At 61.3% G+C, this 56,199-nt stretch carries 56 protein-coding genes (1 of these 56 only partly in view); 29 read left to right on the top strand and 27 right to left on the bottom strand.

Going from position 1 to position 56,199, the window contains the following annotated elements; genetic code table 11:
- Together purF and PH551_RS09155 are read left to right on the top strand one after the other, a co-directional pair.
- A protein-coding gene (gene purF / locus PH551_RS09160; RefSeq protein ID WP_064801591.1) for an amidophosphoribosyltransferase crosses the window boundary here: on the top strand, positions 1 to 202 show its final stretch. Its footprint begins 1,289 nt before the window's first position; 202 of the gene's 1,491 nt are visible here — the last part of the coding sequence; its start codon lies beyond the left edge, outside the window; it ends in the stop codon at positions 200 to 202.
- 76 nt (positions 203 to 278) lie between these two features.
- Complete coding sequence (locus PH551_RS09155) at positions 279 to 1,019, top strand: SDR family NAD(P)-dependent oxidoreductase (protein WP_285192748.1); 741 nt, start codon at positions 279 to 281, stop codon at positions 1,017 to 1,019.
- A gap of 9 nt (positions 1,020 to 1,028) precedes the next feature.
- Here PH551_RS09155 and PH551_RS09150 read toward each other — a convergent pair whose 3' ends face one another.
- Positions 1,029 to 1,778, bottom strand: a complete 750-nt coding sequence (locus PH551_RS09150; RefSeq protein ID WP_285192747.1) for a glycoside hydrolase family 25 protein — start codon at positions 1,776 to 1,778, stop codon at positions 1,029 to 1,031.
- A 319-nt stretch (positions 1,779 to 2,097) separates the two neighbouring features.
- On the opposite strand from PH551_RS09150, the gene cysS reads away from it, so the two are divergent.
- The 8 genes from cysS (at position 2,098) to rarD (ending at position 9,110) form a co-directional block, all read left to right on the top strand.
- Positions 2,098 to 3,474 (top strand): cysteine--tRNA ligase, encoded by a 1,377-nt coding sequence (gene cysS / locus PH551_RS09145; RefSeq protein ID WP_285192746.1) that lies wholly within the window; start codon positions 2,098 to 2,100, stop codon positions 3,472 to 3,474.
- Positions 3,475 to 3,523: 49 nt separating this feature from the next.
- Entirely contained in the window at positions 3,524 to 3,892 is a 369-nt protein-coding gene (locus tag PH551_RS09140; protein ID WP_285192912.1) for an endonuclease domain-containing protein, read from the top strand.
- Entirely contained in the window at positions 3,889 to 4,365 is a 477-nt protein-coding gene (locus PH551_RS09135; protein ID WP_285192745.1) for a GFA family protein, read from the top strand. Before PH551_RS09140 ends, PH551_RS09135 begins: the two co-directional genes overlap by 4 nt.
- A complete protein-coding gene (locus PH551_RS09130; protein ID WP_285192744.1) occupies positions 4,365 to 4,856 on the top strand; it encodes a GFA family protein in 492 nt (163 codons plus the stop codon). Before PH551_RS09135 ends, PH551_RS09130 begins: the two co-directional genes overlap by 1 nt.
- Entirely contained in the window at positions 4,846 to 5,322 is a 477-nt protein-coding gene (locus tag PH551_RS09125) for a GFA family protein (RefSeq protein WP_285192743.1), read from the top strand. Before PH551_RS09130 ends, PH551_RS09125 begins: the two co-directional genes overlap by 11 nt.
- A complete protein-coding gene (gene pip / locus PH551_RS09120) occupies positions 5,319 to 6,278 on the top strand; it encodes a prolyl aminopeptidase (RefSeq protein WP_285192742.1) in 960 nt (319 codons plus the stop codon). The genes PH551_RS09125 and pip overlap by 4 nt, the downstream gene beginning before the upstream one ends.
- 165 nt (positions 6,279 to 6,443) lie before the next feature.
- Entirely contained in the window at positions 6,444 to 8,057 is a 1,614-nt protein-coding gene (cimA, locus tag PH551_RS09115) for a citramalate synthase (protein WP_285192741.1), read from the top strand.
- 138 nt (positions 8,058 to 8,195) lie between these two features.
- Complete coding sequence (gene rarD, locus PH551_RS09110) at positions 8,196 to 9,110, top strand: EamA family transporter RarD (protein ID WP_285192740.1); 915 nt, start codon at positions 8,196 to 8,198, stop codon at positions 9,108 to 9,110.
- A gap of 13 nt (positions 9,111 to 9,123) precedes the next feature.
- On the opposite strand, the gene PH551_RS09105 is transcribed toward rarD, so the two are convergent.
- Positions 9,124 to 9,747, bottom strand: a complete 624-nt coding sequence (locus tag PH551_RS09105; protein WP_285192739.1) for an LOG family protein — start codon at positions 9,745 to 9,747, stop codon at positions 9,124 to 9,126.
- 154 nt (positions 9,748 to 9,901) lie between these two features.
- On the opposite strand from PH551_RS09105, the gene PH551_RS09100 reads away from it, so the two are divergent.
- The 5 genes from PH551_RS09100 to PH551_RS09080 all read left to right on the top strand — a co-directional run bounded on the left by PH551_RS09100 (position 9,902) and on the right by PH551_RS09080 (position 16,199).
- A complete protein-coding gene (locus PH551_RS09100; protein WP_285192738.1) occupies positions 9,902 to 11,956 on the top strand; it encodes a LysM peptidoglycan-binding domain-containing protein in 2,055 nt (684 codons plus the stop codon).
- A 209-nt stretch (positions 11,957 to 12,165) separates the two neighbouring features.
- Positions 12,166 to 14,043, top strand: coding sequence for an ABCB family ABC transporter ATP-binding protein/permease (locus tag PH551_RS09095; RefSeq protein ID WP_285192737.1), 1,878 nt, complete (start codon positions 12,166 to 12,168; stop codon positions 14,041 to 14,043).
- 136 nt (positions 14,044 to 14,179) lie between these two features.
- Positions 14,180 to 14,878 (top strand): phosphatidylserine decarboxylase, encoded by a 699-nt coding sequence (locus tag PH551_RS09090; RefSeq protein WP_285192736.1) that lies wholly within the window; start codon positions 14,180 to 14,182, stop codon positions 14,876 to 14,878.
- Between the two features lie 51 nt (positions 14,879 to 14,929).
- Positions 14,930 to 15,775 carry a CDP-diacylglycerol--serine O-phosphatidyltransferase gene (gene pssA, locus PH551_RS09085; protein ID WP_085777610.1) on the top strand — a complete coding sequence of 282 codons (846 nt, stop codon included), beginning with the start codon at positions 14,930 to 14,932 and terminating at the stop codon, positions 15,773 to 15,775.
- A 277-nt stretch (positions 15,776 to 16,052) separates the two neighbouring features.
- Positions 16,053 to 16,199 carry a hypothetical protein gene (locus tag PH551_RS09080; protein ID WP_176536258.1) on the top strand — a complete coding sequence of 49 codons (147 nt, stop codon included), beginning with the start codon at positions 16,053 to 16,055 and terminating at the stop codon, positions 16,197 to 16,199.
- A 140-nt stretch (positions 16,200 to 16,339) separates the two neighbouring features.
- Here PH551_RS09080 and PH551_RS09075 read toward each other — a convergent pair whose 3' ends face one another.
- Complete coding sequence (locus tag PH551_RS09075) at positions 16,340 to 17,104, bottom strand: SOS response-associated peptidase (protein ID WP_285192735.1); 765 nt, start codon at positions 17,102 to 17,104, stop codon at positions 16,340 to 16,342.
- Between the two features lie 64 nt (positions 17,105 to 17,168).
- On the bottom strand, positions 17,169 to 17,489 hold the full coding sequence (locus tag PH551_RS09070; RefSeq protein WP_285192734.1) for a YnfA family protein: 321 nt from the start codon (positions 17,487 to 17,489) through the stop codon (positions 17,169 to 17,171).
- Positions 17,490 to 17,671: 182 nt separating this feature from the next.
- On the opposite strand from PH551_RS09070, the gene PH551_RS09065 reads away from it, so the two are divergent.
- From PH551_RS09065 to PH551_RS09030, 8 genes are all read left to right on the top strand, one after another.
- Positions 17,672 to 18,088: an NUDIX hydrolase gene (locus tag PH551_RS09065; protein ID WP_085859061.1), complete on the top strand. Its 417-nt coding sequence runs from the start codon at positions 17,672 to 17,674 to the stop codon at positions 18,086 to 18,088.
- Between the two features lie 58 nt (positions 18,089 to 18,146).
- Positions 18,147 to 18,569 carry a TIGR02301 family protein gene (locus PH551_RS09060; protein ID WP_085777606.1) on the top strand — a complete coding sequence of 141 codons (423 nt, stop codon included), beginning with the start codon at positions 18,147 to 18,149 and terminating at the stop codon, positions 18,567 to 18,569.
- Between the two features lie 103 nt (positions 18,570 to 18,672).
- The gene (locus PH551_RS09055; RefSeq protein WP_020920882.1) at positions 18,673 to 18,930 is read left to right on the top strand and encodes a hypothetical protein; all 258 of its coding nucleotides are present in this window, start codon (positions 18,673 to 18,675) and stop codon (positions 18,928 to 18,930) included.
- A gap of 16 nt (positions 18,931 to 18,946) precedes the next feature.
- A complete protein-coding gene (locus PH551_RS09050; RefSeq protein ID WP_285192733.1) occupies positions 18,947 to 19,702 on the top strand; it encodes a hypothetical protein in 756 nt (251 codons plus the stop codon).
- Between the two features lie 96 nt (positions 19,703 to 19,798).
- On the top strand, positions 19,799 to 20,644 hold the full coding sequence (ygfZ, locus tag PH551_RS09045) for a CAF17-like 4Fe-4S cluster assembly/insertion protein YgfZ (RefSeq protein WP_285192732.1): 846 nt from the start codon (positions 19,799 to 19,801) through the stop codon (positions 20,642 to 20,644).
- 29 nt (positions 20,645 to 20,673) lie between these two features.
- The gene (locus tag PH551_RS09040; RefSeq protein WP_285192911.1) at positions 20,674 to 21,246 is read left to right on the top strand and encodes an HD domain-containing protein; all 573 of its coding nucleotides are present in this window, start codon (positions 20,674 to 20,676) and stop codon (positions 21,244 to 21,246) included.
- Positions 21,243 to 21,773: a tyrosine phosphatase family protein gene (locus tag PH551_RS09035; RefSeq protein WP_285192731.1), complete on the top strand. Its 531-nt coding sequence runs from the start codon at positions 21,243 to 21,245 to the stop codon at positions 21,771 to 21,773. Before PH551_RS09040 ends, PH551_RS09035 begins: the two co-directional genes overlap by 4 nt.
- A 58-nt stretch (positions 21,774 to 21,831) precedes the next feature.
- The gene (locus tag PH551_RS09030; protein ID WP_285192730.1) at positions 21,832 to 22,713 is read left to right on the top strand and encodes a mechanosensitive ion channel family protein; all 882 of its coding nucleotides are present in this window, start codon (positions 21,832 to 21,834) and stop codon (positions 22,711 to 22,713) included.
- A gap of 28 nt (positions 22,714 to 22,741) precedes the next feature.
- Here the strand turns inward: PH551_RS09030 and PH551_RS09025 are convergent, their stop codons facing one another.
- Positions 22,742 to 23,257: a superoxide dismutase family protein gene (locus PH551_RS09025; protein ID WP_285192729.1), complete on the bottom strand. Its 516-nt coding sequence runs from the start codon at positions 23,255 to 23,257 to the stop codon at positions 22,742 to 22,744.
- A 124-nt stretch (positions 23,258 to 23,381) separates the two neighbouring features.
- Entirely contained in the window at positions 23,382 to 23,723 is a 342-nt protein-coding gene (locus PH551_RS09020; protein ID WP_085777601.1) for a hypothetical protein, read from the bottom strand.
- Between the two features lie 422 nt (positions 23,724 to 24,145).
- Here PH551_RS09020 and PH551_RS09015 point away from each other — a divergent pair, with 422 nt between their 5' ends.
- The 3 genes from PH551_RS09015 to PH551_RS09005 all read left to right on the top strand — a co-directional run bounded on the left by PH551_RS09015 (position 24,146) and on the right by PH551_RS09005 (position 27,720).
- The gene (locus PH551_RS09015; protein WP_285192728.1) at positions 24,146 to 26,050 is read left to right on the top strand and encodes a putative bifunctional diguanylate cyclase/phosphodiesterase; all 1,905 of its coding nucleotides are present in this window, start codon (positions 24,146 to 24,148) and stop codon (positions 26,048 to 26,050) included.
- Positions 26,051 to 26,193: 143 nt separating this feature from the next.
- On the top strand, positions 26,194 to 26,838 hold the full coding sequence (locus PH551_RS09010; protein ID WP_285192727.1) for an HD domain-containing protein: 645 nt from the start codon (positions 26,194 to 26,196) through the stop codon (positions 26,836 to 26,838).
- A gap of 24 nt (positions 26,839 to 26,862) precedes the next feature.
- Entirely contained in the window at positions 26,863 to 27,720 is an 858-nt protein-coding gene (locus PH551_RS09005; protein ID WP_285192726.1) for an MOSC domain-containing protein, read from the top strand.
- Between the two features lie 97 nt (positions 27,721 to 27,817).
- On the opposite strand, the gene PH551_RS09000 is transcribed toward PH551_RS09005, so the two are convergent.
- The 12 genes from PH551_RS09000 to rpoZ form a co-directional block, all read right to left on the bottom strand.
- Positions 27,818 to 28,822 carry an aldo/keto reductase gene (locus PH551_RS09000; RefSeq protein WP_285192725.1) on the bottom strand — a complete coding sequence of 335 codons (1,005 nt, stop codon included), beginning with the start codon at positions 28,820 to 28,822 and terminating at the stop codon, positions 27,818 to 27,820.
- Positions 28,823 to 28,918: 96 nt separating this feature from the next.
- The gene (gene recO / locus PH551_RS08995) at positions 28,919 to 29,689 is read right to left on the bottom strand and encodes a DNA repair protein RecO (RefSeq protein WP_285192724.1); all 771 of its coding nucleotides are present in this window, start codon (positions 29,687 to 29,689) and stop codon (positions 28,919 to 28,921) included.
- Between the two features lie 139 nt (positions 29,690 to 29,828).
- Positions 29,829 to 30,314 (bottom strand): response regulator, encoded by a 486-nt coding sequence (locus tag PH551_RS08990; protein ID WP_085777595.1) that lies wholly within the window; start codon positions 30,312 to 30,314, stop codon positions 29,829 to 29,831.
- 102 nt (positions 30,315 to 30,416) lie between these two features.
- The gene (locus PH551_RS08985) at positions 30,417 to 31,169 is read right to left on the bottom strand and encodes a Crp/Fnr family transcriptional regulator (protein ID WP_085777594.1); all 753 of its coding nucleotides are present in this window, start codon (positions 31,167 to 31,169) and stop codon (positions 30,417 to 30,419) included.
- Positions 31,170 to 31,314: 145 nt separating this feature from the next.
- Positions 31,315 to 32,256, bottom strand: coding sequence for a GTPase Era (era, locus tag PH551_RS08980; RefSeq protein ID WP_085777593.1), 942 nt, complete (start codon positions 32,254 to 32,256; stop codon positions 31,315 to 31,317).
- 7 nt (positions 32,257 to 32,263) lie between these two features.
- Positions 32,264 to 32,983, bottom strand: a complete 720-nt coding sequence (gene rnc / locus PH551_RS08975; RefSeq protein ID WP_085777592.1) for a ribonuclease III — start codon at positions 32,981 to 32,983, stop codon at positions 32,264 to 32,266.
- On the bottom strand, positions 32,980 to 33,723 hold the full coding sequence (gene lepB, locus PH551_RS08970) for a signal peptidase I (RefSeq protein WP_285192723.1): 744 nt from the start codon (positions 33,721 to 33,723) through the stop codon (positions 32,980 to 32,982). Before lepB ends, rnc begins: the two co-directional genes overlap by 4 nt.
- A 225-nt stretch (positions 33,724 to 33,948) precedes the next feature.
- Positions 33,949 to 34,353, bottom strand: coding sequence for a holo-ACP synthase (gene acpS, locus PH551_RS08965; RefSeq protein WP_285192722.1), 405 nt, complete (start codon positions 34,351 to 34,353; stop codon positions 33,949 to 33,951).
- 37 nt (positions 34,354 to 34,390) lie between these two features.
- Positions 34,391 to 34,981 (bottom strand): DUF2062 domain-containing protein, encoded by a 591-nt coding sequence (locus PH551_RS08960; protein ID WP_285192721.1) that lies wholly within the window; start codon positions 34,979 to 34,981, stop codon positions 34,391 to 34,393.
- A gap of 154 nt (positions 34,982 to 35,135) precedes the next feature.
- Entirely contained in the window at positions 35,136 to 35,285 is a 150-nt protein-coding gene (locus PH551_RS08955) for a DUF3563 family protein (RefSeq protein WP_064706756.1), read from the bottom strand.
- Positions 35,286 to 35,481: 196 nt separating this feature from the next.
- The gene (locus PH551_RS08950; RefSeq protein ID WP_085777589.1) at positions 35,482 to 37,716 is read right to left on the bottom strand and encodes a RelA/SpoT family protein; all 2,235 of its coding nucleotides are present in this window, start codon (positions 37,714 to 37,716) and stop codon (positions 35,482 to 35,484) included.
- Positions 37,717 to 37,858: 142 nt separating this feature from the next.
- Positions 37,859 to 38,263, bottom strand: a complete 405-nt coding sequence (gene rpoZ / locus PH551_RS08945; RefSeq protein ID WP_011424719.1) for a DNA-directed RNA polymerase subunit omega — start codon at positions 38,261 to 38,263, stop codon at positions 37,859 to 37,861.
- 297 nt (positions 38,264 to 38,560) lie between these two features.
- On the opposite strand from rpoZ, the gene PH551_RS08940 reads away from it, so the two are divergent.
- Complete coding sequence (locus tag PH551_RS08940; RefSeq protein ID WP_085777588.1) at positions 38,561 to 39,142, top strand: LabA-like NYN domain-containing protein; 582 nt, start codon at positions 38,561 to 38,563, stop codon at positions 39,140 to 39,142.
- A 38-nt stretch (positions 39,143 to 39,180) separates the two neighbouring features.
- On the opposite strand, the gene smpB is transcribed toward PH551_RS08940, so the two are convergent.
- Together smpB and dapA are read right to left on the bottom strand one after the other, a co-directional pair.
- On the bottom strand, positions 39,181 to 39,660 hold the full coding sequence (smpB, locus tag PH551_RS08935; protein ID WP_004675044.1) for an SsrA-binding protein SmpB: 480 nt from the start codon (positions 39,658 to 39,660) through the stop codon (positions 39,181 to 39,183).
- A 93-nt stretch (positions 39,661 to 39,753) separates the two neighbouring features.
- The gene (gene dapA, locus PH551_RS08930; RefSeq protein ID WP_085777587.1) at positions 39,754 to 40,638 is read right to left on the bottom strand and encodes a 4-hydroxy-tetrahydrodipicolinate synthase; all 885 of its coding nucleotides are present in this window, start codon (positions 40,636 to 40,638) and stop codon (positions 39,754 to 39,756) included.
- A 214-nt stretch (positions 40,639 to 40,852) separates the two neighbouring features.
- Between dapA and PH551_RS08925 the strand changes: the two genes are divergently transcribed.
- The gene (locus tag PH551_RS08925; RefSeq protein WP_285192718.1) at positions 40,853 to 42,928 is read left to right on the top strand and encodes a lytic transglycosylase domain-containing protein; all 2,076 of its coding nucleotides are present in this window, start codon (positions 40,853 to 40,855) and stop codon (positions 42,926 to 42,928) included.
- 128 nt (positions 42,929 to 43,056) lie between these two features.
- Entirely contained in the window at positions 43,057 to 43,953 is an 897-nt protein-coding gene (locus tag PH551_RS08920) for an alpha/beta fold hydrolase (protein WP_285192717.1), read from the top strand.
- A 135-nt stretch (positions 43,954 to 44,088) separates the two neighbouring features.
- Here the strand turns inward: PH551_RS08920 and PH551_RS08915 are convergent, their stop codons facing one another.
- The 7 genes from PH551_RS08915 to PH551_RS08885 all read right to left on the bottom strand — a co-directional run.
- Entirely contained in the window at positions 44,089 to 45,552 is a 1,464-nt protein-coding gene (locus tag PH551_RS08915; protein WP_285192716.1) for an HlyD family type I secretion periplasmic adaptor subunit, read from the bottom strand.
- A complete protein-coding gene (locus PH551_RS08910; RefSeq protein ID WP_285192715.1) occupies positions 45,549 to 47,693 on the bottom strand; it encodes a peptidase domain-containing ABC transporter in 2,145 nt (714 codons plus the stop codon). Before PH551_RS08910 ends, PH551_RS08915 begins: the two co-directional genes overlap by 4 nt.
- A 41-nt stretch (positions 47,694 to 47,734) precedes the next feature.
- Entirely contained in the window at positions 47,735 to 48,040 is a 306-nt protein-coding gene (locus PH551_RS08905) for a hypothetical protein (RefSeq protein WP_285192714.1), read from the bottom strand.
- Between the two features lie 73 nt (positions 48,041 to 48,113).
- On the bottom strand, positions 48,114 to 49,346 hold the full coding sequence (locus tag PH551_RS08900) for a GTP-binding protein (protein WP_285192713.1): 1,233 nt from the start codon (positions 49,344 to 49,346) through the stop codon (positions 48,114 to 48,116).
- 48 nt (positions 49,347 to 49,394) lie between these two features.
- Entirely contained in the window at positions 49,395 to 53,885 is a 4,491-nt protein-coding gene (locus PH551_RS08895) for a DUF4082 domain-containing protein (protein WP_285192712.1), read from the bottom strand.
- 228 nt (positions 53,886 to 54,113) lie between these two features.
- Positions 54,114 to 55,295, bottom strand: coding sequence for a GTP-binding protein (locus PH551_RS08890; RefSeq protein WP_285192711.1), 1,182 nt, complete (start codon positions 55,293 to 55,295; stop codon positions 54,114 to 54,116).
- 101 nt (positions 55,296 to 55,396) lie between these two features.
- Positions 55,397 to 56,199: DUF4082 domain-containing protein (locus tag PH551_RS08885; protein WP_285192710.1), on the bottom strand; the 803-nt coding region annotated here is incomplete at its 5' end.

Below are 56,199 nucleotides of genomic sequence, written 5' to 3'. Positions count from 1 at the left end.
CATGGCCAAATATATCGGAGCGGATTCGCTTGCCTTCCTGTCGATCAACGGACTTTACCGCGCCGTCGGCGGCGAGGACCGCAATCCGGCCCGCCCGCAGTTCACCGACCACTACTTCACCGGTGACTATCCGACCCGCCTGCTCGACAAGAACGGCGAGTCCATGGGCAACAAGCTTTCGATGCTTGCCAGCAACGGCTGAGCCGCTGCCGCTTTGACTTTCACTTCCGAGGGGCCTTGCGCTCCTCACCTTTGCAAGCAAATCCGGAACCGGACAGATGAACATCAATCTTGAGGGCAGGATCGCACTCGTCACCGGTGCGTCGCGCGGCATCGGCTACTTCACAGCCCTGGAACTTGCCAAGGCCGGCGCCCATGTGATCGCCTGCGCACGCACGGTCGGCGGACTCGAGGATCTCGACGATGCGATCAAAGCCGTCGGCGGCAGTGCGACGCTCGTGCCCTTCGACCTTGCCGATATGAATGCGATCGACGCACTCGGCGGCTCGATCTTCGAGCGCTGGGGCAAGCTCGATATCCTCGTTGCCAATGCCGGGGTGCTCGGCGTCATTTCGCCGATCGGCCATATCGAGGCGAAGGTGTTCGAGAAGGTGATGACGATCAACGTGACGGCGACATGGAGGCTGATCCGGTCGGTCGATCCGCTGCTCGCCCGCTCGGATGCCGGCCGCGCCGTAATCCTGTCTTCTGGCGCCGCCCACAAATGCCGTCCCTTCTGGGGCGCCTATTCCGCATCAAAAGCCGCTGTTGAGGCGCTGGCCCGAACCTGGGCCGGCGAGACGCAGTCGACGCCACTGCGTATCACCAGCGTCGATCCGGGCGCGACCCGCACGGCGATGCGGGCGCAGGCTGTGCCCGGCGAAGATCCGCAGACGCTCCCGCATCCCTCCGAGGTCGCCAAGGCGATCCTGCCGCTGCTGGGCCCCGGCGTGACAGAGACGGGCAAACTGTTCATCGTGCGCGAGAATAAGCTCGCCGATTATCGCCTGCCGGAATAAACAGACGCTTCAGTTCGCGGCAACAGCCGGGAACAGATGCGCGAAACCTGTTTCGGCTGGGCATAGGACATTGAGGTCCACTGGTCCTCGGATGCCGTTCACAGCGCCGTTGTCGGCAAATTGCCAGACCGACCAACGACTGCAGCCTACCTGCGTTGGCTCATTGAACACGCTTCGAAGCCAAAGGTAATGCTCGGGGAAGCGAGCCTCGTTGCCTTTCAGATACTGATCGAAAAATTCCTGCGTGACGTAGAAGATCGGCTTTTCCGGAAAGATCGCTTTCAGTTCGGTGACGAAGGCATTGACCTCCGTTGCCATTTCCTCGACCGTCGGGACCTTGCTGCAATTACCGACAAATTCCAGATCGATGGCGATCGGCAGGGTTCGCGGCGCCTTCGGCACCGTCGCCAGGACATTCTGCGCCTGGTCCTTGCCCGGGCGGCAAAAGGTGAAGAAATGGTAGGCGCCTCTCACCAGCCCTGCATCTCCGGCACGTTGCCAGTTCTCGGGGAACCTGGAATCCTTGTGATCGCCGCCTTCGGTCGCCTTCATGATTGCGAAACGCACGTTCGGCTGGGCGGCCACCGTCTTCCACTCGATGTCGCCCTGGTGATGGCTGACATCGATGCCTTGGATCGGATAACGCGACAAGGTCGGATTGTTGAAGCGAAGCATGCCGAAATCGTATGCGAAATATGCGCCCGATGCGACGACCAGAATTGCAGCCGTACCGATCGTCCATCGAACAAAGCTTCTCACTCATTCCTCCCGTATTTTCAGCAGCTTCCGAACCGGCTATACGCGATTTGCGCCACGAAAATGGCAGACGAGCCTCAGGGGATGCAGCGCACCGGATAGGTCGCTCGAGTTGCCACCGATCCTCCCCTCCCCCTCTTGACCAAACGTCATTCCCGCGCCATAAAACGCGGCATGAAAACGGTTATCTGCATTATCTGCGGAAAGATTATTCGCTAGCGCACGCGCTGGCCTGGCCGTTTTCGTCTCCCCAATTGTCAAGATGCGAAACGCCCCGGCCTGCCGGTCGCGATTTTTCTGATCGTGCATTTGGGAGAGTGAAATGGGCGGCACGCCGGAACTGAAGCTGTACAACACGCTGACGCGGGAGAAATCGGTCTTCAAGCCGATCGATGCCGAGAACGTCCGCATGTATGTGTGCGGCCCGACGGTCTATGATTTCGCCCATATCGGCAATGCCCGCCCGGTCATCGTCTTCGACGTGCTGTTCCGGCTGCTGCGCCATCTCTATGGCGAAGATCGAGTCACCTATGCCCGCAACATCACCGACGTCGACGACAAGATCAATGCGCGGGCGTTGAGAGATCATCCCGGCCTGCCGCTCAACGATGCGATCCGCGCGGTCACCGAAAAGACCGAGACGCAGTTTCACGCCGATGTCGCCGAACTCGGCTGCCTCGAGCCGAATGTCGAGCCGCGCGCCACCGATAATATCGCAGAGATGATCCAGATCATCGACAAGCTGATCGGCAATGGGCATGCCTATGTGGCGGCAGGCGAAGTTCTGTTCGACACCAAGTCCATGGCGGATTACGGCCAGCTTTCGAAGCGGCCGCTCGACGAGCAGCAGGCCGGCGCCCGCGTCGCCGTCGATGCGCACAAGAAGAATCCGGGCGATTTCGTGCTCTGGAAACTGTCGAGCCACAACGAGCCTGGTTGGGAGAGCCCCTGGGGCCGCGGCCGGCCCGGCTGGCATATCGAGTGCTCCGCGATGAGCAGGCGTTATCTCGGCGATGTCTTCGACATTCACGGTGGCGGACTGGATCTGATCTTCCCGCATCATGAAAACGAGATCGCCCAATCGCGTTGCGCCCACGGGACCGAGGTGATGGCGAATGTCTGGATGCACAACGGCTTCGTTCAGGTCGAAGGCCGCAAGATGTCGAAGTCGGAGGGCAATTTCGTCACCATCCACGATCTGCTCCACACGGAAACCTTCGGCGGCCGCAAATGGCCGGGCGAGGTGCTGCGCCTTGCCATGCTGATGACGCACTACCGCGAGCCGATCGATTTCTCGATCAAGCGGTTGGAAGAGGCCGAACGCCTGCTCGCCAAATGGCCGACCTCGGAGGCCGGCGATGCCGCAGCCGATGACAGCGTGCTGAACGCGCTGGCCGATGACCTGAATACCGTCGCCGCCGTGCAGGTGCTGCATGCGCTGGCGCAATCCGGCAACGATACCGTCTTCGCCGCAAGTGCGGCGCTCCTCGGGGTGCTGCCGAAGAAAGTCGAAATCGACGAAGCCTTCGCAGCGGCGGTCGATGCGCTGGTCGCCATGCGTCTCGAAATGCTGAAAGCGAAGAACTTCGCCGAGGCCGACAAGGTTCGCGACGAATTGACCGCGAAAGGCATCCAGCTGAAGGACGGAAAGGATCCGGCGACGGGCGAGCGGGTGACGACGTGGGAGGTAAAGCGGTAGGATGAATTGGGTGGCAGAGGGGGGTGTAGCCCAGAGCGAGAGGCTAGATATGTCGCATACACCAGTTCCGCCGCAACGGCGGGCGAATGCCAAGCGTATGGGCAAAGCTATGACTGATGCCGAATTAAAGCTCTGGAACGAACTTCGCGCCCATCGCCTAATGGGTCTTGGCTTTCGCAGGCAGTTGCAGATTGCGGGCTACATCGTCGATTTCGCATGCCCCAGCCATCGGCTTATCGTGGAGGTAGACGGCTCGCAGCATGCCATTGCCGAAAATGCCTTCTACGACGACATCAGGACTGAGCGCCTAAAGGCAGATGGCTGGACCGTCCTGCGCTTTTGGAACGACGATATTCTCCGGGATCTGGACAATGTATGCAGCCATATCATCCGCACCATCGGAAAGGACCTGCCATGACCACCTACACGGGCGGCTGCCAGTGCGGCGCGATCCGTTTCCGCGTCATCGGTGAACTCAAGGATTCGTCGATCTGTCATTGCCGCATGTGCCAGAAAGCGTTCGGAGCCTATTATGCACCGCTGGTCTCGGTGCGCGGCGCCGATTTTGAATGGACGCGGGGGGAGCGCAAAAGGTTTCGCTCGTCGAATTTCGTCGAGCGTGGTTTCTGCGGCGATTGCGGCACGCCACTGACCTATGAAGCCCCGGATGGGATGGCGATTGCGGCGGGCGCGTTCGACGATCCGTCGCAGCTGCCGCCGACCGTTCAATGGGGTGTGGAAGGCAAGATCGACTTCGTCGATCATCTGCACGAACTGCCGGGAGAACGGACCGAGGCGGATCTGACGGCGGGCTCCTTCCTGCACGAACTGATTTCCTATCAGCACCCCGACCACGACACGCCGGTCTGGCCGCCGGAGGATCGCACTTGATGGAAACGGCGAGACAGACCGGCGGATGCCAGTGCGGCGCGGTTCGTTATCGCGCGCTGGGCGAACTCGGTTATCCCCATATCTGCCACTGCCGCATGTGCCAGAAGGCGGCCGGCAACTATTTCCTGCCGCTTGCGGCGGCCAAGCGCGAGCATTTCGAACTGACGCGCGGCGATCCCAAGTGGTTCCGCTCCTCCGATCTCGTCCGGCGCGGCTTCTGCGGCGATTGCGGCACACCGCTGTTCTACGATATTCCCGAAGAGGATTTCATCAACATCGCGCTCGGCTCGCTTGATGATCCCGATGCGGTCAGGCCCGTTATGCAATCCAACACTGGCCGCAAGATGTCCTGGTTTCACGCACTCGACGGGTTGCCGGTCGAACCAGAGCCTGAAACCCCCGACCGCGAGGATGCGATTGCGGCAAGCAATCATCAGCACCCGGATCGCGACACGTCTCATTGGCCACTCGGAGAAACACATGACGGATAAGATCAGAACAGGCGGATGCCAATGCGGCGCCGTGCGCTTCCGCATATCGGGCCAGTTGGGACGGCCCTCGATCTGCCATTGCCGCATGTGCCAGAAACAGTTCGGCGGCTTCTTCTCCGCACTCGTCACAACACCGGAGGAAGGGATGGAATGGACGCGCGGCGAACCGAGCTACTTTCAATCCTCGGTCAATATCGACCGCGGCTTCTGCAGCAATTGCGGCACGCCGATGACCTATCGCCATCCAGGCGGGCTGGAGCTTGCGATCGGCACCTTCGACGACCGCAGCGATCTCGCGCCGCAGATCCAGGTGAATTATGACGCCCGGCTGCCATGGGTCGAGACGATCTTCGATGCGCCCGCGCACAAGGACCCGGATTTCTATGCCCGACAGGAGGCGATCATCTCCTTTCAGCATCCCGACCACGACACCCAGGCCTGGCCCGCAAAAGGCGTGAAAATATGACCGAGATCCTGCGCACGCTCTATCCCGAAATCGAAGCCTATGCCTCCGGCCATCTCGATGTCGGCGACGGCCATGTGATCTACTGGGAACGCTCGGGAACGCCCGGCGCCAAACCCGCCGTCTTCCTGCATGGCGGCCCGGGCGGCGGCTTCTCGCCCGCCCACCGCCGGCTTTTCGATCCCGCTCTCTACGATGTCATACTGTTCGACCAACGCGGCTGCGGCAAGTCGACGCCGCATGCCGAACTGAATGCCAACACCACCTGGCATCTCGTCGCCGATATCGAGCGCCTGCGCGAAATGGCCGGCGTCGAGAAATGGCAGGTGTTCGGCGGCTCCTGGGGCTCGACGCTGGCTCTCGCCTATGCCGAGACCCACCCCGAGCGCGTGTCCGAGCTCATCCTGCGCGGCATCTACACGCTGACCAAAGCGGAGCTCGATTGGTACTACCAGTTCGGCGTGTCGGAAATGTTCCCCGACAAGTGGGAGCGTTTCGTCGCTCCCATTCCCTCGGACGAGCGGCATGAGATGATGCATGCCTATCATCGCCGTCTGACTCACGAGGACAGGAACGTGCGCCTTCAGGCCGCGCAGGCCTGGAGCATCTGGGAAGGTGAAACGATCACGCTGCTGCCGGAGCCTTCCACCAGCGGCAAATTCGAAGAGCCGGAATTCGCCTATGCCTTCGCCCGCATTGAGAACCATTTCTTCGTCAATGCCGGCTGGATGGACGAAGGACAACTGATCCGCGATGCGGGCAGGCTCAGGGATATCCCGGGCGTGATCGTGCATGGGCGCTACGACATGCCCTGCCCTGCCAAATATGCCTGGCTGCTGCACAAGGCTTGGCCGAAGGCGGAGTTCCAGCTGATCGAAGGTGCGGGCCATGCCTATTCGGAGCCGGGAATTCTCGATCGGCTGATTCGGGCGACGGATCGGTTTGCAGGCAAGATATGATCTAGTGCCGTGCAGCCCCCTCACCCTAGCCCTCTCCCCGCGGGGAGAGGGAACAAGGCGCGCAAGGCAGCTACCCTTCTCCCCTGGGGGAGAGGGTGCCCGAAGGGCGGATGAGGGGGCTTCCGCACAACAGAAAACAACACCCGCCCGTCGGGAGGAAACGACATGAAAGAACGCATCTATCTTTTCGACACGACGCTCCGGGACGGGCAGCAGACGCCTGGCATCGACTTTTCTGTCGAGGACAAGATTGCGATCGCCGCCATGCTGGATGAGTTCGGCCTCGATTACGTCGAAGGCGGATATCCCGGCGCCAACCCGACGGATACCGCCTTCTTCAGCGAGAAGCGCACCAGCCAGGCGACCTTCGTCGCCTTCGGCATGACGAAGCGGGCAGGCGTTTCGGTCTCCAACGACCCCGGTATTGCCGGCCTGCTGCAAGCCAAAAGCGATGCCATCTGTTTCGTCGCCAAGAGCTGGGACTATCATGTCGCCGTGGCGCTCGGCTGCACCAACGAGGAAAACCTCGAATCCATCGCCGAAAGCGTCAAGGCGGCGGTTGGCGCAGGCAAGGAGGCGATCGTCGACTGCGAACATTTCTTCGACGGCTTCAAGGCCAATCCGGCCTATGCGATCGCCTGCGCGAAAACGGCCTATGAAAGCGGTGCCCGCTGGGTCGTGCTCTGCGACACCAATGGAGGGACGCAGCCGCCGGAGGTGCGCGCCATTGTCGAGGCGGTGATCGCGGGCGGCGTGCCCGGCCGCTGTCTCGGCATTCACGCTCACAACGACACCGGCCAGGCCGTTGCTAATTCGCTTGCTGCCGTTGAAGCCGGCGTCCGGCAGATCCAGGGCACCTTGAACGGCATCGGCGAGCGCTGCGGCAACGCGAATCTGGTGACGCTGATCCCGACCCTGGCGCTGAAGAGCGCCTACAACACCCGTTTCGAAACGGTGATCGACGAGGAGAGGCTGCTCAACCTCACCCGGCTCTCGCACGCCTTCGATGAGCTCCTCAACCGCTCGCCGGATCACCAGATGCCTTATGTCGGCGCCTCCGCCTTCGCCACCAAGGCCGGCATTCATGCTTCCGCTCTGCTGAAAGATCCTCGCACCTACGAACACGTGCCGCCGGAAAGCGTGGGCAATTTCCGCAAGGTCATGGTCTCGGACCAGGGTGGCAAGGCGAACTTCATGAATGCGCTGAAGCGGCGCGGCATTATCGTCGCCAAGGACGATCCGAGGCTGGATCTCCTGATCTCGATCGTCAAGGATCGTGAATCGATCGGCTATGCCTATGAGGGCGCGGATGCGAGCTTCGAACTCTTGGCGCACCGCACGCTCGGCACGATCCCGGAATTTTTCATCATCGAAGGCTTCCGCGTGATGATCGAGCGCCGCTTCGACAGTCTTGGCCGTGTGAAGATCGTCTCGGAGGCGGTGGTCAAAATCACCATCGATGGCCAGACGCTGATGTCGGTCGCCGACGCCGAGGGTCCGGTCAACGCGCTCGACCTGGCGCTACGCAAGGATTTCGGAAAGTACCAGCACGAGATCGACGATCTGGTTCTCGCCGATTTCAAGGTGCGCATCCTCAATGGCGGCACGGCGGCAATAACCCGCGTGCTGATCGAATCCACCGACAGCGACGGTGTGCGCTGGTGGACGGTCGGCGTCTCCGAGAACATCATCGACGCTTCGTTCCAGGCGCTGATGGATTCCGTCATCTACAAGCTGATGAAGAACCGGCAGCTGGCGGGGAAGATCGCGGCGGAATAAGTGTCTGCCGCCGGGATTCGTCTATCGCTCGGGTTTTCGCTTCAAATCCTCTCAGCCTTCATTCAACGAAATGAATTGGCCTATTCACGGTGCTTAAGCTAGGCCGGATCAGAAGAAGAACAAAGATGGAAACACCCGATGTCGACCGATGCATCCGTTCCACTGGCCAAGAACGAAGATAGTCCACGCGGTTTCGCCTTCGCGCTGACAGCCTATCTGCTCTGGGGCTTCCTGCCCTTCTACATGAAGGCGGTGGCTCATATTCCGCCGGCCGAAGTCATCGCCCACCGCATCGTCTGGTCGCTGCCGCTGGCCGGCATCGTGTTGGTCGTGCTCGGACGCACGGCGGACATCCGCGCAGCATTGCGCTCGCCGCGCATGCTGGCGATGGGGGCCTTGACCGCATCGCTGATCACCGTCAACTGGGGTACTTATGTCTGGGCGATCGGCGCCGGCCATTCGCTTGATGCAGCACTAGGCTATTTCATCAATCCGCTGTTCAGCATTTTCCTCGGTGCGGTGCTGCTCAAGGAAAAGCTGCAACCGCTGCAGATGGCGGCGATCGCGCTTGCGGCACTTGCCGTCGCCATTCTGGCCCTGGACAGTGGTGGCATCCCCTGGGTGGCGCTGACGCTTGCGGTCAGCTGGGGTTTTTATGCCTTGCTGCGCAAGACGCTGCCGCTCGGACCCAATCAGGGCTTCTTCCTCGAGGTTCTGATCCTCAGCGGCCCCGCCCTCGTCTACATCCTCTATCTCGAATACGGCAACGGACTCGGCCATTTCTACCGTACCGGCCTTGCCGATACGACCCTACTTCTCGGCTGCGGTGTCATCACGGCCGTGCCGCTGATGATCTATGCCAACGGAGCCAAGCTCCTGAAGCTCTCGACGATCGGCATCATGCAATATATCGCGCCGACGATGATCTTCCTGATCGCTGTCTTCGCCTTTCATGAGCCGCTCGGCACGGCGCGGATGATCGCCTTCCCGCTGATCTGGGCGGGGCTGTTCCTCTATAGCTGGTCGATGCTGAAGGGAAGCCGCGGGCGCTAAAAGCGCCCGCCGCCTACATCTTCGAAATTACCGCGTCCTCGCCGTCGCGATCGGCGGCAAGCTGGGCTGCCTGGGCCATGATCGCCGGAATGATGCCGGCGACATCGTCGACAACGAGCGGCTGCACCCGGTGGGCGGTGTGCAGGAAGCCTTCGTCGGTCATATGACGCATCAGCTCCATCATCGGATCCCAAAAGCCGTTGATATTGGCAAAAACCATCGGCTTTTCATGACGGCCGAGCTGCGCCCAGGTCATGATCTCGACGATCTCCTCCAGCGTGCCGATGCCGCCGGGCAGCGCGACGAAGGCATCGGAACGCTCGAACATCGTATGTTTGCGCGCGTGCATGTCAGGGGTTACAATAAGTTCGTTGAGCTGACCGAGCGAATGGCGAGTCGCTTCCATATCGATCAGAAATTCCGGGATGATACCCGTGACCTGACCGCCGCCTGAAAGCACTCCGCTCGCAACCGCGCCCATGATGCCTTTGGTACCTCCGCCATAGACGAGGCGCAGGCCGTATTCGGCGATCTCTCTTCCGAGAGCACGCCCGGCCGCCATGTGGGAAGGATCGCGTCCCGCCCTTGAGCCGCAGTAAACGCAGATGGATCGAATCGATACAGATTGTTCGGTCATAGGGCAAAACAACTATTCCATTTCAATGCAGTCAAGAAAATTGACTGAAAAGCAGCCTGCCGAGCTTGCGAAATTGCGTTGAATGCTTGTGAAAAGCATCGGAAATCGCTAGCAATTTCGGTTACTACGGCAAATTGCCGCCTTGGGAGACATAATGATGAAGAACCGTGCCGGCTTGCTGGCCCTTGCAGTGCTCGTAATCGCAATCCTACTGATGGTATTCTTCGTCATGCCGCGCATCGGCAGCGATGCATCCAAAGTCGGCGACGCCATCAACCAGGCGGGCACGGAGCTCAAGAACACGGTTAACGAAGCGGCAAAGACATCACGCTCTGCCGTGGCCGACTCGACTGGGGTCGCCGATCAGGTCAGACGCCTCTCGGCCGATGCCGGCGTGGCGCTCGGCGAGCTGAAGGCGCTGTTTGCCGACGGCAAAGGCCCGGCCATTGATGTCTTCACCGCCGCCAAGACCAAGGCCGTCAATGCGCTCACCGCACTTGTCGGCTTCACCGTTCCCGAGGGCATGGATCCCGCAACACAAGCCATTGTCGCCAAGGCCAAGGAAGGCGGCGCCAAGGCGCTCGCCATCGTGCAGTCGCTGCCGGAAAATATGGCGGATGCGCCTGCCGCGATTTCCAGGGCCGAAGCTGCGCTGACCGGTGCGCCCGAACCAGCCTCTGCCGCGACCCCGGCGGCCGCAAATACCGGCCCGAAACTTCCGGCCTTCGACGTCCTGCGTGTCGAGCCTGATGGATCGACCGTCATCGCCGGCTCCGCCGAGCCGAACGGCAAGCTCGAAGTGCTCGACGGCGAAAAGGTGGTGACGACGGCCAACGTCGGTCCGAGCGGCGATTTCGCGGCCGTCCTCGACGATCCGCTTCCGGCCGGCGACCACCAGCTCGTGCTCAAGGTAACGGACAAGGATGGCAAGACCGCGCTTTCCGAAGAAGTCGCCACCGTTTCCGTGCCGAAGGACGGCAATGCCGCCAATCTGCTCGCCATGGTCTCCAAGCCCGGCGCGGCGAGCCGCATCATCACTGCGCCGACAGGGGACACCGAAGTCGCCGACGCCTCCAATCCGTTGGCGCCGGCTGCGGACAAGCCGGCAACTGGCGGGACCGCTGCAGCCGACGCGCCTGCCGCAACAGTAGCGCCAATCGGTGAGCTGGCGCTGCAGACGCCTGGTCTGCCCGACGCCTCCGCCACCGGCACAGATGCGACTCCGGCCGTTCCAGGTGCTGGCGAAACCCACGAGGCCACCACGCCCGATGTGATGGTCAACGCCGTCGAGATCGAGGGCAACAAGATCTTCATTGCCGGCACGGCGCGCGCCAACGCCAAGGTCCTCGGCTATGCCGACGACAGCCTTGTCGGCCAGGACACGGCCGGTCCTGACGGCCATTTCGTCATCGATGGCGTCGCGGCGCTTTCGGTCGGCGATCATAAGATTCGCGTCGACGTCGTCGATCCCGCGGGCAAGGTGATCGTGCGGGCCGCAGTGAACTTCAATCGCCCTGCGGGCGACCAGGTGCGAGTTGCCGCTCAAGCCGGCCCCGCCGATGCAAATGGTGCTGCCTCGATGGTGCCGCTCCACGAGGGTGAACTCGGCAAGCTCAAGGCCGAAGCCGGCAAGGCGTTCGGGCTCTTGAAGGGGCTGTTTGCCGATGGCCAGCTGCCCGGCGCCGAACAGCTGGCGGCGGCGCGCTCAGCAACGGAGTTCGCGCTGCGCTCTCTCGCAGACTTCCGCCCGGCGGCGGATGCGTCCGACAGCTTCAAGCAAGCCTCAGGCGCCTCCTCGCAGACCGCCGCCAAGGCGCTGAAACTGCTGCAGGATCTGCCGAAGGACGCAAAATCGGTCGGCGCCGGGCTCGACGGGCTGGGTGCAATCATCGGTGAATTAACCGACACGCCCGCACCGGCCGCGCCCGCCGCAAACGACACTGCGAGCAATCAGCCGAAGACGATCGAGCAGGCACCGCTGACGGCAAACAATGCGGCGGTAATCATCCGCCGCGGCGATACGTTGTGGCAGATCTCCCGCCGGACCTATGGGCTCGGCGTGCGTTATACGACGATCTACATCGCCAACGAGGACAAGATCATCGACCCGGATCGTATCCGTCCCGGGCAGATTTTCGGCCTGCCGAAGGACGCGCTGCCGAACGCCGAGGAGCTGCACCGCAAGCGGCTTTCCAAGCAGCACCTCTGAAAGGCCGCTCCTTAAGCGCAACGCGACTTGATGAAGCCGGGCAGGAGAAACGCCCGGCCTCACTTTTCCCGGCCCCCGCACGTGTTGTATTCCTCGGCCCGACGCCCTATCTGCCGGTGGCGGTTCGGGATTCAGGTAAGCGCTTCAGGTGCGCCCCTGCCCCCGCCTTGCCGGACATCGAAGAAAATCATCCGGACTGGAGACACGGCATGGCAAACGGCAAGACAGTCTCGGAATCCCACTTGCTGCGGACGCTTTTCAACCTCTGGCCCTATATGTGGCCGGCCGGGCGAACCGACCTCAAGATGCGGGTCGTCTGGGCGTCGGTCTATCTGCTGATTTCCAAGTTCGTCCTGCTGCTCGTCCCCTATTTCTTCAAATGGTCCACCGATGCGCTGAACGGCAGGATGGACCTTGCCGGCACGGTACCGCCGCTGCTTGCCGGCGCCGTAGCCCTTGTCATTGCCTATAACGTCACCCGGTTGATCCAGCTCGGCCTCAACCAGTTGCGCGACGCGCTCTTTGCCAGCGTCGGGCAACATGCGGTGCGCCAGCTCGCCTACAAGACCTTCGTGCACATGCACGAGCTGTCGCTGCGCTTCCATCTGGAGCGAAAGACCGGCGGCCTGTCACGCATCATCGAGCGCGGCACCAAGGGCATCGAGACGATCGTGCGCTTCACGATCCTCAATTCCGTTCCGACCGTGATCGAATTCCTGCTGACGGCGGTTATCTTCTGGTGGGGCTACGGCTTTTCCTATCTTGCGGTCACCGCCTTCACCGTCTGGGCCTATATCTGGTTCACGATCCGTGCATCTGACTGGCGCATCGCCATCCGCCGCTCGATGAACGACAGCGACACCGACGCCAACACCAAGGCGATCGACTCTCTCCTCAATTTCGAAACCGTCAAATATTTCGGCAATGAGGAAATGGAGGCCAAACGCTTCGACAAGTCGATGGAACGCTACGAGAAAGCGGCGACCGATGTCTGGACCTCGCTCGGCTGGCTGAACTTCGGCCAGGGCGTCATTTTCGGCATCGGCACGACCATCATGCTGTTGCTGTCGGCGCTGGCGGTGCAACGCGGCGAGCAGACGGTCGGCGATTTCGTCTTCGTCAATTCGATGCTGCTGCAGCTTTCCGTGCCGCTCAATTTCATCGGTTTCGTCTACCGGGAAATCCGGCAGGGTCTGACCGATATCGAGCAGATGTTCGATTTGCTCGAGGTGAAGGCCGAGGTCAAGGACGCCCCCGACGCTGCCGAGCTTCGAATCCGCCAGGGCGCGATCTCCTTCAAGGATGTGCACTTCGCTTACGATCCGGCCCGTCCGATCCTGAAAGGCATTTCTTTCGATGTGCCGGCCGGCAAGACAGTCGCCGTCGTCGGGCCGTCGGGCGCCGGCAAATCGACGCTGTCGCGCCTGCTCTATCGTTTCTACGATATCCAGAGCGGCGCGATCACCATCGACGGCGAGGATATCCGCACGGTGACGCAGAAAAGCCTGCGATCGGCGATCGGCATGGTGCCGCAGGATACCGTGCTGTTCAACGACACGGTCGCCTACAATATCCGCTACGGCCGCACATCGGCGAGCGATGGCGAGGTGTTTGCAGCGGCCGAGGTGGCGCAGATCGCCCATTTCATCGAGGCGCTGCCCGAAGGCTTCGAGACCAAGGTCGGCGAGCGCGGGCTCAAGCTTTCCGGCGGCGAGAAACAGCGTGTGGCGATCGCCCGCACCATCCTCAAGGCGCCGCCGATCCTGATCCTCGACGAGGCAACTTCAGCGCTCGACACCACCACGGAACGAGAAATCCAGACAGCCCTCGATGTGGTTTCGAAGAATAGGACGACCTTGGTCATCGCCCATCGGCTTTCGACCGTCATCGGCGCCGACGAGATCATCGTGCTCAAAAGCGGTGAGATCGCCGAGCGCGGCACGCACGCCGCCCTCCTCGAAAGGAACGGCCTCTATGCCTCGATGTGGAACCGCCAGCGCGAGGCGACACAGGCGGAGGAGCATCTGAAGCAGGTGCGCGAAAGCGACGAGATGGGCGTCATCGCGCGGCTTGCCCCGGCAAGCTGAAGCGAACACCGATAGCGGCGCCGGCTTTTATTGTTCAGAACTGCGGCGGCGGAACCGAGGCCAGGGCCGGAGCATTGCTCAGGAGCTGGTTTTTCGCTAACCAGCAAAAAATGACAACGCAAGGAGACCGGCAGCCATGAGCCTGTTCAACACGGTTCGCAATACGATCGTGCCTGTGCACAAGGAGGGTTACCCCTTCGTCGCCGCCTTCTTCGTCGCATCTCTGGTGCTGGGCTGGATCTTCAAGCCGCTCTTCTGGATCGGCATGATCTTTACGCTCTGGTGCGCCTATTTCTTCCGTGATCCCGAGCGGGTGACCCCGCAGGACGACGATCTCGTGATCTCTCCCGCCGACGGCAAGGTCTCGGCGATCCAGATGGTTACCCCGCCTGCAGAGCTCGACCTCGGCTCCGAGCCGATGCTGCGCATCTCGGTCTTCATGAACGTCTTCAACTGCCATGTGAACCGGGCGCCGATGCGCGGGCGTATCGTCAGCATCAACTACCGCTCCGGCAGCTTCGTCAATGCCGAGCTCGACAAGGCGAGCGAGGACAACGAGCGCAACGGGCTGGTGATCGAAACCCGGCACGGCCAGATCGGCGTCGTGCAGATCGCCGGCCTCGTGGCGCGGCGTATCCTTTGCTGGGCAAACACCAACGAGCCGCTGGACGCCGGCGAACGTTTCGGGCTGATCCGTTTCGGCTCGCGGCTCGACGTGTTCCTGCCCGCCGGTGCGGCGCCACGCGTCTCGCTCGGCCAGACGGCGATTGCCGGGGAAACCGTGATTGCCGAATTCGCCGCGGCCAAGGGTCCGGTGATCAGCCGCCGAAGCTAAAGCGCTGCCGCGCCTTTGCCGGAATTGCTCAAGGAACGATTGGAACGCGACATGGAAACACCCTTTCCGCCTTTCGAGCCAAACGGGCCGGATGATTCCGCCCGCGGTCCGCGCCTGCGAGAGATTCCGCTTCGCCTCGTTTTTCCGAACCTCATCACCATTCTGGCGATCTGCGCCGGGTTGACGGGCATCCGGCTCGCTTTCGAGAACCGTTACGAGCTCGCCGTCGCGATGGTGCTCCTCGCCGCCTTCCTCGACGGCATCGACGGGCGCGTGGCGCGGCTGATGAAGGCGACCTCGAAATTCGGCGCGCAGATGGATTCGCTTGCCGATATCGTCAATTTCGGCGTCGCGCCCGCGCTCGTCGTTTACGTTTTTGCTCTCGATCAGGCTCGTTCGCTCGGCTGGATTGCCGCCTTGATCTATGCGATTGCCGCCGGGCTTCGCCTTGCCCGCTTCAATGTCATGGCCGAGCGCGAAAACAAGGCGAGCTGGCAATCGGAATATTTTGTCGGAGTGCCCGCGCCGGCCGGCGCCATGCTGGTGCTGCTGCCAGTCTATCTTGGCTTCCTCGGTCTGGCGACGGACCGCACCTTCGCCTATCTCTCGTCGATCTATACCGTCGCCATCGCCTTCCTGCTGATCAGCCGGCTGCCGGTCTGGTCGGGCAAATCGGAAGGCAACCGCTTGCGGCGCGATCTGGTGCTGCCGATGATGCTTGGCGTCGTGCTCTATGTGGCTCTGCTGATGAGCTACACGTGGGAGGTGATGGTCTTTACCGTTGCCGCCTATCTCATATCGCTCCCCTTCGGCGCACGCAGATGGCGGCGGAAATATGGGACCCTGACGATCGAGGAACCCGGCGTCGGCGACGACGATATTGGCCGGCACATCTGACCTCCGCGCGCTTCCGAATTCTCCCGCATCACCGAAATGCTTCTCTCCCATGTTGTGGCCCCGGATATACGCTGCGCGTTGCCCGGGGAAAACCGCTTTGCGGTTTTTTGGAACCGCTCCCTTCAGTAAGTATTAACCAACGTAGGCTTCAGTTAAGCCTCGCGAATTATGGTGGGCGTTCACAAATCCTGATAGGCGACGCCGCCGTTTTGTCGCTATTTCTGACCAAATAGCAAAATACAAAATACTCAGGGAAGCAACACGCAAGGAGAGTATCGTGACTTCGAAGAAGAGCAGTGCCGGCGAACAACAGGCGGCCAAGCCAGACCTCGCCGCCAACTATCGCCCGGTCGGCTTGAAGGCCGTTGCCGCGGCATCATTGATGACAAAGAACAAGCCGGACGGCGTCAAGAAATCCGCTTGAGGTGCCGAGCTTCGAACGGCACATCCGCGCTTCACGTTTTGCGGCATGCCGTCATCCCAAGACTGCGGCATGCTTGGTGATGTGCCCCCTGCATTGCGGGTCAGCCGAGCAGGCCGCGGTGCCGGAAGCGCTACGCCGTTTTAGAAAAAACTCAGCTGGCCGTGATCCGGCCTTTGTTTCGCAGGCGCCTCAGGCGGTCTTTCGACGACAACCTGCTCCTGTAGGTCCGGCCCCATATTGGCAACCTTGTTGACCTTGTCGGAAACCGGGATAGCCTCGAAGAAATCGCCCTGAGCAGGCTGCATCAGGTCGACCACCTCGCGCGGTTCCTGCGCCTTGCAATCGAGCCAGCGCGAGAAGTCCTCCGGTTTGATGACGACTGGCATGCGATCGTGGATCGCGGAGATGCCCGCATTGGCTGACGTTGTCAGGATCGCACCGGTATCGACCTCCGAGCCATCGGCCGAGGACCATGTCTCCATCAGCCCGGCAAAGGCGACGACCCCGCCCCGGCGCGGCCTGATCCAATAGGCCTGCGGCTTGCCGCCGCTCTCCTTGGAGGGGCGATGCCATTCGTAAAAACCTGAGGCCGGAATAAGCACGCGGCGATGACGCATCGCCGCTCGAAACGAGGCCTTGCCGATCGCGGTCTCGGCGCGCGCGTTGATCAGCAGCGGGAAATCCCTCGGGTCCTTGACCCAACCCGGCGTGAAGCCCCATCGCACGAGGACGGCGCGACGATCGGGCAGATTGCTGCCCCGCTCCCGGCCCTCGCCTGCCATGACCACGAGGATCGGCTGCGTCGGGGCGATGTTGTAGCGCGCCGGGAAGTCCTCGAGATCGAGACCGGAGAAGAAGTCGCGCAGGTCGGCGCTGGAACTTGTCAGGGCGAAACGTCCACACATCGTCCTGTCTTTGCAGCCGGCCCGAGTCCGGTCAAGGCGCGTTGCATGCTTTTGCGTGACGGTTTCAGGCGCGCGGCGCAAAGAGGATGACGCTCGCCCCGACAAGGCAGATTAGTCCGCCACCGATATCATAACGATCGGGCACCCGGCCTTCGATCAGCCACAGCCAGGAGAGCGAAGCAAGAATGTAGATGCCGCCATAGGCTGCGAAGGTTCGACCGGCGGCATCGCTCGGCACCAGCGTCAGAAGCCAGGCGAAAAGCGCAAGCGAGATCATGCCCGGCGCCAGCCACCAGATCGGCTTCTCAAGCTTGAGCCACGCCCAGAAGGCGAAGCAGCCGGCGATCTCGAAAACGGCGGCAAACGCGTAAATGATATAGGTCACGCAAAGCCCTTTCGAATATTTTTTGCCTCCTTGTTGCACGGATGTCGTTATTTCGCGAACCGCTGCGCAATTTTTGGGGCTTGTCTTGGGAGCTATCCCACAGGAAGATCGGGTCGTCCCGCAGCCGCGATCCGCAATCATCAGCCCGTCAGATCGAATAGGCCGTCACAGCAAGAGCAGCCATGACCTCCACCGCTAAAGCCGCCTCCTCCGCCATTCTCGAACGCGACGGGCGATTCCTTCTGGTATTGCGACGCAACCCGCCCTCTGCCGACATGTATGCCTTTCCCGGCGGCCGCGCCGAGCCGGGCGAAACGCCGGAGCAGACCGCGCTGCGCGAGTTCCGCGAGGAAACCGGCATCTCGGCGCACAATCCGCGGCTGTTCTCTACCTATGACCTCAAGACGCATGGGCCGGATGGCAGCATCAGGAGCCATTTCTTCCTGTCAGTCTTTTGCGTCGACGCCGACCGGGAAATGGTGGCGGAAGCCGCCGACGATGCGGCGGCGCTCGGCTGGTATACGGTAGAGGAGATCCGGCGACTGCCTGTGCCGCAAAGCGTGCTCGAATGCGCGGAACGGCTGGCGGGCGGTGAATAGAAGTGGAAACTTTCAGACGCGCCTTGTTGCCGTCACGCTCAACGTATCAAGTGGAAGCATGATTCCCGTTCGACGCGTTGTCCTGTCCCTGCTCGTGCTTGCCGGGCCCACCATGGCTCAGGGTAAGAATACGGCGCCTGCGCAGGAGGAGATTGCGCCGCCGGTCGCGGCCGTGCCCGTACCCTATGACGACAAGCTGGCGCGGCTCGCCGAAGTGCTGGGTTCGGTGCATTATCTGAGAACGCTCTGCAAGGCGGCGGGCGGCGATGAGTGGCGGGAAGGCATGAAGCAGCTGCTCGATTCGGAAACGGGTAACGAGCCGCAGCGCAAGGAAAGGTTGACCGCGGCCTTCAATCGCGGGTACCGCGCCTTCGCCTCCGTCTATACGGATTGCACCCCGGCGGCCATCGTGGCAGAAGAGCGCTACCGTAACGAAGGTGCAACACTCGCCACAGAAATTACCTCGCGCTTTGGAAATTGACATTTAATTAACCTGTTTTCGCATGCGGACGTGTCGTTTTGGGAAAAGGCTGTTAGTGTTATTAACGGTGCAGTAAGACATGAGAAGTTCTGAGGAAAAGACAATGGAAGCAAGCCTCAACGACATCGACGACATGATCGTCCACGAAAAGATGCAGGCGGCTCTGGAGTACCAGAACGAGGCTTGGGCCGACGGCATGGCCGACGGGATCGAGCCGGAGATCATAGCTGATGCCGCCATCGCGCATGCCCTGCGCGAGACCATCCGATTGCACGGGGAAAACAGCGCCGAAGCTCTGCTCGATTCGCTGCGCGACCGTATGCTTGCCGGCGAATTCTCCGCCAACCGCACCCTGCAATAATTATTCAGAGAGTTCGATGCCCATCGGTAAAGAGAAAGTTTCGCGAATTCGGCTCGCGCCGGTGTTGCTTGCGTTCAGCCTTGCCGCCGGCAACGCCCTCCTCGCGCCCTCGGCCTATGCGCTTTCCGAACTCCATAAGATCCCCGGCCAAGCCCCCAACGAGGCGCCGCCCGCACAGGGAAGTGCTGAGGGGGAGAACCAGCCCCAGGGCACCACCCCCGGCGTTCCCATGGCCGAGCCGCTGGTCAACAGCCAGAACAGTGAGGGCGTCGACAAGACGCCGGGCGCCCAGGACGCATCCAAGCCGGTCGAGGTAATTTACGACATCAACAAGGCGCCCGAGCCGGTTCGCAAAATGCGCCAACAGATTGTCGAGGCCGCCGCCTCCGGCGATCTCGAACGGTTGCGACCGCTGATGGGCACCGGCAAAGACCAGACGCAGGTGACGGTGGGTGAAGCAACCGACGACCCGATCGGCACCCTGAAAGATCTCTCCGGCGATCCCGACGGAGATGAAATTCTAGCCATCATGCTCGATATCGTCTCGACCGGTTTCGTTCATGTCGGCCAAGGCACAGCCGACGATATGTATGTCTGGCCCTATTTCGCCGAGAAGGATCTGAAGTCGCTGACACCGCCGGAGCGAGTCGAGCTGTTGCGCATCGTGACCGCCGGCGACCTTTCCGACATGCAGGAATTCGGTGGCTATAATTTCTACCGCCTTGGCATTACGCCTGACGGCAAGTGGAAGTTCTTCACAGCGGGCGACTGAAGCCGCCTCGCACGCGCCTTCCGCATGTCGCATGACCTTGCGATCCACTCCACGAAGTCATACCTCTGAGCGACGACCAACGCGACAGGTTCCGCCATGCCAGCCGTATTCCTGAAAGACCGCTCACTGTTCTCCGTCGGCGGCGCGGACGCCCAATCTTTCCTGCAGAACCTGATCACCACCGATATTGTTTCGCTTGCGCCCGATGAGGCGCGGCCTGGAGCACTGCTGACGCCGCAGGGGAAGATCCTCTTCGACTTCATGGTCTGGCGGGACTGCAACGGCTACCTGATTGAAACGGATGCGGCCCAGCTCGAAGGGCTGGCGAAGCGGCTGACGATGTACAGGCTGCGGGCCGCCATTACGTTTACGCCTCAGCCTGAGAATGGCATTACCGTTTGCTGGGGCGAGGATGCCGATCGCATCGGAGGTGCCCGAGACAGCCGCTTCGCCAAGGCGGGTGTCCCGCTGCGCCGCCGGGCAGGAAAGCATGGCGATGATGCGCCGTCACTCTATGAGAGCTTGCGCATCCGCCACGGTATCGTCACCTCTGGATCCGACTTTGCCCTGCAGGACGCCTTCCCGCATGACGTGCTGATGGATCTGAACGGCGGCCTCTCCTTCAGGAAAGGCTGCTATGTCGGCCAGGAGGTCGTCTCGCGCATGCAGCACCGCGGCACTGCGCGCCGGCGCGTTGTCACCGTGTCCGCCGCTACGGCCTTGCCTCTAGCGGGCACGGAGATCACCGCCGCCGGCAAGCCGGTGGGGACACTCGGTTCGGTCGAGGGCGGCAGCGGGCTTGCGATCGTGCGAATCGACCGCGCCGGTGCTGCAATGGCGGAAGGCACGCCGCTGCTGGCCGGCCAAACGCCGGTTTCTCTCGCCCTGCCGCAATGGTCCGGCCTTGTCTTTCCCACCAGCGCAGACGAGGCCAGCGCGTGACGGCCAAAGCTCCGCGTGCCTGGCAACGCATGCTGTCCGGGCGCAGGCTCGACCTGCTCGACCCCTCGCCGCTCGATGTCGAACTCGCCGATATCGCCCATGGTCTCGCACGCGTAGCACGCTGGAACGGCCAGACGTCGGGCGATCATGCCTTTTCGGTGGCGCAGCACAGCCTCATCGTCGAAGATATTTTCCGCCGTTTCAACAATGCGCGGCCGGAGGAATGTCTGATGGCGCTGCTCCATGACGCGCCTGAATATGTGATCGGCGACATGATCTCGCCGTTCAAATCCGTGGTCGGTGGCGGCTATAAGGCGGTGGAAATGCGGCTGGAGGCCGCCGTGCACCTGCGCTTCGGCCTGCCGCCTCACCCATCGCGCGATCTCAAGGACAGGATCAAGAAGGCGGACACGATCGCGGCCTATTTCGAGGCTACGGTACTTGCCGGCTTCACGCCCGCCGAGGCGCAGAAATTCTTCGGCCAGCCGCGCGGCATCAGCAAGGAGATGTTGCTGATCGAACCTTTGCCGGCGCTGGAAGCCCAGCGGCTGTTCTGCGAGCGCTTTGCGGCGATCGAGGCCGAGCGGGGGATGGTATCGTGAGCTTGATCGTCGTCTCGCCGCTCTCGCGCATCGCCGAAATGGCGGTGCGCCACAAGGCGCGTGACATGATCAGCCTGATCGCCAAAGAACAGGCCTTTCATCGGCCGGGTGTGATCGCGCCCGATCGTCACCTGACGCTTTCGATGAACGACATCACCTTCAAGGGCACGGGCGGTCTCGTGGCGCCTGACGAAACGCATGTACAGGCGATCATCGAGTTTGCCGCATCGTGGCGGCAGGAGACCCCGCTGCTCATCCATTGCTGGATGGGCGTGTCGCGATCACCGGCCGCGGCACTCATCGCCGCTCTGTCGATCGCGCCGGATCAGGACGAGGAAGAGCTTGTCCGTCGGCTGCGCGCCGCTTCACCTTTCGCAACTCCGAACACCCGGCTGATCGAGATCGGTGACACCTTGCTTAGCCGCGGCGGCCGGCTGGTTGCGGCGGTAAGGGCGATCGGGCGTGGCGCCGATGCGGACGGCAATGCGCCCTTCCTGCTGGCGATCCGGAACCCTGCCTGCGGTTGACGCTGCTGGCGTCTGCTCCATCTTGGCCTCGACCTCGCAATCTCCATAGGGCCAGATCATGGAACAACAAGCAGCCGATGTCCTTCTCGCCACCCGCACGGCACTCAGCCAGGCAAGCGCACTTGCAGTCCAATATTCCTTCTCCATTCTCGGGGCGTTGATCCTGCTCGTCATCGGCTGGACGCTGGCCGGCTTTGTCAGCCGCTGGGCCTATGAGGGCCTGTCACGCATCCATGGCATCGACGAGACACTGGCGCGATTCTTCACCAATGTGGTGCGTTATGCGCTTCTGATTCTGGTGTTCATCACCGTGCTCGGCCAATTCGGCGTCCAGACCGCCTCGATCATCGCCGCCCTCGGCGCAGCCGGCCTGGCGATCGGGCTGGCGCTGCAAGGGACGCTGCAGAATATCGCGGCCGGCATCATGCTCCTGATCCTCAGGCCGTTCCGGGTCGGCGAATATATCGAAACCAGCAGCGTGGCCGGCACGGTGCGCGAGGTCGGATTGTTTGCGACAGAACTCAGAACCGGCGACGGGCTCTATCGGCTGGCGCCGAATTCAACGCTGTGGAACACGCCGATAACCAACTTCAGCCGTGAGCCTACGCGGCAGAACGACTTGAAAATCAACATTTCTCGTGAAGACGACCTCGATCAGGCGATGGAGACGTTGATGGGCATAGCCAAAGGAAACCCAAGGGTGCTGCCGTCACCGGCACCCAGCGTTTTCATCGACGCGCTCGGTGAGAGCACGATTTCGCTAACGCTACGTTACTGGGCAAAGACCGGTGACTGGTGGCAGGTCAGCCGCGATATGGTGAAGCGGGTAAAACTTGACTTGGACGAAAGGGGCGATCCAGCCGCTGTGCGGGACGGTGGAAATTCCGCGCTGGGAAAAAGGTCCAACGGCACGGCGGCGGAAGAGCCAACACGGCAGTGAACCATTGCAGCGCGGGGCGATCGTCGGCCTATTCGACCACTCCGCAAGCAAGTCTTTCACCGGCGCCGCCGGAAGGCTGACTGCGATAATCATCGGAATTGGCGTGCACCATCAATGCGCGGCCGCGAATGCCATCTTTCTTGCCATCGAGCGTGACCATGCCATCGAAGATCTGAGCTCTGAGCACGCCATCCTGTCCAACATACTGGTTGGGCATGTCGCCGGCATGCGGCCCCTTAGCGGCGAGAATGCCGTGTTCGGCAGAGCCCGGGTTGAAATGACCGCCTGCCGATTCGTAATGGCTCGCCGCGTCGCAGCGGCCGGTTTCGTGAACATGAAAGGCCACCCATTTATTCGCCGGCAGCCCCGATATCTCCACTTCGATCAGAACGCCGCCATTGGCGGCGGCCGTCAGTTGGGCCCGACCATTTTCCTTGCCGTCCTCGCCGACGAAATTGGCGACCGCCGTCTGCTTGTCCTGGGCACTTGCCGGCAAGGCAAGGGCCAGCAGGCTCAGGGCGGCGATGATGCGCATGGTTTTCATGGTGATCTCCTTCCGTCCGGATGTCCTTCTGAACGTCTCAGCCCGGAAGGTGTTCCTCTGCGGAGCATCCAACGAGAAAAGCCGACCAACGGGCCGGCTTCAGATCACGTGAACGATGCTATCGTCAGGCGACGGCGTCGAAATCGAACTGGCCGTAGGTGTTGCGGTAGAGATCGTCGGATTGGCTGCCAGTCGCAGACGCGCTCTGCTGCAGCGGATAGGGCACGGCGATGCTGCTTGTCGTGCCGCTGTCGTGGGTATCCATCATCAGCGCAATCAGGCTGCCGGAAAATTTGGGCTGAGTCTCGCTGCCCATGTCTTCCTCCAGGAGTTCCTTGATGATGCCTGGCTTCTCATCGGCGGCACGTTCGCCGCGGCTCAATACGCCGTCGCCGTTTAGATCTAGCCGTGAAAGTGTCGCAAGATACGCATATGACGTGTCTGAAACGGATGTGGTGCGGGTCATACAAACCTCCATTCACCGCCTTTTGCCGGTGGTGTTTGTACGCAATACGAAGGGGAAATCACTGTTGACTCGGTGGTTAAACTGATTTGCGCAGTGCGTCAATAAGTTGTTAACTACTCGTTAACAATGGTTGACAGAAATTAACGGAGCGCGCTCGAACCGGGTTTCCGCCGCTGCCCGCCCCGGTATTCCAGTAATTTCCAATATGGAGAGCAACCTGTCTGACGACGTGCACCTCTGCTGCACTGCAACCGAATATTAATCCGCCCGCTCCAAAATAGTCATCAGGCATTACCCGTACGTCACTCATAAAAATTGATTTCAATGGTTTCTCTTAGAAAGGTTTTCATGTCCGATATTTTGAGGCACGTCCATCAGACGCGGACGGCTCTTGCTATTGCCGTCAGCCAAGATGCTTTCCCATGAAGGCTGAAGCGCTCTTCTGGCGGCAATGCACAGAGGCTGTCATGGCCGACGGATCAATTGACGCGCAGCGTCTGATGGAGCTGGTGATCGCAACCTACCGCGGCCATGAAAGCGACTATGATGCAATCGAGAGAAGTGCGGAAACCCTTCAAAAGGAAAAGCAGACGCTGAGAGGGAATCTATCGGCGCTCAGTCAAGCGTTCGACGGACAGAAAAAACTCTTCGAGATCGTCCTGAACAACCTGCCGCTCGGCCTCAGCGTTTTCGACGCCGGCCAGCGGCTGACGCTTTACAATATCCGCTTCCCTCAGCTCTTCGGACTGACGCCGGAAGATATCGCCGCGGGCGCGACGATTGCCGAACTCATCGGCAAAATGCGCGGCAACGAAAGCACCGCCTCCAAAAGCGTCCGGCAGACAGCACGACCTTCCCTCGCCAAGGCAGAAAGCAGCAGCATCCGCCGACGCGAATGGCAGATGCATGATGGCCGCATCATTCAAAGCGTGGTGACCATCCTCTCCGACGGCAGCAGCATCGCCATTCATGCCGATATCACCGAGGATCGAAAGGCCGCCCAGCGCATCACCTATCTCGCCCATCACGATCCCCTGACGGGTCTTCCCAATCGGATGTATTTCCGCGAGCAGGTCGATGCGACGCTCGCCGAGCGCAAGCCGCACGAGCAGATCGCCCTCGTCCATCTCAATCTCGACCGCTTCAAATCGATCAACAACACGATCGGCGTATCGGTCGGCGACAAGATCCTGCAGCAGGTTGCGGAGCGCATCCGAGCTTCGGCTGGATCGGAAAACACGCTGGCGCGCCTCGGTTCGGACGAATTCGCCATCCTGCAGACGGGTAAGCAGCAGCCTAAAAACGTGACGGTGCTGGCCGACCAAATCCGCCGCGCGCTTTCCGAGCCATTCCTGAACGGCGAGAAACAGGTGACGCTCAGTGTCTCCATGGGTATTGCAATCGCTCCTGAGAACGGCGGGGAAACCGATATCCTGCTGAAAAATGCCGGCGTGGCGCTGTCGCATGCCAAGGCGGACGGACGCAAGCGCGAGCGCTTCTTCACCGGCGAAATGGAAGCGCAAATGCAGTTGCGCCATGCGCTGGAGGCAGATCTTCGAGCCGCCGTCGAGAACGGGGAATTCGAGCTGCATTACCAGCCGCTTTACGATCTTGCCGAGCGGCGGATCTGCGGTTTCGAAGCGTTGATCCGCTGGAACCATCCGTTCCGAGGCCGAGTGCCGCCGATGGATTTCATTCCGCTTGCCGAGGAGGTCGGCCTCGTCGTCGATATCGGCCGCTGGGTTTTACGCCAGGCCTGCAGGGATGCGGCCCAATGGCCGGAAAACATCAAGGTCGCAGTCAATGTTTCGGCGATCCAGTTCCGCAGCGGCAACCTGACGCAGGACGTCAGCGAAGCGCTTGCCGCCGCCGGGCTCTCGCCATCGCGGCTCGAACTGGAAATCACCGAGAGCGTGCTGATGGAAAACCTCAGCGAGGTGCTGCCGATCCTGCATGCCCTGAAGGACCGCGACATCCGCATCTCGATGGACGATTTCGGCACCGGATATTCCTCGCTGAGCTATCTCTCCAGCTTTCCCTTCGACAAGATCAAGATCGACAAATCCTTCGTGAACGACATCGTCGACAGCAAGGAAGCGCATGCGATCATGCGCGCAATCATCCTGCTCGGCGATGCGCTCGGCATGCGCGTCACCGTCGAAGGCGTCGAGACGGCGGCCCAGCTGACGCTGCTCGAAAGCGAGGAATGCGACGAGATCCAGGGCTATCACATCAGTCCGCCGCGCCCGGTCCGTGACGTGCCCCATCTTCTCTCCCCGCCGCCGAAGAGCAGCGGCGCGACAGCTTTTCAGACGCTCGAGCGCTGACCTCCCTCGATTGCGACTCGCACGTTGAGCCGCTACAAACCGGCTTCGAGATCTCCGTTTTTCGTAGCGGCGTCTTCCTGTGAAGCTCCCTTTGCTTTCGGCCGGCGCTCTTCGACGTCTTTCTTCCGACAAGAGGTGGCACAATGTTCGAGGCCGAAGCCTTCTCCCCTCATGAAACGCTCGCAGCGGCGCTGATCGCACACGCCGCCGAAGGCGACGACGGCTCACACGATCTTGCCCATATCTTGCGCGTCTTCAGGAACGCCATGCGCATCCATGCGGGAGAAGGCGGAGATGGGCGCATCCTTGCCGCCTCCGTGCTGCTGCACGACTGCGTCGCCGTCGAGAAGAACTCACCCTTGCGGGCAAAAGCATCGGCCTTGGCGGCGGAAAAGGCTTCAGTGATCCTTTCCGAACTCGGCTGGAGCGAAGCGGATATCGAAGCCGCGGCCCACGCCATCACCGCTCATAGTTTTTCCGCCGGGGTGGCGCCGCAGACGCTCGAGGCGAAGATCCTGCAGGATGCCGACCGGCTGGACGCGATCGGCATGGTCGGCGTCGCACGCTGCTTCTATATCGGCGGGCGAATGGGATCGGGACTCTACGATCCCTTCGACCCCGCGGCAACGAACCGGCCCTTCGACGACAAGCGTTATGCCATTGACCACTTCCAGACGAAGCTGTTCAAACTGGCGGAGGGATTCCAGACCGAGACCGGCCGCCGGATTGCGGCCGCGCGCGACAAGAGCCTGCGCGATTTTCTCGCGGCGTTCATGGATGAAATCTAGAGAACTATATCCAGGGAGAATGGCATGCGCATCAGCGACCTCTTCATATACCCGCTCAAGAGCGCTCGCGCCATTGCGCTGCCCGCCGCCGATATTGGCGCCGAGGGGCTTGCCGGCGACCGGCGGGCGATGATTACCGATTTGAACGGTCACTTCATCACCCAGCGCGAACTGCCGGACCTCGCGCGCATCGAGATCCGTCCGGAACCCGGCGCCTTTCGGCTGCTGATGCAGGGAAAGTCTGAGCTAGCGGTGCCTCCGCCTCGGCCTGAAGTCCGCATGGATGTGACCGTATGGAAATCGACCGTCAGCGCCGCGGTCGCCGATCCCGACAGCAACAGGCAGCTTTCCGAATGGCTCGGCCGCGAGGTGCTGCTGGTCTTCTTCGACGGGCAGGCACGGCGGACGGCGAACGCCGAATGGGCCGGCGAAAGCTCGCCCGTCACCTTTACCGACGGATACCAGATCCTGGTGACGACGACGGGCTCACTGAAGGCGCTGAATGCCGATCTCGCCGCGCATGGCGAAGGCAGCGTCGGAATGGAACGTTTCCGTCCGAACATCGTCATAGACATCGATGAGGCATGGCCGGAGGATCGCTGGGCGGCGATCGAAATATCAGGCGTTCGTTTCGATCTCGTCAAACCTTGCTCCCGCTGCATCATGACGACGCAGGACCAGTTGACCGGTTCACGCGAGGGGCCGAACCCGATGCCGGCCATGGGTCGCATCCGCATGTCTGCCGACCGGCGTGTGCCAGGGCCGCTCTTTGGCTGGAACGTCACGCCTCGCGGCAGCGGACGGATCTCCATCGGCGACGAGGTGAAGATCATCGAGGCGCGGCCGGAGGGCTGGGCGATGAAGGTTCGCGCACGAGAGTAGGTTGAATTGCGGAAGGGCTGAGGGCGCTTTGTCCCTTATACATCGCAACATTCTCCCTCATTGCTGTGACAGGCACAGAGGGAGCGTGGGGAGAGTTTCACCGTCTCTCACCCATGCCGAGTGCGGCATCGATAGCCGCCATGACGTCAGCCGACAGCGGTCCCTTTTCCAGTGCGCCGGCATTTTCCTCCACCTGGCTGATGGTGCGGAAGCCCGGAATGGGGAAAGTGCGCGGCGACCTCGCCAGGAGCCAGGCGAGAGCTCCCTGTGTCAGCGTGCGGCCGCCTGACGTCAGGAGATCGCGGACGGCATCGAGCCTGGCGGCAAATTCCGGAGCCATGCGCCCGTCCTTGAAATAGACCATCCAGGGGAGTGCCGCGCCGCGGACATCCTTGGCGCCTACCGCCTTGTCGGCGGTGAACTTGCCGGTGAGCAGCCCCATGGCCAGCGGACCGCGATTGATGGAAATCAGACCCTTCCCTTCGATCACAGCGATCATCTCCGGCACCGGATCGAAGACGTTCATCGTATGCTGGACCGAGACAAAGCCGGCGCGGTCGGCATGGCGGGCGGCGCGATCGGGAAAATCGGTGCTCCAGCCGAATGCGTCGATCTTGCCTTCGGCTCGCAGCGCCTCCAGCGTATCGAAGACAGCATCCGACTGTTCCAGCGGAAAATCATTGATGTGAAATTGCAGCAGATCAAGGCGATCGCGCTTGAGTCGGCGCAGCGATGTCTCGACCGAGCTGCGAATGAACGCCTCATCGGCGAAGGCCCCAATTGCCTGCTTCGTCTCCGGATCGGTCGCGAAGCCGAATTTGGTGGCGACGATGATGCCGTCACGATTGCCGACCGCCCGGCCGAGCACCTCTTCCGAGTGGCCGGCGCCGTAGTTCGAGGCGGTATCGAAGAAGCGGATGCCGAGCGCGATGGCGCGATCGATCGCTTCGACGGATTCATTGTCGTCGACTTCGCCCCAACCAAGCGGCGTGTCACCAGCGAAGAAAGGGCCGCCGATTGCCCAGCACCCCATGCCGAGGCGCGGGATTTCGCGACCGTTCCAGAGCGTGATCGTCGTCGGTGATGCGGTCTTGGTCAGCATGGAATCCTCCTTGATTGGCAATCAAGAGATAGGAGCCACCGATCAGCGGGTAAACCGCCAAATCCGGAGGATATTTTGCAGCAGTAAAAAATCAGGTCAGGCGGGGACGCCGTTCGGATCGGAAAGCGTCCGCGAGGCTGGATCAAGCGCCCTGAGCGCGGCCCGCACGAAACCGTCACGGGCTGCCGCGGCCTCGATGCCGCGCGGCTCGTAAACATGGCGATGCAGGAAGAACCCGGTCAGACGGAACGCGGCAGCAAGGCTGTCGAAGTCCGCCGCGTGATTGCCTTCGACACCGAGGAAGGGCGGCAGGACCAGCATCTTGTCGGCCCACGGCGCCCCGGCGCTACGGCTCACGGCGCGGCCGGACTTCGGCGAGACATAGACGAGATCAGAGCGGGCGCCGGTCGCCGCGCATTCGGCAAGATCGAGCCCGAAGCCGAGATCGTTCAGCACCGCCAGCTCGAAACGTACGAAAAGCTCACCGGCATCGGCGGGGTTGTGCAGATGATCGAGGATCACCTCCAGCGCGTCGAAGAGATGCGGATGCGGGTCTCGCTCCGGCAGCAGCCGCAGCAGAGCGCCCATCGCCTGGACCCCGTAGACGGCGGTCGCCGTTTCAATCAGACGGGCGGCGCGCAGCGTCACAGGCTCGACGCGGAATTCGCCGAGATGTTCGTCGAGCCGGGCGCGCCAGACGACCTCGACGGCATTGCCCGGCTGCAGCACCGGCTGCATGGCGCGCGAACGGCCGGAACGCACCAGGCCGAGGTGACGGCCGCGACCACGCGTCATAACCTCGGCGATGACGCTCGTCTCGCCGTGGCGTTTGACACCCAGAATGATTGCCTGGTCCTGCCACTGCATAAGAAGTTCCTGCGGCCGATTACCTTATCGTAGCGCATAAATCGGGAAACCGGAATCGATTTCCCGAAGGATTGCCCGCAGTTTCAAAGCGATAGCATCAGGCGCTCTCAAGCAGATCCCGTGTCCATCACGGACTACGTTAGGCCGCAGCCGGCAGAAGCCTCTGCAGGAATTCGCGCATCGCCTTTTCGTCGAACGGCTTCACCAGCAGCGGTATGTGCTGAAGGTCGCACGGGAAGTCACGTATATCGGAATAGCCACTGACAAAACCGAAGGGGATGCCGGCATCGAGAAGATGGCGGGCAAATCCGAAACTCATGCCCTCGCCGAGGTTGACGTCGAGAAGAGCGAAATCATACGTCTCCGCAGCGATGGCGGCTCTTGCCTGATCGAGACTGCCGACAATATCGATGCTCTCGACACCGGCCATGCGCAGGATATCCTCCGCCTCCATCGCGATGATCAGACTGTCCTCGAGAACCAAAACACGGAGTGCGTTCATGCTTCCGCGCCCCTCGTCGGGCGCTTTTCGCAGCGCCTTGGCCCTTTCGCCAACATCATTGCCCTCCGGTGCCCCGCATGGCACGCTATCGGTGAATTGCGCCACCAGTTCTGAATAAACCATTTTTCTGCCCGGTCGATAAGAATCAAAATCGGAGGAAAGATGACGACCGACCTTATTTTCCGAAAAGCTTAACTGCATTTAAAAAAGACATAGGCCATCGGGCTAAATGAAGGGACGCTTGCCCTCCCCAAGTCCTTCCCAACCGGCGATCGCCATTAACTCCTCACCGTTTTGAACTTCGCAGCCGCGTTCCTGCCAGCGGATCAAACCGCGTTCTCCAAGCTTTCTCAGCGTCTTGTTGGTGTGAACGATGGAAAGACCGAGAGTGTCGGCGATGTGCTGTTGAGTGATGGGGATGAATTTGCGGCCGTTGAAGAGATCGAGCTTCCTGCCGCGCTCATACAAGAAAGCGATCAGATAGGCCGCTCTTTCCAATGCAGTGCGACGGCCGATGGAGAGGAGATGCTCATCCAATATTCGTTCTTCGCGCGCGGCAATCCACGTGATGTCGAAGGCGAGCGAAGGATGTTTGTTGTAGAGCGTCATCAGCCGGTCGCGCTCGAAGACGCAAAGGGAAACGGGCGACAGCGCTTCGATGGAATGCTGCATTTCGCCGGCGATCGTTCCCTGAAGACCGATCAGGTCGCCCGGCATGATGTAATTCAGAATCTGGCGGCGCCCGTCCTCCAGCATCTTGTAGCGGAAGCCCCAACCGGACAGCACGGTGAAAAGATGAGCGCTGTGGGCGCCTTCGACAAGAATGGTGGAGCCGGCATCGACGGCAAGCTCGCCGCGTTTGAAACGTGAAACGAATTCCAGCTCGTCTCGGCTGAACTCCCTGAAATGCGGCAGAGGCCGCAATGGACATAATTCGCAAGGGGTCTTGAATGAATGGATGCGTCTCGACGTCGCCATGCCTGCCCCGCGGTCGCGCAAACGACGGCCCGTCTGGCCGCCGTTGACCGAGGAATGCGCAAAGCTCGGATTCGTTCCGCAACGAGACGGATTTTTTCCTAAGAAACAAGGGGCTGGAGGCTTCTCGATAAAATCGTTGCCGTCCTTATTTAGGGAATTCGAGGCCCATTTCGCGGAAGCGCTCGGGGTCATCGCCCCAGTTCTCGCGGACCTTGACGAAGAGGAAGAGATGGACCGGCTGCTCTAATATTTCCGACAATTCCTTGCGGGAGGCGGTCGAGATCGCCTTGATGGTTTCGCCACCTTTGCCGAGGGCGATCTTCTTCTGGCTATCACGCTCGACATAGATCACCTGCTCGATCCGAACCGAGCCATCCTTACGCTCTTCCCACTTTTCCGTTTCGACATGCGAGGAATAGGGAAGCTCCTGGTGCAGGCGCAGGAACAGCTTTTCGCGGGTAATCTCCGCGGCGAGCTGACGCATGGGGAGATCGGAGATCTGGTCTTCCGGATAGTACCACGGCCCCTCCGGCAAGGTGGTGGCCAGATAGTCCATGACATCGTCGCAACCGGAACCGGTTTCGGCCGAGATCATGAAAGTGCGATCGAAAGCAATCTTCTCATTGGCGGCGGCGGCCAGCGCCAGCAGATCCTCGCGGTTGACGCGGTCGATCTTGTTGAGCACCAGGATCTTCGGCTGCTGGACTTCTTTCAGGCCCTCGAGGATGGCTTCGGCGTCGCCGCGCAAACCGCGCTCGCTGTCGATCAGCAGCATGATCAGATCGGCATCCTTGGCGCCGCCCCAGGCAGAAGTCACCATGGCTCGGTCGAGCCGACGGCGCGGCTTGAAGATGCCGGGCGTATCCATGAAGACGATCTGGGCATTGTCATGAATGGCAATGCCGCGGACGATCGCGCGCGTCGTCTGCACCTTGTGACTGACGATCGACACCTTGGCGCCGACGAGGCGGTTCACCAGCGTCGACTTGCCGGCATTAGTCGGGCCGATCAGCGCAACGAAACCCGAATGTGTCGGACCATTGGCTTCTACGGCAGCTTCGGCCGCGATATCTTCTTCTTGTGTCATTGTCCCGTCAGTTTCCGGCAGACGATTGCTGCCAAATGCCTTCACGCTCGAGCATCTTGGTCGCCGCAACCTGTTCGGCGGCACGCTTCGACCGCTCTACGCCGGTTTCCGGCTTTATGCCAGCAACTTCTACCGTCACCTTGAAGCGCGGATCATGATCCGGTCCGCTGCGTTCATCAACCCGATAGATCGGTGTGACGCCGAATTTCGCGTGTGACCATTCCTGCAGCTCGGTCTTGGCGTCGCGCTTGGCGCCGTCGGCCCTGACCGCCCTGCCCTGCCAATAGCGCAGGATGAACCGGCGGGCGACTTCGAGACCGCCATCGAGATAGATCGCGGCGATCAGGCTCTCGACGACATCGGCGCGCACATTCATCATGCGCTTGCCGGTCAATTTCTTCACATCGGCGCCGGTGCGGATATAAAGGTGGAGATTGAGTTCGTCGGCGACCGCTGCACAGGTTTCGGCGCTGACGAGCTGGTTGAGGCGAACCGAGAGCTCGCCTTCCCCGGCCGTGCCGAAGGTGCGGAACAGAAGCTCGGCGATGCAGAGCCCGAGGACCCTGTCGCCGAGAAACTCCAGCCGTTCGTAGTTGCCGCCCTTTTCGGTACGGGCGCTGGCATGGGTCAGTGCCCGGTCCAGGCGTGCCTTTTCGGCGAAGTCATGGCCGATCAGGCTTTCGAGCTTTGCGCGGTCCGCCGCAGAAAGCGTCTGCGCCTTACTCATTCAACGACCTTGAAAAGGCGGTCCCAGCGCATGTTGGTCGGCCACTTCCAGATTTCGCGGAAAGACGTGTCGTTGCCGAGCGAGAAGAAGATGACGCTGGCGCGACCGACAAGATTTTCAGCCGGCACGAAGCCGACGTCGAAGCGGCTGTCGAGCGAGTTGTCGCGGTTGTCGCCCATCATGAAATAATGGCCTTCAGGCACGATGAACTCACGGGTGTTGTCGCCGCGCGAGACCCGCGACTGGTCGAGCGTGTCGTAAGTCTTGCCGTTATCAAGGGTTTCGCGGAAGACCGGTACGTCCTCGCCCGGATCGAGCTTGTAGTCCGAGGTGAAGCTGCCATCCGCCACCTTCGGAACCGGCTTGCCGTTGACGTAGAGGACGCCGTCGGTGACCTGGATATGGTCGCCGGGCAGGCCGATGCAGCGCTTGATATAATCGACATCGGGATTCGGCGGGAAGCGGAAGACGACGATATCGCCGCGCTTCGGATCGGAGCCGAAGATGCGGCCGCTGAAGAGATCAGGCGAGAAGGGCAGCGAATACTTCGAATAGCCGTAAGCGAACTTATTGACGAAGATATAATCGCCGACGAGCAGCGTCGGCATCATTGAACCGGACGGAATGGTAAAGGGCTGGAACAGCACGGTTCTGATCACCATCGCCAAAATCAGCGCCTGAATGATGACCTTGATGTTTTCCCAGAGGGCGTTCGGCTTGGTATCGACTTTTTCGGACACGCAGTCTTATTCCTTCAAGACGCCGTAAAGGCGCAATTCTTTCTGCCGTTCTCTCTAGCGGCTTCGGCCGGTTGCGGCAATGGCGACAACATGAAAAGCGACGAGAGGTCGCGTTGAAACGCTTCCGTGGTCGCGATCAAACACCCCTGGGGTCGCGTTGAAACGCTTCTGCGGTCGCTACCAAACGCTCCCGGGGTCCCGTTGAAACGCTCTCCGGGGTCGCCATCATGGCCTTTCGGGCAATGCCTCGATGATAACGAAGGCCTGCGCCAAGGGATAATCATCGGTTATTGTCAAATGAATGGCGGGTCTATGGCCCGCGGGCAGCATCGCTTCCAGGAGCGCGGCGGCGGTACCGGTCAGTTGCATGGTCGGCTTGCCGCTCGGCAGGTTGACGACGCCCATGTCCTTCCAGAAGACGCCCTGGGCTATGCCGGTGCCGAGCGCCTTCGAACAGGCCTCCTTGGCGGCGAAACGCTTGGCATAGGATGCGGCGCGGTTTGCCCGGCGGTCGGAACGGGCGCGCTCGATCTCGGTGAAGCAGCGATGAGTGAAGCGCTCGCCGAAGCGCTCGATTGATTTCTCGACACGACGAATGTCGATCAGATCGCTGCCAATGCCGATGATCATGCCGGAACCTTCCGTCGCTCAAGAATTCTGTACCGGTTCATACGCTCGGCATGTCGCTGGCCGCACCCGCCAGGCGCAGACGTGCCCGCTCCATCAGTCGCGTGCGGCGGCGGGCCTGAAAACCTTTGACGGTGTAGAACGTCAGCGCATAGAGCGCAACGGCGGTTACGATTCCCGGTGGGATGGCGCCGATCAACATCGGCTCCAGCACGGGCTTCCACAATTCGGTGAAGTTCAGCTTGTGAAAGAGCGCGGCGAGATCCACCGCCTGACCGGCCAGATGATCCTCACGGCTGAGCAGCAGATGGCCGATTTCCCAGGTGATACCCCAGATGAAAGGATAGGTCAGCGGATTGCCGAAGGCCGCGCAGCCGAGAGCCGCGGCCACCATATTGCCGGAGAGGAAATAGGTGATGACGAAAGCCATGACGAAATGCACGCCAATGAACGGCGTCCATGAGACAAAGACGCCGGCGGCAACACCGGCCGCAACCGCATGCGGCGAAGCGCTCAGGCGCAGAATGCGCATTGTCAGGTAACGGATCGGGCGAAGGAAACCTTTTCGGGGCCATAGAAGCTCCCGCATCTTTTCCTTGAAACCCGCAGGCTTGCGACGGCGAAACAACATGGCCGCTATTTAGTGCAGTGCACCGGACCATGACAAGAGCGGCAAATGGTACCGCCCGAAACCGCCCCCTTATCTTTCTTGCAAAGGAGCATCTTCATGCCGAGGGGCGCTCATTACCGTAACGTCCCTCACTCGACAAAGTATAAAGGCGGTGTCAGCGATTGCGGAACAGACCGCGATCGACCTGACGCTGACGAAACTCGAGATCGATACGATCCAGCGAGCCGTTCAGATAGGCCATTTCACGTTCCTGCGTGGTCGGCGCGCGAAAGGCGCGAGCGATTTTCCTGATAGGATCAAACATTACCTTGTCTCATCTTCTGTTTACGTTTTCGATGACGAGAAGATAGTCCCGGCAAAGGTTAATTACCACCGCCGCAACATGGACACAGCTATGCGCTCAACGCATTCCTTGCCTTATTGCTGCGCCGTCGCGAGTACAGACCGATCATAAAATGTGCATTTTGGTCGATCAGCTCCATGGCAGGCCTAACAAAAGCCTACTCATAGAGCCGCCGGACCGTGGCGATGCAATCCAGGTCCTTCATCTGGGCGAGCAATTGGTTGAGCTGCCGCAGGTCCCACACCTCGACTTCGAGCATCATCTCGGTGAAATCGGCAGCCACGCGCACCGTGTTCAGCATGCGAATATTGACGTCGAGCCCGGCCACGGTCTGGGCGACCTTGGCAAGCGTGCCGGGCTCATTCAATGCATTCACCATGATACGCGCCATGAAACGCGACTTGTTGGCCTCGTCGAGATCCCAGCGCACGTCGATCCAGCGATCGGGTTGATCGTCGAAACGCTGCAGGCTCGGCGACTGGATCGGATAAATGGTAATGCCCTTGCTCTGATCCATGATGCCGACGATGCGGTCGCCGGGCACGGCGCCGGTCGAGGCGAACTTGACGTCGACATTGCCGGACAGGCCGCGGATCGGGCCGACATCGACATCGGCATCGAGTTCCGAATGGCCGCCTTCGGCCCCTGTTTTAGCCTTTCCGGGAATCTTGAAGATCATGCCCGCAGCGCTGCGGACGTTGAACCAGCCGTCATCGCCGGAAGGCTTGACGGTGACGCGCTCGTCCTGGTGATCAGGATAGACGGCGCGCAGCACGTCGAGCGAGGACATCTCGCCGCGACCGACGGCGGCGATTGCATCCTCGACATCTTTCTGGCCCAGACGGTGCAGTGCCGGCTTCATCGCCTCGCGCGAGAAAATCTTGCCGGCCCGGTTGAAGGTGCGCTCGAGAATGCGGTGGCCGAGGCCTGCATATTGCTTGCGGATCGCCATGCGGGTGGCGCGGCGGATGGCAGCCCGCGCCTTGCCGGTGACGACGATTTCTTCCCACGCCGCCGGCGGAACCTGCACGCCGGAGCGGATAATCTCGACTTCGTCGCCATTCGCCAGCCGCGTCACCAGCGGCATGATGCGGCCGTTGATCTTGGCGCCCACCGTCGTGTCGCCGATATTGGTGTGCACCGCATAGGCGAAATCGATCGGGGTGGCACCACGCGGCAGGGCAATCAGCTTGCCCTTCGGCGTGAAGCAGAAGACCTGATCCTGAAAGAGTTCGAGCTTGGTGTGCTCAAGGAATTCCTCCGGGCTGTCACCTTCGGCGAGCGCCTCGATCGTATGGCGCAGCCAGGAATAGGCATTGGATTCGCGCGAAAGAATGTCGCCATCGGCATTGGTGGCGCCATCCTTGTAGAGCGTGTGGGCGGCGATGCCGAACTCGGCGATTTCGTGCATGCGCTTCGTGCGGATCTGCAACTCGATGCGCTGGCTGGAGGGGCCGACGATGGTGGTGTGGAGCGAACGGTAATCGTTCTGCTTCGGCGTCGAGATATAATCCTTGAACCGGCCTGGCACGACGCGCCAGCGCGTATGGACGATGCCGAGCGCCCGGTAACAGGATGGAATGTCCTCGACGATCAGACGGAAGCCGTAGACATCGGAAAGCTGTTCGAAGGAGAGCGACTTCGACTGCATTTTGCGAAAGACCGAATAGGGCTTCTTCTGCCGGCCCTTGACATAGGCGCTCGTCAGGCCGCTTGCGACCAGCAGGTCGCGCAATTCGGCCTCGATCTTCTTGACGATGCCTTCGTTGCGCTTGGAGAGCTCTTCCAGCCTTTTCGTGACGGTTTCGTAGGCCTCCGGGTTCATGTGCCGGAAGGAAAGCTCCTCGAGTTCCTCGCGCATATCCTGCATGCCCATGCGGCCGGCGAGCGGCGCATAGATTTCCATCGTCTCCTCGGAGATGCGGGCACGCTTGTCGGCCGACATGTGATCGAGGGTACGCATATTGTGCAGGCGGTCGGCGAGCTTGACGAGCAGCACCCGCACGTCATCTGATATGGCGAGCAGCAGCTTGCGCAGGTTCTCCGCCTGCTTGGCCTTCTTGGTGACGAGATCGAGCTTCTTGATCTTCGTCAGCCCCTCGACCAGGCGGCCGATGTCCTCACCGAAGAGTTCGTCGATTTCGGCGCGCGTCGCCGTCGTATCCTCGATCGTGTCGTGCAGAAGGGCGACCGCGATCGTCGATTCATCGAGATGCATATCGGTCAGGATGGCAGCGACCTCGAGCGGATGGGAAATATACGGGTCGCCGCTCGCGCGTTTCTGCTGGCCATGTTTCTGCATGGCGTAAACATAGGCCTTGTTCAGCAGTGCTTCATTGGCATCGGGCTTGTATTGCTGAACCCGCTCCACGAGCTCGTACTGCCGCATCATTCCAAAGCCACTCCGACAAAAATAAAAGCGCGCCAATCAACGATTGGCGCACACATGGGCAATAATATGCCTAAGCAATAAAGGCGCAAGATTGACGATTGGTAATCGTCGCTCTTTTCCGGTTCAGATCCGGTCGAGACGCTTAATAATCGTCGCTCTTTTCCGGCGGCACGAGGCCCTCGATACCGGCAAGCAGCTCTTCTTCCGACATCTGGTCGAAAGTGATCGTCTCCGGCAGGTCATCCTGCTCCTCGCTATCGGCGGCAGCAGCGCCGCCGGCGGCGATCATGCTGGCCGGATCGGGCTCGGGCTCGTCGACTTCGACATGCTTCTGCAGCGAATGGATCAGATCTTCCTTGAGATCATCGGGGGAAAGCGTCTCGTCGGCGATTTCGCGCAGCGCCACGACAGGATTCTTGTCGTTGTCGCGATCGATGGTGATCGAGGCACCCTGGGAAATCAGCCGGGCGCGGTGGCTGGCGAGCAGAACCAGCTCGAAGCGGTTCTCCACCTTGTCGATGCAATCTTCAACTGTGACACGGGCCATTGCCTGTCCTTTACGGTCGTCATTTCGGGATTAGCACGCCCGATACAATTAAAACCGGGCAAATACAAGTTTTTCGTTCCGGCTCCCCTCGTCTTTATCCGGTGCCGAGCTAAATTTCCATGGAAATGTGACAATTCTACCAAAGGTTGCTTGGAATATGCGGAATCGTGCCCTAAATCTCTCTTATATGAATAGATGGTAAAGTAAGCATCAGATCAAGGATCACAATAAGCCCTTGTATTTATTGCAATTTGATGCCCTGCGAATTTCGATTTCTCTCATTGGAATTGGTAAGCGATGTTTGACCCACGCGAAAAAATTGCACTCTTCATTGACGGCGCCAACCTCTACGCTGCATCCAAGAGCCTCGGTTTCGACATAGATTACCGCAAGCTCTTGAAGGCATTCCAGAAACGCGGCTATCTCCTGCGCGCCTACTATTATACGGCGTTGATCGAGGACCAGGAATATTCATCGATCCGTCCTCTGATCGACTGGCTCGACTATAACGGCTACAAAGTCGTCACCAAGCCCGCCAAGGAATTCACCGACTCCATGGGCCGGCGGAAGATCAAGGGCAACATGGACATCGAGCTGGCGATCGACGCCATGGAGCAGTCGGAAACCGTCGACCATCTCGTCATCTTCTCCGGCGACGGCGACTTCACGAACCTCGTCGAAGCGCTGCAACGCAGAGGTCGCAAAGTCTCGGTGATCTCGACCATGGCGACGCAGCCGCCGATGATCGCCGACGACCTGCGCCGACAGGCCGATCATTTCATTGATCTCTTGTCGCTCAAGGCTGAGATCGGTCGCGATCCCGCGGAACGGGCGCCGCGCCCGGTCGAAGTCGCCCCAGCCAGCGATTTCGGGGACTAATCGAAGCGTCGCGAGCCGATCGGCTGCGGCGTGATGGGTTAGCCGTTATCCTTCAATAAGCGGCTCTTCTGCCGGTTCCAGTCGCGCTCCTTCTCGGATTCGCGCTTATCGTGCAATTTTTTGCCCTTGGCGAGCGCCAGCTCCATCTTCGCCCGACCCCGATCGTTGAAATAGATCTTCAGCGGGACCAGCGTCATGCCTTCGCGGTTGACGGCGGAGCGCAGGCGATGGATTTCACGGCCCGACAGCAGCAGCTTGCGGCGCCGGCGCGGCTCGTGATTGAAACGGTTCGCCTGCAGATATTCCGGCAGGTAGGAATTGATTAGCCAGATCTCGCCGTCCTCATCCGATGCGTAGGATTCGGCGATATTGGCCTTGCCTTCGCGCAACGACTTGACCTCCGTGCCCTTCAGCACCAGACCTGCCTCATAAGTATCGATGATCTCGTAGTTGAAACGGGCCTTGCGGTTTTCGGCCACGACCTTGTTCACCACGCGCTGGCTGCCTTTGGGGGCCATGACGATATTCCCTTCGGGGCGCGAAAAACCGCGCCCTCATTGCTTACCCTTATGTAAGGGAACGAGCCGGCCTTGTGAAGGCGGCCAGTCTCCTCAGTTCAGCAATCCTGCATGACGCATGGCGGCATCGATCGCTGCTTCGGTTGCCGGCTCCAGCGTCGAAAGCAGCGGCGAGCGGACGTTACGGCTCATGCGGCCGAGCTTGGAGAGACCGTATTTGGCGCCGCAGAGACCCGGCTCAAGGAAAATTGCCTTGTGCAGCGGCATCAGGCGGTCCTGATATTCGAGCGCGCGGGCGTATTCACCGGCCAACGTCGCGGCCTGAAAATCGGCGCAGAGGCGCGGGGCGACATTGGCCGTCACCGAGATGCAGCCGACGCCGCCATGGGCGTTGAAACCGAGGGCTGTCGCGTCCTCGCCGGACAATTGCCTGAAATCCTTGCCGCAGGTGATGCGCTGCTCGGAAACACGCTCGATCTTGCCCGTCGCGTCCTTGACGCCGACGATATTGCTATGTGCCTTGACAAGAGCACCCATCGTTTCGGGCGTCATATCGATCACCGAACGGCCCGGAATATTGTAGATATAGATCGGCAGGGCAACGGCCTCGGCAATCGCAGAAAAATGCGCAATCAGCCCCTTCTGCGTCGGCTTATTGTAATAGGGCGTGACGACGAGCACGGCGTCGGCGCCGACCTTCTCGGCGTGCTGGGCGAGTTCGACCGCCTCACGCGTATTGTTCGAACCGGCGCCGGCCATGACCGGAACGCGTTTTGCCGCCACTTCGATGCAGAGTTCCACGACCTGCTTGTGCTCGGCATGCGACAGCGTCGGCGATTCGCCGGTCGTTCCCACCGGAACGAGACCGCTGCTGCCTTCCTTGATCTGCCAGTCGACATGGGCAGCGAAGCTCGCTTCGTCGATCAGTCCGGCATCGGTGAAGGGGGTGACGAGGGCGGGAATGGACCCATTGAACATGCAAAGCTCCTCACGACCAAATCCTTGCTTCGGCCGCATTCCATGAATATTTTGCGCACCATAAAGCGCTGAAATCATCGCGACAAGCGCGGAGAGTTCGGTTTAGGGCAAATTCCGATAGCAGATGTGAATGAATTTTACCTGGTACGGTAAGGTTTCGTTAAGAAGCCTCCAGCCAAATGAACAGGGCGTGTTTTCCGTTGCGAGATCCCGGATGAAGAAAGCTGTCCTGATTCTGACCGCCTTCGGCTTCGTTGCCGCCGCGTGGGGCAGCGTTGCGTCCCCGCTTCCCGGCGAAAGCATTCCGACGCCTGAAGTCAAGCCGATCGGCTTCGTCCCAGAGACCTCCATACCGGAAGCGCTGACAACCGGCGCCATCCCGCGCAATCAGGCCGTCGCGCCGGTCGCCAATGATCTGAAAGCCGGACTCGACGCGCTTTCTGCCAGGAACCCGCAACTGGCTCTGTCAATCCGCGACAGCATGCGCGAGGATACGCTCGATCGCCATATCCTCACCTGGGCGATCGCCGTCTCCGGCTTGAAGGGTGTTCCCTCCTATCAAATCGCCAGTGCTGCGCAGGAGCTCAAGGGATGGCCTGGCCTTTCCAGGCTGCGCGCCTATTCCGAACGGGCGCTCTACGACGAAAACCCCGCCCCGTCAGCCGTGCTCGCCGCCTTCGGCGATACCGCGCCGGAGACGATGCAGGGCGCCATCATTCTCGGGCGGGCGCTGATTGCGACAGGCAAGCAGGCGCAGGCAGCAAAATATATCCGCAAGGTCTGGCGCACCGAGGCGCTCGACAAGGCGAGCGAAGACAAGATCCTCCTCGAGTTTTCCGCCCTGCTGACGCCAGCCGACCACAAGGCGCGGATGGACTATCTGATGTATCGTGGCCGGGTGGCGCAGGCCAAGCGCTTCGGCGACATGGGCGAGGCGCAGTCCCTCTACAAGGCCTGGGCCGCCGTCGACGCCAAAGCTGCCAATGCCGACGCGCTGCTCAATAGCGTCGAGGCGAAATGGCGTGGCGATGCCGGCCTGCTGTTCGCGCGCATCGAATATCTGCGCAGGCAGGACAAATATGCCGAAGCGGCGGCGCTTCTGGAAAAGATGCCGCGCGAGCCGGGCGAACTCGTCAATTCCGGAGAATGGTGGAACGAGCAGCGGATCGTCAGCCGCGGCCTCGTCGACCAGGGACAATTCAGACCGGCCTATCGCATCGTCGCAAGCTCCGCGGCAACCAGCCCGACTGATATGGTCGAGGCCGAATTCCATGCCGGATGGTATGCGCTGCGCGGGCTGCAGGACCCGACAACGGCGGAAAAGCATTTCCGCAAGATTCTGGCGACTTCGAACGGTCCCATCTCGGTGTCGCGCGCCTGGTACTGGCTCGGGCGAGCAGCCGAGGCCGGCGGCCCCGGCAGTTCCGGCGAATTCTACGGCAAGGCCGCGAATTTTCCCGGCACCTTCTATGGACAGCTCGCTGCCGAAAGGCTTGGACGCAAGACGCTCAACGTCAGCTATCCCACGCCGAGCGCAGCCGACCGCCAGCGTTTCCAGGCGCGCGAGGCCGTGCAGGCAATCGCCCGGCTTGAGGCAGCCGGCCACGGTTGGCGGGCCGACATCCTCTATCTCGCACTCGCCGATCAGCTGCAAAGTCCCGGTGAACTGGCGATCCTTGCGGCGCAGGCCGAGCAATCAGGCAATCATCATCTGTCACTGCAGGTCGGCAAAATCGCCTATGGCCGAGGCATCGATGTCGCCGCGCTCGCCTTTCCCGTCGGCGTAATCCCGCCGAATGCCAATATCTCCGGCTCCGGCAAGGCGCTCGCCTATGCCATTGCCCGGCAGGAAAGCGCTTTCAATCCGGCTGCCGTTTCGGCAGCGAATGCACGCGGCCTGCTGCAGCTTCTGCCCGGCACAGCTCAGGCGGTGGCCAAACGCCACAACATCACCTTTTCGAAGGACAAGCTGACGGCCGATGCGGGCTACAATGCGACCCTCGGTGCGCATTATCTCGGCGAGCAGATCGAAGCCTTCGGTGGCTCCTATATCCTCACCTTCGTCGCCTATAATGCCGGGCCGAAGCGCGTGCCGGAATGGATCGGACGCTACGGCGACCCACGCGGCAGGCCGATCGACGAAATCATCGACTGGATCGAACGCATCCCCTTCCCCGAGACGCGCAATTACGTACAGCGGGTGATGGAGAATTATGAAGTCTACAAGGCCCGCCTCGGCCAGTCGACGGATATCGAGCGCGACCTGATCGGCGGACGCGGCGCCTCCTGAAGTCGTTTGGCGCGGCTTGAAAAGCAGGCTGGTCTTTGTTTTTCCGCATGTCTTTATCGCAAAACCGCTGCACACTTTTGCGAGACATGCTCTACACCTTCCAGATCAGACAGGTCTCGAGGAATGCGATGCCGGACGTGGATGCAGGCGGTTTCCAGGAACGATTTTACCATTCTTCCGATGGGCTGACGCTTTATGCCCGCGACTACCGGTCCGACGGGGCCGCAGCCGCCGAAAGGCTGCCGGTGATCTGCCTGCCCGGCCTGAGCCGCAATGCCCGGGACTTTCATCCGCTTGCGCTGCTTCTCAGCCGCGACAGAACTGGCCCGCGTAGAGTGATCGCCCTCGATTCGCGCGGGCGCGGAAATTCCGCATGGGATGAGAACAAGGCCAATTACAATCTCGCTGTCGAGACCGGCGACATCATTGCCGCCTGCACGGCATTCGGCATCGAGCGGGCGGTTTTCATCGGCACGTCGCGTGGCGGCCTGATCCTGCACTTGATCGCGGCGGCACGGCCGGATCTTCTCGAAGCCGTGGTCCTGAACGATATCGGACCGGCGATCGAGGCGGGAGGGCTGGCGCTCATTCGCGACTACCTAAACAGCGGCAGGAAGCCGGCCGACTGGAAAGAGGCGGCCGATATATTACAGGTGAATCATGGCGCCTCGTTTACCGCGCTTACGCGCGAGGACTGGCGCGAAATGGCGCTTGCGCTATATCGCGACGTCGGCGGAAGGCCGGTCGCCGACTTCGATCCGGCGATCGCCGAGGCACTGAGATCGATCGATTTCAGCCAGCCGCTGCCCGATCTCTGGGCACAATTCGAAAGCCTGAGCCGCTTTCCGCTGATGTTGATCCGCGGTGAAAATTCACCGCTGCTGTCGCAGGAAACAGTGAACGAAATGGCCCGACTGCATCCCGGATTGGTCCTTCATACCGCCGGAGGGCAAGGACATGCGCCCCTCCTCCATCTCGGCAATATCTCTGCAGCAATTCGCGCTTTTCTGGCCACTTGCCGGTAGGCTGATTATCTGCAAACGGATGCGGCTTCCGCTGATACACAGACGCTTTTGGGGGCGGCTGCCTAGAGGCCTGGCGCCACCTCCATCCCCGGCGTGTGTAGGACGCCCCTCGCCCACACTTCGTGTGCGGCCCCCTCAGTTCGGTTCCCGGATGGCATCATCCAGGCCGCGCAGCAGCGGATAGAGGAAATAGGAGATCACCGTTCTGTTGCCCACCTTGATCTCTGTGGAGACGGTCATGCCCGGCAGCAGCCTGACCGGCACGTCCGAGACGTTCAGCCTCGTATCGGCGAGCAGGATGCGAGCCTTGAAGAACGGCGCGGCCGGCTGGCCCGGGGTGGCGGTCTGTTCCTGCTGCTGGCCGGTCATGAACGTGTCCTGGCTGATGGTGCGAACCTCGCCCGACGCGGTGCCGTATTTCTGGAAGGGATAGGCGTCCAGCTTGATGCGGGCCTCCTTACCCACCGCGATGCGGCCGATGTCGCGGGTGTTGATCGAGACTTCGGCTTCGAGCGGCACGTTGATCGGCACCAGTGTGACGATCGGTTCGGCTTCGCGTACCACGGAGCCGATGGAGCGCTGGGCGAGGTCGAGCACGACGGCGTCGGCAGGTGCTGTCAGCGACACCATGTTGCGGCGCAGCTCCATCTTCTTCAGCTCTTCATCCGCCATGTCGCGCTGGCCGCGCAGCTCGACCAGTTGTTCCATCGCGGCGCGGCGGAAATCCTCGATAAAGGCCTGCCGGTCGGCTTTCAGCTTGGCAAAGGTATGCGCGGCTTCGTCGGCCTTGCCGCGCACGGCCGTCAGATCGGACTCGACGTCGAGGCGGGCGTCGCGCGAGCCGAGCATGGTGATCAGCGAGCCGCTCTGCGTGTTAAAGAGCCGCTCGCGCGCGCCTTCGATCTGCGAGAGCGTGTCGCGTCGGTCGATGAGCACGGCTTCCTGGTTCTTGGCCGCGGCAAGCGCTGCCGACTGGCCGGCGATCTGCTGCTCGAAATTCTGCAGCTGCGCCGTGTAGAAGGCCCGCCGCTGGCCGAAGAGCTGCAACTGCAGCATCTCGTCGGGCGTCGATCCGGCCATCATTGTGTAGTCATCGCCGGCAAGTTCCGCCTCGATGCGCTTCACTTGGGCGTCGAGTGCCGAGAACTTCGCCTGCTGCTGGTCGACATCGGCCTGGCTGAAAGTGGCGTCGAGCGTTGCGAGCGTTTGTCCGGCACGCACCACCTCGCCGGCCTTCACATCGATCGTGCGGATGATCGAGGTTTCCAGCGGCTGGACGACGATGGTCGGTTGCGTGGTGACGAGTTTGCCGGGCGCGATCACCACCTCGTCGATCTCAGAGACGGACGCCCAGATGATGGTCGCAGCGATCAGCGCCGTCACGCAATAGAGCGTCATGCGCGCAATGCGCGGCGGAGCACGTTCCTCGAGCTCGACGGCATCGGACTGAAATTCCGCGATAACAGGCGGCAGCGGCGGGCGGGCGACGAGCAGCCCGGTCCTTCCGTCTGGCCCCTTATTCGAGGAGCCATGGTCCGAGGCGCGCTTGTCTGATGAAATTGGCAGGTTCTCGCTGGATTTTGTGACACGCGCGTTCATGCGACCTGCCTCATTTGCTGGGCCCACAGGTGGCGATAAGTCATGCAGCGCGACACCAGCTGGTCGTGCCGGCCGATATCGGCGACCTTGCCCCGATCGATGACGAGAATGGCATCGGCATCCACAAGCGTCGAAAGCCGGTGCGACACGATGACGACGGTGCGCCCGGCGGCGATCCGGCTCAGATTTTCGCGGATGATCGCCTCGCTGTCTGGGTCAAGCGCGCTCGTCGCCTCGTCGAAGATCAGGAGCTTCGGATCGGTGATCAGCGCGCGCGCAATGGCAAGCCGCTGTCTTTGGCCGCCGGAGAGGTTGGCGGCGTTTTCTTCCAGCATCGTGTCGAAGCCGCGCGGCAGGCGCTCGATGAATTCCTCCGCGCCGGCGACGCGGGCGACCTCCATGATTTCCTCGATGCTGGCATCGGGTTTGGCGGCAGCGATATTGTCGCGCACCGTGCCGCGGAAGAGGAAATTATCCTGCAGCACGACGCCGATGCTGGTTCTCAGATGCACGAGATCGATTTCGCGGCTGTCGTAGCCATCCATGCGCACCAGCCCCTCCTGGCTCTGATAGAGGCCCTGGATGAGTCGGGTGATCGTCGTCTTGCCCGAGCCGCTCTTGCCGACGACGCCGAAGACGCAGCCCGCCGGAATGGCGAAGGACACATTGTCGAGCGCAGGCGCCGCATCGGGAGCATAGCGGAAGGTGACCCTGTCGAATTCGATGCGGCCATGCAGATGCGGCCGCACACCTCGGCCGCGTCCGGCCTGTTCCGGCCGCTGGTTCATGATCTCGCCGAGCATGCGCACGGAAAGCGCCACTTCCTGATATTCATGCACCATGGTGACGATCTGCACCAGCGGCCCCGAGACGCGGCCGGCCAGCATGTTGAAGGCGACCAGCGCGCCGATCGTCATGGAACCGCTGAAGACATCGAGCGCGCCGAGCCCGATGATCGCCACGCTCATCAGCTTTTCCAGAAGCCCGGTCAGCGACTGGGCGATGGTGGAGATTTTTTCGACCCGGAAACGCACCGAGATCGACTGCGCCGAATAATCGTCCCAAACCTTGCGCTGTCGCGGCTCCAGCGCCAGTGATTTCACCGTGCGCATGCCGTGCACGGTTTCGACAAGCAGGGCCTGCCGGTCGCCTTCGGCCTGATAGAGGGCCTGCAGGCGACGCTGGAACGGCCCGACGAGCATCATCACCACAAGCCCGACGAGCGCCGCAAAACCCAGCACCACGAGCGTCAGCTTGACGCTGTAGAGAAGCAGGATCGGCACGAAGACGAAGAGCGAAACACCGTCGAGAAGCGTCAGGAACAGCCGGCCGGTCAGGAATTCGCGGATGCGCCCCGTCTGCTGCATATGCTTGACGAGAACACCGGCCGAGGCCTGTTCGAAGAGCGCGATCGGCAGGTTGAGCAGATGGCCGAAGGTGCGCGTCGCCACCCGGATGTCGATCCTGTTGGTGGCGTAGAGCAACAGATAGCGGCGCAGGAAGCTGAAGGTCGCGTCGAAGACGAGCGCCACCGCGATGCCGACCGTCAGAACCGTCAGCGTCGCATAGCTCTGATGCACGAGCACCTTATCGATGACGAGCTGGAAGAACATCGGCGTCGTCAAACCCAGTCCGTAAAGCACGAAGGCTGCGAGCGCCACATCGCGGAAGAAGCTGCGCTGCCGGATGATTTCGGGGATGAACCAGCGGAAGCCGAAGGGCCGGTCCTCATCCGACATGCGGTAGTTGCGCTTCAGCAGAACCACCGATCCGAGCCAGGCCTTGGCGAATTGCTCCTCGCTCAGCAGCATGACTTCGGGGCGCGTGGCGAGCGGGTCGAGAACGCGGATCCGCTCATCCTCGCCCTCCCCGAGAGCGCCAGCGATGACCACCCAGTTGCCGTTCGAAAGTTCGGCAAGCACCGGGAAAGCGTCGCCGAGTTGGAACAGGCTTCGCCAGTCGAGGGCCAGATGCCTGGCCCTCAGACCGGCATCCTTGGCCATTCTGAGCATTTGCCGCACCGCCACCGGATCGTTGCCGACGCAATAATCGTGCTGCAATCGCTCAGGAGAAAGGTCGACGCCGTGGTGACGCGCGACGAGCGCAAGACAATGCAGGTTGGTATGCAGAAAACCACTCATGGCCCACCCGAAACACTACGAGACCGAGGCTGTCCCTGTTGTCAGTTGAAATTCGGCGAGGCGTTTGAAGCGCCCTGCACCGACTGGATATCGGTGGCGGCTGCAGCCGACACGTCACCGACGCGACGGACCGCGCCCGCCTCGACCAAGCCGCCAAGCGCCTTCTGCATGAGATCAACCGCATTGGCGAAGGCGTCGACAGGCATGATGATGCGCTGGCGGAAAACCGGCTTCGGATTGTTGTTGGCGTCCCGATCGGTGGCCGAGAGCGACATCAGGTCGATGCGCACGATCGTTCCTGTGACGGTGATTTCGCCGATACCGTCTGCATAAAGTTCGCTGTTCATTGTTCTCTCCTCTGGTTGATAATCAAAACCTGTTCACCTTTGAGTCGACGCATCGGATTATCCGAAAACCGCTTCACATTTTTCCGTTCGATGCGTGCGTATCGTGCCGCCATGGCGGAAACGGATCGCGAAGACCGACGGCGGTCTGAGGATCGAAACCCGTCTCCTCGCCGGTCAAGCAATCGTCGAGCGCGATGCGGATGGCGCCCTCGTCGAAGCCGGAGCCGATGAAGACCAGCTCCTGGCGGCGGTCGCCCCAGACATCATCCCAATGCCGGTCGAGCAACTGGCGGAATTGCGGATGGCGCGGCCAGTGCGCCCGCGGCACCGAGGCCCACCAGAACCCTCTGGTATCGATGCGGCATTGCGTACCGGCAATCGAAAGCAGACCGATCTCGTCCGGCCGGGTCGCCAGCCAGAAATGGCCTTTCGCCCTGATGACGCCGGGCAATGGCTGCTTGAGCATGCGGCACAGCCGCGCCGGATCGAAGGGCCGGCGGCTGCGATAGACGAAGCTTGTTATGCCGTATTCCTCGGTCTCCGGCACATGATCGCCCCAGCCGTAAAGCTCCTTGTGCCAGAGTGGATGGCGGGCGGCCTTGGCTTCGCTGAAAAAGCCGGTATCCAGAATCGCGCCGAGCGGCACCTGGCCGAACACCGCTTCGATGACGCGGGCATCCGGATTGAGTGCTGCGACGACCCGGCGAACTTCGGCGAGGTCGGCGCTGGGCACGTCGCCCGCCTTGTTGATGATGACGACATCAGAAAATTCGATCTGCTCGACGAGCAGTTCCACGAGCTTGCGCTTATCGTCCCCGTCACGCCTTTCGCCGCGATCGGCCAGGAACTCGTCGCTGCGGTAATCGGCAAGCAGATTGACCGCGTCGACGACGCAGATCATGGTATCGAGCCTTGCCACGTCGCAAAGGGCAGCTCCACTCTCGTCGCGGAAGGAGAATGTCGCTGCTACCGGCAGAGGCTCGGCGATCCCCGTGCCCTCGATCAGCAGATAGTCGAAACGGCCGGCGGCCGCCAGCCGCCGCACCTCGCTGAGGAGATCTTCGCGGAGCGTGCAGCAGATGCATCCATTGGTGAGCTCTACCAGCGTCTCATCGGTGCGCAGAAGGTCTGCACCTCCCTCGCGCACGAGATCCGCATCAATGTTAACCTCGCTCATATCGTTGACAATGACCGCAACCCGACGGCCCTCCCGATTACTCAGGACATGATTGAGGACAGTCGTCTTCCCTGCGCCGAGAAACCCGGCGAGAACCGTAACCGGCAATCTGTTGTCTGCACGCATCATCGATACTCTCACTCTTTACTCGATGGTCGGCTTGCATCCTTGTGGGCGTTACGCCGCGAGCTGAGGTTTGAACGCCACGTCCACATAGTAGTTTGTGCTGTTGTAACTGCTGGTCGGGAACAACCCGCTCGATCCATAGGCATAGAGGCCATTGTCGCCGCTGAACGCCCTGAGGTCGCCGCTGGTCTTCTCAGTGCTGAAATAATTGCCCGTCGCCGAGTAATTGCCGTTTGTGCTGTAGGAAACGACGTAGGTCGTATCCGCTGCGACCGCGACCTGCTGGGTGAGCGTGGCAGTCTGCCAGCCGCTTGCCGTTTCGTTGCTGAAGGTGACGGTTGCAAGCAGCGTGCCCGAGGCGGTCCAGAGATAACCGTTATGCGGGCCGGTATTGTCGGCGCCCTTATAGAAGCGGATTCCTGTGACCCAGCCGGCCGTGTCCGCCTGAAATTTCATGCCGAGATTGACCGGGTGATTGTCGTTCACCGAGACGACTGCAGGCGTTTCATTGGCGCTGAAGAGGTTCTGCTCGCTCCCCTGGGCGTTGACGGTAAGCCCAACCTGGGCGGATGCCGTGCCGCCCTGACCGTCGGCGATGGAATAGCTGAAGCTCGCCGGCCCGGTATATCCTGCCGTCGGCGTGAAGGTGACGGTCTGCGTCTGGTTGTCGTAGGACACCGAACCGTTGACCGCGCCGCTGGCGCCGGTGATGACAAGCGGGTTGCCATCCGCATCGCTGTCATTTGCGAGCAGATTTGCAGCGGCGATCGACAGAGCCGTATTGGTATAAGTCGTATAGCCGTTGTCATTGGCGGCGACCGGCACCGTGTTGCCCGTCGATTGATTGAAGACGACGTCAACCCAGTAATTCGTTGACTGATAGCTTGACGTCGGGAAGATCGAGCTTGATCCGACCGAGTAGACGCCATTGCTGCCTGCAAGCGCCGTCAGCGAGCCATTGATATGTGCCGTGTTGAAATAATTCGACGTCGCCACATAGGTGCCGGTCGTGTGGTAGGAGGCGACATAGGTCGCACCCGCGGTGATCTGCAGCGGCGTGGCGAAGTTCGCGGTCTGCCAGCCGGAGAGCGACTCGTTGGTGAAGGTGACCGTTGCGACGAGCGTGCCGTCGGCTCTCCAAATGGAGCCGGTATGCAGGCTGGTATCGCCGGCAGCCTTGTAATAGCGGATGCCCGAGATCGTGCCGGTCGAGGAAGCGACGAACTTCATGCCGAGTTCCAACGCCGTATTGTCGTTGAAGCTGCCGCCGGTCGGTCCCTCACTTGCCATAAACAGTGTCTCGCCAGCCGAACCCGTCTGGACGGTCAGGCTGACATTGCCTTGATCCGTGCCGCCGCGCCCGTCCGACAGCGTATAGCTGAAGCTCGCCGGTCCTGAATAATCGTTGGCCGGCGTGAAGGTGATGGCGCCGGCCTGCTTGTTGAGAGCGACCGTGCCATTGACGGCATTGCCGACGGCCGTGATGGTCATCGCATCGCCATTGGGATCGGTATCGTTTGCCAGGAGCGAGGCAATGGAGATAACAAGCGTTGCGTTGTGGCCGGTGATCAGCCCGCTGTCGTCGGTCGCGACCGGCTGGCTGTTGGGACCGGCATCGAAGACCACATCCACCCAGTAATTGCTGCCGCCGGGGTTCTGGCCGGGGAATGTGCTGGGCGAAGTGCCGTAGGCGAAGACGCCGCCGCCATCGACGGCCTTCAGTTGGCCGCTGGCATAGGGCTCGTTGAAATAGTTCTGCGTGAGCGAGTAGTAGCCATTGCTGTGATAGGAGGCCACATAGGTCGTGCCGGCCTCGATCTGGATCGGGCTGGAGAACATCACCGTCTGCCACCCTGAGAGCGATTCCCCTGTCGCTACGCCGGTCGCCAGCAGCGTTCCGGTGCTGCTCCAGAGGCTGACGACGTGTTCGCCGATGTTATAGAAGCCCTTGTAGAAGCGGATGCCCTCCACCGAGCCTACCGTCGTCGCTTGGAAGCGCAGGCCGAGCTCGACTGAATCGCGATCGACCGCTACTTCGGTCGCGGGCTTTTCCGCCAGCGTCCACAGGCCCTGCGTGGCCGGCAGCGTGACGGTGACCTGCTTGCCGGCCGATGGCGCCTCCAGATTGACGCTGTCGTCGACGGCGCGTGACAGGATCGTATAGGTGCCGCTCGCCTGGACGACCCAGTTATAGCTCCAGTTCTCGCGGCCCGTGGCCTTGAACCAGTGCTGGCCGCCATCGGTGGAGACCTCGACGCCGGCAATGATGCCGCCGCGGAAATCCTGCGCCGTTCCTGATATCGTCACATGCTGCCCTTCGAGGAAGCTTGCGCCGACGATGGGCGAGGTAATCGACGAGGTGGGCTTCAGCGTGTCGGTCGATTGGGTCGCGAGGATCAGGCTCGCATCGAGCGTCGTCGGCTGGATGCCCATGTCCGCGAACATGTTGACCATCGCCTGCTGCACGTTGCGATCGGTTGACGTTGCCGGCCCCTGATGCTGATCGTTCAGCCCCCAGGACCAGAAGACAGTGCCGGCGCCGAAGACGAGTGCGCCGCTTGCCGCCCGGTACATGGTCAGGCTGTGGGTCGCCACCGCATCGCCGACCGTCGAACCGTAATCGCGCAGATAAGTGTTGACCGCGACCGAGGAGAGCGACAGGTTGATCAGTCCAGCCGGACGGAATCCATTCTCGACATCCGAGTCCCATTCATAGCCGAGCAGGTTCTGCACCAGATTGTAGGTCTCGCCCGGCTGCAGCTCTGCCACATCGGTATTGCGCCAGAAACGAAGGTTCGAATAGTCGTAGGGGATGGAGATCGTATCCTGGCGGTAGCCGTCCACCTGAAACATCGTCCCCGTCAGCGAATTTTCCGGCTCCTGCCCCGGATCGGCGTAACGCGGATCGCGCCAGGTTCCGGTGCCGATATTGCTCGGGTCCGTGCTCGTGCCGTAGGTCTCCTTGTAGCAGACCATGGTGCGGTAGGCTTGGCCGCTGCCATCGATGCTGCTTTCCCAGCGAACCTTCCAATAGACTTCGTTGCCGCTCCAGAAGGCGAGGTTCACGCCGGCATCGCGCGCGGCCTCCACATTGGTGCGCTGCTCGGCCGACCAGTATTCGTCATGGCCGACCGACAGGAAGGCATCATGGTTCAGCAGCAGGCTACCGCTACGCGTCGCATCGACACCGGAAATATAGGAGACGTCGTAACCGTTCTGCTCCAGCCACTGGATGGCTGAATGCTCGACGCCAAAAATGAAGTCGTGCGAGCCGCCGACCGGGCTCGTATTGGTGATGATCGGCCTGTTGTAGCTGATCGCCGAGGCGCGACCGATTGCGGTCAGGCCGCAGCTGCAGTTCGGCGGCAAGTAGCCGATCATGTCAGCGGGATCGACGGGGACATCGCCGTAATAGAGGCTGGCGCCGCCCCAGGCATTATAGGCCTGCCACGTCGTGTCCGAGGTCTGGAAAACGATATTGCTGTGCGAGGAGTCGTCGCGCACGACGAAGGGGATGATGCTGGCATCCTCGGTGCCGTCCTCACGCACCAGCTTGGCGAAATAGACCCCGGAGACGGCATCGGTCGGAATCTGCCAGCTCGCCGAGACCGACCAGTTGCCGCAGTCGATGAGACCGAGCGACATGTCGACGATCGGATGCGGCTGGATCTGCGCCGTGGTCAGCTGCTGCTCGATCGAGTCGACCTTGCGCGCACCGGCCCCGCCGTAATAACCCATCCGGTAGATATCGATGCGGTAATGCGTGGAATCGGTGGCGATCTTGAAATCGACCGTCTGGCCGATATTCGTGCTGATTTCGGTGGCGAAGCCCTGGATGGTGCCCTTGCCATCGCCCTCCAGGCCCCACTCGCTGATCGGGTTGCCCTGTTTCAGGTTTTCCAGTGCGATCTTGTTGAGCGTGACCGCAGCCGGAGCCGCCGCCGGTGCGGCCAGCGCTGAGACCGCGGTCGTATCGGCGGAAGCGTCCTGGCTCGACTCCACCGTGAGGGATGCTATCGAGGCCTGAAGGCGCAACGAAGCCGTGTCGAGAGTGCTTGAAGAAGTGACCGGCGCCGTCGCCGTGGCGCTTCCGGTGCCGGCATCGCTGGCAATACCCGTCAGCACGGGGGCGGCAGGCAGTGTAGCAGCCTCTTCGTAGGGATCTGGGGCAAGTACGGTGTCTTGCGATGCCGAGGAGGTCGTGTCGAAGATCGTCGCAGCCGACGCCGTCTTCGTGGACGTGTCCTGCGCGCCGCCATCGGCGGCAGGCGCCGACATCGGCGTCGACGATGCAGGCGACGCCTGCATGTCGCCTGATGATATCAAGGAAGATGTAACCGTGCCGGTGAGGGAGGATTGAACGGTTGCGCTGCCTTGATTGGCAAAGTCGGAAGAACCCTGAGTGCTCGAAGACACGACGGTCGGAGTTCCAAGCAGCGCGGCCCAGGCCGAGGTTGCGTGACTGATGCACGGCGTGCCGCCGGTAGCAGTCAAGTATTTGCGATTCCTCACATGAAATCTCAGCAAGAGCGGCGTCCCCATTCCCGTCGACCAGCATTGAATAGCTTCATCCTGCCAGCTTTCGGAGCGGAACGTACGACAGCAATCTTGGGTATGGTGGTGGTACTCCATACGCCGATATGATGATCCTCACCGCATATCCGGTTCTGGAGCCGTCTGGTGCTTCCGCTAAGCGGCGGACGCTGTGTAAGAGGAAGCTGGTCGGTCTTGTGTTGCCGGTCCGGCTGGTCGAGCCGGCAAACTCCGGCGCTACCAGGCCGGAAAGGGATCTTCGAGAGCCGACCAGTCCCGCGGATCCGAGCTGGCCAGGCAGTCGTCCAACGCGCTGCGGACGCCTGTCTCGTCCATGTCAACACCAATGAACACGAGTTCCTGCCGACGATCGCCCCAAGCGCTGTCCCATCGGCGCTCGATATGCTGGCGAAACTGGTGGTGGCTCGGCCAGTCCTGCCGGGGAACGGCCGCCCACCAGAGCCCCATGGGTTCACAGCGTCGTTGCGCTCCGGCCGCCGACATCAGACCCACGTGACGCGGGCGCGTGGCCAGCCAGAAATGACCTTTGGCGCGGATGACCCCTGGCCAGGGCTCGTCCAGGAATGCCCGAAACCGTGTCGGGTCGAAGGGACGCCTCGTGCGATAGACAAAGCTCGATACCCCATATTCCTCCGTCTCCGGAACATGAGCACCCGGGCTGTACAGTTCCTTGTGCCATAACGGGTGAGCGGCGGCCTTTGCTTCGTCGAAGAGGCCCGTACTGAGAATGGTTGCAAGAGAAACCTTGCCGAAGTCCGTCTCCACCTGGTGCGCATCCGGGTTGAGCGCAGCCACCGTCTTGCGAACTTCTGCGCGGATTTCCTCGGTCGCGTCCGAGATCTTGTTGATCACGACGACGTCGGCAAACTCGATCTGGTCCACCAAGAGGTCGATGAGCGTCCGCCGGTCCTCGCCGTCCCGCTGCATGCCGCGATCGCGAAGCAGATCAGCGCTGCTGTAATCAGCCAAGAGGCTGGCGGCGTCGACGACAGTCAGCATCGTGTCAAGTTTGGCAAAATCGGAGAGCGAAACACCATTCTCGTCGCGGAAGGAAAAGGTGGCAGCGATGGGGCGCGGCTCGGCAATGCCGGTTCCCTCTATCAGCAGATAGTCGTATCGCCCCTCTTCGGCCAGTCGCCGCACTTCCGTCAGGAGATCATCGCGCAGGGTACAGCAAATGCAGCCATTGCTGAGTTCAACCAATGCCTCCGTCGTATGCGACAGGTTGCAGCCGCCGTCTCGAATGAGACTGGCGTCTATATTCACTTCACTCATATCGTTGACGATGACGGCGACCCTGAGGCCCTGACGATTGGTCAGCACGTGGCTGAGAAGCGTCGTCTTGCCGGCCCCGAGAAAGCCGGCGAGCACTGTCACCGGGAGCCGGCCCTTGTTCATCGCAGTCGCTTGAATGGGAGCGGAGGCCGCGTCCCTCTCTGCGATCCGCATTTGCGTCGTGTCAGCCTCATTCGAAACCGATCCTACCCTTATCCTTTGCATCACGCGACCAGTTGCGGCCGGAAGACGACGTCGGCGTAGTAATTGGTTGAATTGTAGCTGTTGGTCGGGAAAAGACCTGCGGTGGCGGAACCGCCATAGGCATAGACGCCATTGCCGCTGGCCGGCGCCGTCAACGGACCGTTGCTGACAGCGGCCGTAAAGAAATTGCTGGTCGCCACGTAAGCGCCTGTCGTGTGATAGGAGGCGACATAGGTGGTATTGGCGGCGATGGTGACTGGGTTTGTGAAGTTCACCGACTGCCAGCCGCTCGCGGTGGTGGTGGTGAAGGTGGCGGTGGCAAGCTTCGTGCCTGTCGCGGTCCAAAGGTCGACGACATTCTGGCCGTTGTCATTGGCGCTGCGATAGAACCTGATGCCGGTGACATCTCCGGCAACGTTCGACGTGAACTTGACGCCAAGTTCGAGCTGCTGACCATCGTTGAAGGTGCGGCTCGGCGTGCTGGAGGCAGAGAACAGGCTGTAGCTCGTCGGTGCCGTCGACACGGCGATATTGAAGGTCTCGTTGGCGGCAAGGCTGCCGAGATCGGTTGCCGTCACCTTGATGCCGTAAGTGCCAGTTGTCGTCGGCGTGCCGGAGAAAGTGCGTGTCGAGGCGTTGAAGCTCAGCCAGGAAGGCAGCGCCGTGCCATCGGCGGACGTTGCCGCATAAGCGAGCGTGTCGCCGCTGTCGACATCGGTGAAGGTGGTCGTCGGCAGTGTGAAGGAGAAGGCAGAGCCGACGGTGGCGTTCTGGGTCGTCGTCTGGACGGCCAGCACCGGCGCATCGTTGGCGCCATGGATGG

The sequence above is a fragment of the Rhizobium atlanticum genome (assembly GCF_030182485.1).
GTDB lineage: Bacteria > Pseudomonadota > Alphaproteobacteria > Rhizobiales > Rhizobiaceae > Rhizobium.
The sequence above is the reverse complement of the archived record's forward strand: the minus strand, read 5'-3'. Positions and strand labels throughout refer to the sequence as shown.

What these genes read in the sequence shown, in the direction of transcription:
- PH551_RS08955 (WP_064706756.1), bottom strand. Translation starts at nt 35,285, where the DNA reads ATGTTTGATCCTATCAGGAAAATCGCTCGCGCCTTTCGCGCGCCGACC.
- PH551_RS09055 (WP_020920882.1), top strand. Translation starts at nt 18,673, where the DNA reads ATGGAAGCAAGCCTCAACGACATCGACGACATGATCGTCCACGAAAAG.
- cysS (WP_285192746.1), top strand. Translation starts at nt 2,098, where the DNA reads ATGGGCGGCACGCCGGAACTGAAGCTGTACAACACGCTGACGCGGGAG.
- PH551_RS08990 (WP_085777595.1), bottom strand. Translation starts at nt 30,314, where the DNA reads ATGGTTTATTCAGAACTGGTGGCGCAATTCACCGATAGCGTGCCATGC.
- PH551_RS08915 (WP_285192716.1), bottom strand. Translation starts at nt 45,552, where the DNA reads ATGAACGCGCGTGTCACAAAATCCAGCGAGAACCTGCCAATTTCATCA.
- era (WP_085777593.1), bottom strand. Translation starts at nt 32,256, where the DNA reads ATGACACAAGAAGAAGATATCGCGGCCGAAGCTGCCGTAGAAGCCAAT.
- PH551_RS08920 (WP_285192717.1), top strand. Translation starts at nt 43,057, where the DNA reads ATGCCGGACGTGGATGCAGGCGGTTTCCAGGAACGATTTTACCATTCT.
- PH551_RS09130 (WP_285192744.1), top strand. Translation starts at nt 4,365, where the DNA reads ATGGAAACGGCGAGACAGACCGGCGGATGCCAGTGCGGCGCGGTTCGT.
- PH551_RS09020 (WP_085777601.1), bottom strand. Translation starts at nt 23,723, where the DNA reads ATGACCCGCACCACATCCGTTTCAGACACGTCATATGCGTATCTTGCG.
- PH551_RS09025 (WP_285192729.1), bottom strand. Translation starts at nt 23,257, where the DNA reads ATGAAAACCATGCGCATCATCGCCGCCCTGAGCCTGCTGGCCCTTGCC.
- PH551_RS08900 (WP_285192713.1), bottom strand. Translation starts at nt 49,346, where the DNA reads ATGATGCGTGCAGACAACAGATTGCCGGTTACGGTTCTCGCCGGGTTT.
- PH551_RS09050 (WP_285192733.1), top strand. Translation starts at nt 18,947, where the DNA reads ATGCCCATCGGTAAAGAGAAAGTTTCGCGAATTCGGCTCGCGCCGGTG.
- PH551_RS09090 (WP_285192736.1), top strand. Translation starts at nt 14,180, where the DNA reads ATGAGCCTGTTCAACACGGTTCGCAATACGATCGTGCCTGTGCACAAG.
- recO (WP_285192724.1), bottom strand. Translation starts at nt 29,689, where the DNA reads ATGCAGTGGCAGGACCAGGCAATCATTCTGGGTGTCAAACGCCACGGC.
- PH551_RS09030 (WP_285192730.1), top strand. Translation starts at nt 21,832, where the DNA reads ATGGAACAACAAGCAGCCGATGTCCTTCTCGCCACCCGCACGGCACTC.
- pip (WP_285192742.1), top strand. Translation starts at nt 5,319, where the DNA reads ATGACCGAGATCCTGCGCACGCTCTATCCCGAAATCGAAGCCTATGCC.
- PH551_RS08910 (WP_285192715.1), bottom strand. Translation starts at nt 47,693, where the DNA reads ATGAGTGGTTTTCTGCATACCAACCTGCATTGTCTTGCGCTCGTCGCG.
- PH551_RS08940 (WP_085777588.1), top strand. Translation starts at nt 38,561, where the DNA reads ATGTTTGACCCACGCGAAAAAATTGCACTCTTCATTGACGGCGCCAAC.
- PH551_RS09135 (WP_285192745.1), top strand. Translation starts at nt 3,889, where the DNA reads ATGACCACCTACACGGGCGGCTGCCAGTGCGGCGCGATCCGTTTCCGC.
- PH551_RS09140 (WP_285192912.1), top strand. Translation starts at nt 3,524, where the DNA reads ATGTCGCATACACCAGTTCCGCCGCAACGGCGGGCGAATGCCAAGCGT.
- rnc (WP_085777592.1), bottom strand. Translation starts at nt 32,983, where the DNA reads ATGAGTAAGGCGCAGACGCTTTCTGCGGCGGACCGCGCAAAGCTCGAA.
- PH551_RS08895 (WP_285192712.1), bottom strand. Translation starts at nt 53,885, where the DNA reads ATGGGGACGCCGCTCTTGCTGAGATTTCATGTGAGGAATCGCAAATAC.
- cimA (WP_285192741.1), top strand. Translation starts at nt 6,444, where the DNA reads ATGAAAGAACGCATCTATCTTTTCGACACGACGCTCCGGGACGGGCAG.
- ygfZ (WP_285192732.1), top strand. Translation starts at nt 19,799, where the DNA reads ATGCCAGCCGTATTCCTGAAAGACCGCTCACTGTTCTCCGTCGGCGGC.
- pssA (WP_085777610.1), top strand. Translation starts at nt 14,930, where the DNA reads ATGGAAACACCCTTTCCGCCTTTCGAGCCAAACGGGCCGGATGATTCC.
- PH551_RS09105 (WP_285192739.1), bottom strand. Translation starts at nt 9,747, where the DNA reads ATGACCGAACAATCTGTATCGATTCGATCCATCTGCGTTTACTGCGGC.
- PH551_RS08905 (WP_285192714.1), bottom strand. Translation starts at nt 48,040, where the DNA reads ATGAACAGCGAACTTTATGCAGACGGTATCGGCGAAATCACCGTCACA.
- acpS (WP_285192722.1), bottom strand. Translation starts at nt 34,353, where the DNA reads ATGATCATCGGCATTGGCAGCGATCTGATCGACATTCGTCGTGTCGAG.
- PH551_RS09125 (WP_285192743.1), top strand. Translation starts at nt 4,846, where the DNA reads ATGACGGATAAGATCAGAACAGGCGGATGCCAATGCGGCGCCGTGCGC.
- PH551_RS09155 (WP_285192748.1), top strand. Translation starts at nt 279, where the DNA reads ATGAACATCAATCTTGAGGGCAGGATCGCACTCGTCACCGGTGCGTCG.
- PH551_RS09060 (WP_085777606.1), top strand. Translation starts at nt 18,147, where the DNA reads ATGATTCCCGTTCGACGCGTTGTCCTGTCCCTGCTCGTGCTTGCCGGG.
- rarD (WP_285192740.1), top strand. Translation starts at nt 8,196, where the DNA reads ATGTCGACCGATGCATCCGTTCCACTGGCCAAGAACGAAGATAGTCCA.
- PH551_RS09010 (WP_285192727.1), top strand. Translation starts at nt 26,194, where the DNA reads ATGTTCGAGGCCGAAGCCTTCTCCCCTCATGAAACGCTCGCAGCGGCG.
- PH551_RS08960 (WP_285192721.1), bottom strand. Translation starts at nt 34,981, where the DNA reads ATGTTGTTTCGCCGTCGCAAGCCTGCGGGTTTCAAGGAAAAGATGCGG.
- PH551_RS09095 (WP_285192737.1), top strand. Translation starts at nt 12,166, where the DNA reads ATGGCAAACGGCAAGACAGTCTCGGAATCCCACTTGCTGCGGACGCTT.
- PH551_RS09075 (WP_285192735.1), bottom strand. Translation starts at nt 17,104, where the DNA reads ATGTGTGGACGTTTCGCCCTGACAAGTTCCAGCGCCGACCTGCGCGAC.
- PH551_RS08890 (WP_285192711.1), bottom strand. Translation starts at nt 55,295, where the DNA reads ATGAACAAGGGCCGGCTCCCGGTGACAGTGCTCGCCGGCTTTCTCGGG.
- PH551_RS09000 (WP_285192725.1), bottom strand. Translation starts at nt 28,822, where the DNA reads ATGCTGACCAAGACCGCATCACCGACGACGATCACGCTCTGGAACGGT.
- smpB (WP_004675044.1), bottom strand. Translation starts at nt 39,660, where the DNA reads ATGGCCCCCAAAGGCAGCCAGCGCGTGGTGAACAAGGTCGTGGCCGAA.
- rpoZ (WP_011424719.1), bottom strand. Translation starts at nt 38,263, where the DNA reads ATGGCCCGTGTCACAGTTGAAGATTGCATCGACAAGGTGGAGAACCGC.
- PH551_RS09040 (WP_285192911.1), top strand. Translation starts at nt 20,674, where the DNA reads ATGCTGTCCGGGCGCAGGCTCGACCTGCTCGACCCCTCGCCGCTCGAT.
- PH551_RS08925 (WP_285192718.1), top strand. Translation starts at nt 40,853, where the DNA reads ATGAAGAAAGCTGTCCTGATTCTGACCGCCTTCGGCTTCGTTGCCGCC.
- PH551_RS08985 (WP_085777594.1), bottom strand. Translation starts at nt 31,169, where the DNA reads ATGGCGACGTCGAGACGCATCCATTCATTCAAGACCCCTTGCGAATTA.
- PH551_RS09005 (WP_285192726.1), top strand. Translation starts at nt 26,863, where the DNA reads ATGCGCATCAGCGACCTCTTCATATACCCGCTCAAGAGCGCTCGCGCC.
- PH551_RS09015 (WP_285192728.1), top strand. Translation starts at nt 24,146, where the DNA reads ATGAAGGCTGAAGCGCTCTTCTGGCGGCAATGCACAGAGGCTGTCATG.
- dapA (WP_085777587.1), bottom strand. Translation starts at nt 40,638, where the DNA reads ATGTTCAATGGGTCCATTCCCGCCCTCGTCACCCCCTTCACCGATGCC.
- PH551_RS08950 (WP_085777589.1), bottom strand. Translation starts at nt 37,716, where the DNA reads ATGATGCGGCAGTACGAGCTCGTGGAGCGGGTTCAGCAATACAAGCCC.
- PH551_RS09100 (WP_285192738.1), top strand. Translation starts at nt 9,902, where the DNA reads ATGATGAAGAACCGTGCCGGCTTGCTGGCCCTTGCAGTGCTCGTAATC.
- PH551_RS09065 (WP_085859061.1), top strand. Translation starts at nt 17,672, where the DNA reads ATGACCTCCACCGCTAAAGCCGCCTCCTCCGCCATTCTCGAACGCGAC.